Below are 57671 nucleotides of genomic sequence, written 5' to 3'. Positions count from 1 at the left end.
TTCGCGCTCCATCAAATATTTGCCATACATCTTGCCTATGTCGCTTTTCAGATGGCAGCCCGAAACGTAGGTATGATGCGCGTTGGGCAAAATTAGAGGCTGCTGCCCGACAACGCCTTCACCCTCCACTTCGTAGTGATTGCCGATAGAATCGTAGATGTACCAATGACGACGCAAGAGGCGCAAAGCATAATCGCTCTGATTTTCTATGCGGATTCGATACGTAAAGACGTAATGGTTATTGATAGGATTGGAATATTCGGGGTGATATTCGGTTTCTACCGCCACCAAAACCCCTTCTGTGATAGAAGAAAGCATATAAGGAAGATACGTGAATAGATAAAATTCATTTTTCGAGGATACGCAGAGTTAAGTTGCATATTTTTTTTGACTCTACCAAAATATAAGCCCCTTCTAAAACGTAATTTTAAGGGTAGAATCGCAGACAGACTTGTCGGCTTGTTTGCTTTTTTTGGATTTTATAGGGTCTAATTTTGGCTTTTACCTAAGAAAATGAAAAAAGTAGGACTTCAAAATAGCAGTTTTGGGCTTTTGGTAGGAAAGAGATAGTAAGGAGAAAAAAAAGTCCTCATGTTAGATTTTACCTAAAAAATAGAGGCACGCTTCCAAAAAATGGCAAATTTGGCAATTCTGTATCGCCTAAAAGCGGCAGCGAACTGCAAAATACGTATCTTTTGCGTATCTTTGGGGCTACAAACCTGCTTTTGCAACGTTTTTCCAAGTAGCGGGGTCTTGGCAGAAATAGCCCTATTTGGTTTTTGTTTCGATTTTGTTTCGATTTTCCTTCTATTGTTTTAATCTTTTAAATACGCCTTATCACTTATGTTCGCTTCTATTTCTTCTTTTTTTTCTAATAAGCTCTGGCTTGTGCTATTGCTTAGTGTCAGTTTGCTTACGGCTTGTAAAGATGGCGGTTCTGATGACGACATCGCCCCAAGCCCAGAGCGTCCGCGCGTTTTGATTAGCAACCCTTCGAGCGATACGACTGTTTTAGTCAATACAGAAATGACTTTTCGCGCCAACGGTTCAGGTGGCGAGGCGACAAGCCACGAATGGAAAGTAGGTTCGCAGACCTTAGCAGGTGAAAAAGAGGGCAATCTTTACACCCTAACACACACTTTTAGCACCGTCGGCGAGTTTAAAGTTTCTATTACCCTAACCAACGAGGTGGGCGCAGTTACGGTGGAGCGCACCATCAAAGTAGAAGAACCTTTTGTTCCCGTTACGACACGCCTAACCAACGGCGAGCAGAAGACGTGGAAATTTATGTCTATCAAACTCAATAATACCCAAGAGATTATTGAAGACAATGAAAAAAGGCACACCCTTGTTTTGTATGCCCAAACACAAGACACAGGAAATTTAGCCTACAATGCCGAGCGTCTTCTCAATAATCAAGCCCAAAGTTTTGTCAGAGGCAGATGGAGTCTGCACTCACAAGAGTCGCGCATCGAAATCAAAGACATCTTCGACCGCATCATGCAGATTGAGGAACTCACGCCTACTAAAATGGTTTTGAAAGACCAAGTTACGCCCCAGACGGCTATTTGGTATTATTTTGATGCCGCTCAATAAAAGATAACGAAAGATAACAAAAATGAGTCATAACACGTATCGCAAAGGCGTTTTCAGACGTTATTCAAGTCGATACGTGTTTTTTTATGTACCTTTTTCTCTACTTGGTATGAAAAGTTTGCTTTTTGGTTATAAAAAATCGCTTTTTTGTTTTTTGGGTATGATGTTATGCACCCTGCCAATTTGGGCGCAAAAGACCCCGTCTTCTCTTTTGGAAACAATAGAGCGGCAGCACACACTCGAATATACCTTCGCCGATGCCTTTGCAGGTCAGATATTGTTAGCCACTCCTTTTGGCAAATCTCAAATTGTCAATGCTGCCCATGCCCAACTTTTAAATGAAGTCGTGCCTATGCGCGTCGAGCTTCTCTATTCGGTTTATCCCGAAGCGGAAAAATACCAAAAAAATCAGCAGCAAAACCTAAATCTCCAACGCTTAGAATCGCTTTATGCCCTTGCGCCCGAACTTTTCAATAATCCGCAAGTAGAATGGCGCATCATTGCCCAAGATTTAGACCAAATCAAGACCCCCGCACGCGACCTTTTTCATGGTTTTGTTATTTATTATCGCAATAAAAATACAGGAAAAAAGAGGTAAAGTCTAAAAATAGCGTTTAATTCAACTTTTTATAAAAATGTAGGCGTTTTTACAACGGTTAGAAACCCTCACCCTGCCCCAGTGATGTGAAGTTCTGCAAAAATTCCTGTTATGTCAAATTAGAAACGGAATAAAATTTGGCTTAAACCCTTTTTTGTTTCAATTTTGCCCTGCGGACAAGGCAATGCCTTGTCCCTACATTTGAACCTATTTTTTAGAATTTAACATTACTGCACTCATAGGGGAGGGTTCGAAAATCAAATCATTTTTTTGCATTTATGCAAAAAAATGACACCAAACAAAAACCCCTCCTTTTGGGGGAGGGGTTTCATCTTAGAGTTTTTTGCGAAATTCGTATGAAAGCTGTATTATTAAGACTTTTTATCCGAAGAAGGATTTGAGCGAATGGGAGCGCGTTTTTTGCGATTGTTGTATCGCTTGCGGTCGAATCGCTTTTCGGGCTTTCGCTTGTTTTCGCTGTGTAAAGGCGGCAGGCTCTCTTGTGGAGGCATTTGTGAGCCACTACCCTCTTGTTCGGGCAAAGCGACTACATTTTGGCGTTTGCGACGGTTTGGGTCGTCGATTTTGCTATTGTCGCCTTTGGTTTCGGGCTTTTGGAGTTGCCTTTTTGGGTCTTCTACAAATTGCTCCGTTTTGAGGGGTGAGGCTTTTTGTTCGAGCCGCTTGATTTTTTCCTTGACCTTCACCGCTGGCACTTCATTTTTTACTTCGTTGCGAAGGCTTGGCTCTATTGGCGTTTTGGGTTTTCGTGAGCGTGCTACCCTGCGGCGCGTTTTTTTCTTTTTGAAGCCTTCTTCTTCGCTTCCTTGCCGTTCATTTCCGTTGCGGCTCTCATTTCGACTCTCGTTTCGATTTTCCTGACGGCTCTCGTTGCGATTATCATTACGACTATCATTACGACTATCATTTCGATTGTCGTTGCGGCTCTCGCGTGGGTTTTTATTGCGCAAGGGTGCAATGGCTTCGTCGGACACTTTCAGGTCGATGGGCTGATTGTTTTGGTCGAATAGGGGCAGGGTTTTGTGTCCGTTCCAGCCTCTGAAAATGAGGGTTTCGGTTTCGAGTGCGATACCAAGTATATTTTTGAGCCTACCGCCTGTCATTCCCTTTTTAAGGACTTTTTCGTCGATGATGACGGTGGGGCAGGCTTCGCAAAAGTATCCTGCGGGAGCTAAGATGTGCTGTGCGGTTTCGCTATTTGAGGTAGCACAAACAAAGACGGCATAGTGTAGGTTTGTCTTTGCTTTGCAGCGTGGGCAGTTTTGGTGTTGGCGCAGGCGAAGCAGGCTATATCCAAATTGTGTGCGCCTTTTATAGGCAGGAATGGCAGTGCTGACGACCCATTGGTGAATGAGTTTGCGTCTTTCTTCGGCGGTAAGCTCGGTTACATTTCTTACTTTTGTACCAAATCCGAATATTCTTTTTAAGAACGCTAACATAAAGGTTGTTTTGGGCTAATCCTCTCCTTTGTGTGCCTTTGGCGCGTGTGGCAGGAGCAGTTGGCTCGCTTGGCAGACAACAAAGATAGCAGAGGCGTATGAATAAAAATTTGAGTAAAATAGGTCTTTCGGCAATGGCGGCAGCAAGCGATTGCAGGGAAAAGGGGCGTGAAATTGAAGGGGAAAAGCCCGCTTTTGGGGCTGCCTTTTGGCGTTTGCCCTTTTAGGATAGACAAGACTGTCGGCATCTGACCAGGCGGGTGCATCTGCAAATGGCACAAGGCTCTCAATGGCTCGGTATCTCAATTTCAAGGTATTATGTTCCCAATCTTTTCCAACTGCGCAATAGACTCTTTTAAGCACCAAGCCTACTAAACACAAGAATCTTTCAAAAACCTTTTAAAATCTTTTTGAAGGGTTTGTAAAATCCTTTCACTATCAAGAGAAATACATCGGGCAAACATCATTTCAAAATAAGCACTTGGCAGACTCTTGGGCAAAGGGCGAAAGGTTTTTCCTCTCCCAAAGCAAAGAAAGTAGGGAAGCACGTCTTTTGTATCTTTACTTTCTCGAAAAGTGCGCAAAGCCACCGAAAAGTAAAGTCTTGTTTTGAAAGATAGCCCAATGCCTATCTTTGCTGCAAAAATACGAATTTTTTTCAAAATACAGCGTTTTTCTCCCGACGGCTTGCAGGGCAAATTGAGCCGCTCTTGGGGTTTGCCGTGCAAATTCATCAATTCTTATCGCATAGACTTTGCTTTTAGCCCAAAAAGTTTCTATAATTGCAGCCAAAATCTATTGTCTTTCCTTTTGGTTGCTACTTCCTGCCCCTGCCTATATCGCGTTTGCGACTTCGCGCTCGCCTGTTGCTAAGGAAGTGCTTGTCGCTAACTGCTTTTCCCACTTCAAACTTCTTCTTTTCTCTAATTCTATTTTCGATGAAAAAGACCACACTCTTTACCCTACTAACCCTGCCTTTTGTGGCACTGATGGCGTTTTTTGTCTATGACTCGGTAGCTTCTGAAATCAAGATGCAAAACGAAATCAAAGAGTCGGAGGCAAAGGTCATTGCACAGCTCAAACTTATCCGCGAAGCCCAAAAAGCCTACGAAAGCCAAAAAGGTGAATATACCGATAATTGGGATTCGCTTAAAAACTTCATCAAAAATGGCGTAATTTATCGGGTCAATAAGCGTGAAATTGTTATCCCTGCCGATAAAATCCGTACTACTGCCGATTATCACTTAGGCGATAGTATCCGCTACGAATACGATACTTTGGGCAGCGACCCTGCTATGGAGATTATCTATCCGAAGGATAAATTTAGCAAGGTAGATGTAGAGAACCTCGAAAAAATACCCGGTCAGGAGGGTAAAGTTTTCAAAATCCAAGCCATACACATCAAAGAAGCCAGCGGCGCAATGGTCAATCTTATCGAAGTGGTAGACCCCTATCCTGTGGATAAGACGCGCAGCGAATCGCACCCTTCTGCCAAGCGTCGTTTCTTGCGTTTTGGCTCGATGGAGGAGGTTTCTATTGCAGGTAATTGGGAATAACGCCTTTTGAGCAGAGAACGACCCCCTGTTTCGCTCTCTTTTTGCAGCAAGTTGGTAAGATAAAGCGTCAGAAGGGAAAGAAATTTCTCCCTGACGCTTTGTCTTTTAGGCAAATCGTTGTAATTTTGCAGTCTTAAACTATGCGCATGAAACGAATTATTTTGGTTTTGAGCCTACTGCTTGCAGTGGGTAGCAGTTGTAGCAAATTTTCAAAAGCCCTCAAAGAGCCGCGTTGGGACAAACGCTTAGAGTCGGCTACGCAATACTACAACAAAGGCGATTACTATCGCGCTTCTCTGCTTTTAGAAGACATCGTACCGATTGTCAAGGGCGGCGCACAAGCCGAAGAAATTTTGCTCAAATACGCCTATTGTCAGTTCTATCAAAAGCAATATCTCTTGGCTTCTTTCCACTTCAAAAATTTCTATGACACCTATCGTAGAAGTGAAAAGGCACAAGAAGCCTATTATATGCACGCTTTTTCGCTCTATCAGGCTTCGCCCGAACCGCATTTAGACCAAGAAAGCACTTCCGACGCTATCAATGCCCTGCAAAACTACATTTCTTCCTACCCCGATACCGAGTATGCCAAACAAGCGACTTCTCTTATCGATGTCTTGCGAAAGAAATTAGAGCAGAAAGCCTTTGAAAACGCCAAACTCTACTACAAGCTCGAAAGCTACCAAGCCGCTATTATCAATTTCAACCTCTTCGAGCGCGACTTTCCCGACTCGAAACTTCAAGAGCAGGCAGCCTTTTTCAAGATACAGGCGCAATACGACTACGCACGCAAGAGTGCTTTTTCAAAACAAAAAGAACGCTATTGGCAGGTCGTAACCTTCTACCAGAAGTTTATCGATAAGTACCCCAATAGTAGCTACTTAAAAGCCGCCGAGAGCTTCTTTCAGGCAGCAGATAAGGCATTGCGCCAAGATTTTGATGTCGCCACGCCCAAATAGTAGGGCGTGTTTGTCTTTTTCCCATTCAGACTCTCAAACCTTTTCCGCTATATGTTAAAACCCAAACGCGCTCTTAAAAAAGAATTTCGCACCTCTATCGTTACGCAAAATGTAGAAGAGATTGCTTCTCATACAGGCAACATCTACGAATCTTTGATGTCCGTATCTAAGCGTGCGCGTCAGATTTCTACGCAACTCAAAGAGGAGCTTAACCAAAAAATCGCCGAATTTAACACCGCTTCCGATTCTTTGGAAGAGGTCTTTGAAAACAGAGAGCAAATCGAGGTCTCGAAATATTACGAGCGTTTGCCTAAGCCTTCTATTACTGCCTTAGACGAACTTTTGGCAAACGAACTTATCATCAAAAATCCGCATCGCGAAGAAAAAAGTTAATCTTCAATATAAAAGCCCTATCTTTTTGACTATCCAAAAACAAAAGATGGGGCTTGTTTTTTTATGCTCGACACGCAAAATTTAGCCATCGGCTATCAGGGGCGCAATACGCAAGTGCTTTTGGAAAACTTATCCCTTTCACTGCATAGGGGCGAACTGACCTGCCTTTTAGGTGCTAACGGGACGGGCAAATCTACGCTCCTGCGCACCTTAGCAGGCTTGCAAAAACCGCTATGGGGCGATATTTTTTGGCAGGGGTTGCCCATTGCACACATTCCCAAAAAGAAACGCGCACAGCTTATTTCCTTAGTGCTGACCGAAAATCTGACCACAGAACGCCTTACGGTAGGCGAATTGGTAAGTTTGGGTAGGTATCCTCACACAAATTGGATAGATTCTCATTCGGAAGCCGACCTTGTCATTATTACAAAGGCACTACAAGCGACAGGCATTGGGCATTTGGCGGAGCAGCCTTTTTTTGCCCTTTCCGACGGGCAGAAGCAAAAGGCTCTCATTGCGCGTGCTTTGGCACAAGACGGAGGGGCTATTTTTTTAGACGAACCCACAGCGCACCTCGATTGGGTGAGCCGCTATGAAGTTATCCTCAATTTGAGGCAGGTGGCACAAAAACAGCAAAAAGCCATTTTGGTTTCTACGCACGAACTCTCTTTGGCTTTGCAGCAGGCACATCGCCTTTGGCTTATCACACCCGAAAAAAAGTTGTTGGTCGGATTGGCAGAGGATTTGGCACTCGATGGCAGTTTGGCAAATTTTTTCCCTCACCAACATTTTACCTTTGAAGCCCATACAGGTAATTTTCTTTTGAAAAATACGCCCACTTTCGCGCCCTTTCTCGAAGGGGACGCGCTGGCGACTTATTGGACAGAAGTAGCCTTACAAAAGACAAGCCTCACGCCTCTTTTTTTCGAGTCTAAACATATCAAGATTGCCGCAGAACGCCACCAAGCCGCCTTTCTTTGGCAGGCGCAGGGTTTTTGGAAAAATGAAGAAGGGGCGCAAAACTTTGAGAGTTTGTCCAAACTGATTGATTTTTTAGTATCTCAAAATGCTATTCTGTAATGCGCCCTTTCCAGAAAAAAACTTCTTTTTTTACTTTTGTGGCACTTTGCCCTTATTCCGCTTCGAAGGTTAAGCCATTTTGTGCCGTTTCCGCCTCTTTTTGGGGCAAGATAAATTTGGCTTCATAAATGTTTGGCTCTTCGAGCTTTCTGCCTAAGGCACGCCAGCCCTTGACCTCTTCTAAGGTATGGAGCGGATAGGCGATTTTTTGCTTTTTGCGGTCTTTGGTAAAATAGAGTTCTACCTTTTCGGCAGCTTCGGTAGTAAGCCCCAAGATGGCAGAATCTTTATGCACCGAAATAAACTGAAAAGGCTTGCCCTGTGTGGTCGTTTCAATTTTAAAGCGTTTGATATAGACATTTTTGCTGATGCCTTCTAAATAAACTGCCGAAATGACAAGGTCGGGGTTGAACTTTTCAATCGCCACAAGTTTATCAATTTCATAACGATTGGTGAGTTCGTAGTTGGTAATTTCATACGAGCCATCTTTATAGAAGGCAATAATCGCATCTTGATTTTCAAATTCGCCTAATTTTTTACCCATTGCGTCTTTATTGAGCGTGCCTGTGGCGGGGTCGTAATAAATTGTCAAAGCACCCAGCGTAGATTCGCCCTCTTTGAGCAGTTTGATGCGGCGGATAGGGTATTTGGTCAGAATATTTCCGACGGCAGTTCTGCCCTTGATTTCGAGTTCGGCAAAGTTAAAATCGAAGGTCTTGACTTTGGCTTTGCAGGCATTCGAGAGCAAGACATTGACGATTTCGGCTTCCCCGTTGGGGTTTGCAGAAAAATAATGCACCTTCGAAAGTTTGTGTTCGGTAGCTAATTGATACTCTCTATCGCGCGTTACGCCCAGCACTTGAAAGCGTTTGACCATCACCCTGCCTGTTTTGCCATCGAGGTATGCCATATTATAGACCTTCCTATCGTCGCCTTTTCGGAAAATATCGATATGAATCACGCCCTTTCCTACAAATAGCTTTTCGGCAATTTTTACAACCTTCATGATGCCATCTTCCCGAAAAACAATTACGTCATCGATATCCGAACAATCACAAACAAATTCGTCCTTTTTCAGACCAAAACCGATAAAACCTTCGGCGCGGTTGATGTAGAGTTTGGCGTTGTTGGCAGCCACAACGGAGGCTTCGATGGTATCGAAGGACGTGAGTTGGGTCTTGCGCTCTCTGCCTGCGCCGTATTTGCGTTTGAGTTCTTTGAAATAAGCGACGGCGTAGTCGGTCAGATTTGCCAAATGATGCTCTACCTCTTGTAGTTCGGTTTCCATTTTGAGCCTCAAATCGTCGGCTTTTTCTTTGTCGAATTTGGAGATGCGCTTGATTTTAATTTCGGTGAGTTTCAAAACGTCCTCATCGGTAATGGCGCGGTAGAAATCTTTGGCAAAAGGCGCAAGCCCCGCATGAATGGTGGCAATGACGGCTTCCCAAGTTTGGCAGTCTTCAATTCTTTTGTAGATGCCTTCTTCGATAAAAAGCCTTTCGAGGGAGGAAAAAAAGATTTTTTCTAATAATTCTTGCTTTCGAATTTCAAGCTCCTGCCGTAAAAGTTCTTGGGTATAATCGGCATTGTACTTCAAAATTTCCTCTACACGCAAAAAGTGAGGCTTATCGGCTACAATCACGCAGGCATTGGGCGAAATAGAAACTTCGCAATCGGTAAAGGCATAAAGCGCACTGATGGTTACGTCGGGCGAAACCCCTGCCGCCAATTTTACCAAGACCTCTACCTCGGCGGCGGTGTTATCTATCACCTGCTTGATTTTGATTTTGCCGCTGGTATTTGCCTTGATGATAGAATCGATAAGGCTGCCTGTGGTCGTGCCGAAGGGAATTTCTTTGATGACTAAGGTCTGTTTGTCTAATTGCTCTATTTTGGCACGCACGCGCACCCTGCCCCCTCTTTTGCCGCCTTCGTAATCCTTGACATCGCAGAGTCCGCCTGTGGGAAAGTCGGGAAAAAGCTCGAATTTTTTGCCGCGCAAGGTTGCGATACACGCCTCGATGAGTTCGTTGAAGTTATGGGGCAGAATTTTGGTAGCCAAACCGACTGCAATACCCTCTACGCCCTGTGCCAAGACAAGTGGAAATTTGACAGGCAGCGTAGTTGGTTCGCGCTTTCTGCCATCATAAGAAAGTTGCCACTTGGTTGTCTGCGGATTAAAAAGTATATCTAAGGCAAATTTAGACAAACGCGCCTCTATATAACGCGCCGCCGCCGCACTATCGCCTGTACGCACGTCCCCCCAATTTCCTTGTGTGTCTATGAGCAAATCTTTTTGCCCCATATTTACTAAGGCTTCGCCGATGGAGGCATCGCCATGGGGGTGATATTGCATCGTCTGTCCTATCACATTGGCAACTTTATGATACCTGCCGTCATGCATATCAAACATCGAGTGCAAAAGACGACGCTGCACAGGCTTTAAGCCGTCTTCGATGGTAGGAACGGCACGCTCTAAAATTACGTAGGAAGCATAATCTAAAAACCAATTTTCATACAGACCTGAAAGGGGCAGACTGCCTGCTATCGCGTTATTGTCTTGCGAAGCCGCTTGTGATGCGTCTGAATCGGGCGCAGAAGAGTTGAAAATATCGCTCATAGTTGGAATAAAGGCTGAAGTGGGACGGAAATGCGAAAGCAAACCGCCTTTTTGTTGTTTTTTATACAAATTGCAAGCAAAGTTAGCAATTTTTGGGCAAACCTAACCCTTATGGAAGGCAAAGGTACGTTTTTTTAGAAAAAAGATGGCACAAAGATGTCAAGACTTCGAAAAGGGCAGGCGTTTTAAGGTAGGGACAAGTCATTGACTTGTCCTATGCCCTAAACCCTAAGGGTCTTGAAGACCCTTAGGGTTTAAGTCCAAATTTTATTTCGTGTCAAATTTGAAAAAACAAGTTTTTTTACAGAACTTAACACTACTGCCCCAAAACCTGCTACCTCTGGCTGCATAAAAGCAAAAATTTGCCTTCTCTATTTGCAGGCTACAAGACAATTTTTCACTACCTTTGCGGCATGCTAACCATCAATCAACTCTCGTTTTATTTTGGCGATAGAGCCATCTATGAGGAAGCCTCTTTGCAAATCAAACCCAAAGAGCGCATCGGGCTTATCGGCGCAAATGGCACAGGCAAATCTACCCTGCTGCGCCTTATCGTGGGTGAATACACGCCTGACGGCGGCAGCCTTTCGAAGGCGAAAGACTGCACTATCGGTTTCCTCAATCAGGACTTACTTTCCTACGAAAGCGAAGAATCTATCCTCAAAGTGGCGATGCAAGCCTTCGAACGCCCCAATCAGTTGCAGGCACGCATAGACGAGATTTTGCAAAAGATGGAAACCGACTATTCGGACGCGCTTTTAGACGAACTTTCAAACCTGCAAGCCGAATTTGAAACGCTTGGCGGCTACTCGATTCAGGCGCAGGCAGAGGCGATTTTGGAGGGCTTAGGCTTTCAAACCGCCGACCTCAAACGTCCGCTTTGCGAATTTTCAGGGGGCTGGCGCATGCGCGTGATGCTTGCCAAATTATTGTTACAAAAGCCTTCTTTATTGCTTTTAGACGAACCTACCAACCACTTAGATTTGCCTTCTATCGAGTGGATTGAAACCTATTTGCAAAGTTATGAAGGGGCAGTTATCATTGTTTCGCACGACCAAGATTTTCTAAATAATTGTTGTAACGTTATCGTCGAGGTTTGGAACGGCAAATTAGACCGCTATTCGGGCAACTACGATTTTTATATGGAAGAAAAAGCCCTTCGCGCCGAATTACAACAAAAAGCCTACGACAATCAACAACAAAAAATAAAAGAATTGGAGCGTTTTGTGGAAAGGTTTAAAGCAAAAGCCACAAAAGCCAAGCAAGCGCAATCGCGTGTCAAGCAGTTGGAAAAGATAGAGCGCATCGAAGCCGTCGACAATGGGCAGGCTACCATGAGCGTGCGTTTCCGCTTCCGACAGCCTTCGGGTAAGGTAGTGGCAGAATTGGAGGAGGTTTCGAAAAGTTACGGCGATTTGAAAATTTTAGAGGCAAGCGAGGCGCAAATTGATAGAGGCGACAAAATCGCCCTTATTGGGGCAAACGGCAAGGGTAAATCTACCTTGTTGCGCCTTTTGGCAGGAACAGAGGCGTTTTCGGGTAAAATTCAGGGCGGACACAACGTCCTGACCAGTTTTTACGCCCAGCACCAACTCGAATCGCTCACCCTTTCCAACGACCTTTTAGAGGAGCTTAGGCAACACAGCTCCGACCGCACCGAAGCCGAATTGCGCACCATTTTGGGCTGCTTTCTTTTTGTAGGTGATGATATTTTTAAAAAAATCAAAGTCCTTTCGGGCGGCGAAAAGGCGCGTGTGGCGTTGGCTAAGATGCTACTTTCGGAATCCAACTTCCTACTTTTAGACGAACCTACCAACCACTTAGACATGTTTTCGGTAGATGTTTTGATAGACGCGCTGCAAAAATATGAAGGCACTTTCGTAACAGTTTCGCACAATCGTTATTTTATTAGTCAGATTGCCAACAAAATCTGGTGGATAGAAGACCACAGAATAAAAGAATATCCCGGCACTTATGACGAATTTAAGGAATGGTATAAAAAGCGCGAAGAAGCCCAAAAAGAGCTTCTAAAAGAGGCGCGAAAGCAGGACAAAACCGCTCAAAAAGTGGCTACCCCACAGACGGCAAAGGCGCAACATAACGGCGTTTCGCAGGAAGAGCGAAAAGAAATTCAGAAAAAAGCAAAAAAAGCCGAAAAAGAAGCCGAACAATGGGAAGCCCAAATTCTGCAACTCGAAGCACAAGCCAAGCAAGTCGAGCAACGTCTGGCAGAGCCACAAAATCTGGCTGACCCCGAAAAAATGCAGAGCCTTTCCAAACAGTACCAAGATTTGAAAACACAGATAGAGGCGGCTACCCAAAATTGGGAAGATGCCCTTGCACAAGCCGAGAGGCTGCTCCAAATGTAACGCCCTAACACGCCCTTCGGGGCGTTTTTTGTTTCATAAATTTTCATAATTTTAGACTTATGCAAAAAAAAATTAAGTCCGCCCTGATTTCGGTCTATTACAAGACAGGTTTGGATACCTTGGTGCAGACCCTACATGCACAAGGCGTAACGCTCTATTCCACAGGAGGAACGCAGCAATTTATCGAAAACTTGGGGATTCCCGTCGTGGCTGTGGAAAGCCTGACGCAATATCCGTCTATTTTTGGGGGGCGCGTCAAGACCCTGCACCCCAAAATCTTTGGCGGCATTTTGCAGCGTCGTGATAACAATTCCGACCAAGCCGAAGCCGAACAATATCAAATTCCTGCCCTCGACTTAGTTATCGTTGATTTATACCCCTTCGAAGAAACCCTTGCTTCGGGTGCAAGTCAGGCAGAAATTATCGAAAAAATAGACATCGGGGGTATTTCTCTTATTCGGGCGGCAGCCAAAAATTTTCAGGACACTGTTATCATTGCCGATAAAGAAGATTACCAATTTTTAAACCACCTTTTAGAAGAAAAACAAGGACACACCGATTTGGAAGACCGTCGCAAACTCGCTACCAAAGCCTTTCATATCAGTTCGCATTACGATACGGCTATTTTTCATTATTTTAATGAGTCAGATTCAGATACAAAAACTTATCCTTTTTTCAAAACTTCTATTTCACAGCATCAAGTGCTACGTTATGGCGAAAACCCGCACCAAAAGGGTTTCTTTTATGGCGATTTAGAAGCACTCTTTGAGAAACTCAACGGCAAAGAGCTTTCCTACAACAACTTAGTAGATATTGATGCCGCTATTTTGTTAATAGACGAATTTAAAAATGAATCAAATCCTGCCTTTGCTATCTTGAAGCACACCAACGCCTGCGGCATGGCAGAGGGCAAAAGTGTGGCAGAGGCATACCAAAAAGCCTTTGCTGCGGACACGACATCGGCTTTTGGTGGAGTCTTGGTTTCGAATGGAAGCATAGATTTGGCGGCGGCACAAGCCATGCAGGATTTATTTTTCGAGGTCTTGATTGCGCCCGATTTTGCACCCGACGCGCTTGCCCTTTTGAAGGAAAAGAAAAATAGAATTTTGCTCAAAAGAAAGCCACTTGCCTTGCCTCAAACGCAATTTAAAACCCTTTTAAACGGCGTTATTTTGCAGGATATTGATGCAAAAAGCGAAACAAAAAGCGATTTGAAAGTCGTTACTAAAAGGCAACCTACCGAAGCCGAAGTCGAAGCCTTGCTTTTTGCGAGTAAAATTGTCAAGCACACCAAATCGAATACGATTGTTTTAGCCGTAGCAGGACAGCTTTTGGCAAGCGGCGTGGGACAGACTTCGCGCGTAGATGCCTTGCGTCAGGCGATTGCGAAGGCAAAATCTTTTGGCTTCGATTTAAAAGGCGCGGTCATGGCTTCTGATGCCTTTTTCCCTTTTCCCGATTGTGTCGAAATTGCTGCCACAGAGGGCATTAGTGCCGTTATTCAGCCGGGAGGTTCTATCAAAGACCAAGATTCGATTCAGGCTTGCGACCAAAACCAGATGGCAATGGTCTTGACAGGCATTAGGCACTTCAAACATTAGTCGTGCTGCTTTTCCTGCAAAATGGGGACAAACTATTTTGTTCCTATTTTGCAGGATTTTTATCTAATTTTTTTAATGTTTTTTTTAATATATTTTTCGTCAAATATCTTTTTTTGCCCTCGTTTGCATAGGCTCAAATCGGTATTTTGCAGCGTTATTGCAACAGTCAGAAAGTCAAAAAATGAGCTTTTGTGCTTTGAGCAAACCTCCTGACCCTGCCCAATGGGGTTAATTTCTAAAAATTAGATGCAAAGGTAGGGACAAGGCACTGCCTTGTCCGCAGTGAGATTGAAATAAAAAAGGAATGAACCCCACCTTGCGCTCTCCCAAAGGGAAGGTTTCAAAACCAAATTTTATTTTGTTTTTTATTTGACAAAATAAGATTTTTATCTTTGCAACAACCTTGTAGCCTCTCAAACTCCCTTGTGCCATTGATGCCTTTTGAAAAGTTTTGCGTATTTTTGTAGGGATATGGGGTAACTTTTGAGAAATGCGAGGCAGCCCTGTTTTTATACTAAAATAATGCTAAAAATAATATGGAAAACAATTATCTTCTTTATACCAAAACCGTCGATACGAGCGAAATTTTAGGGAATGGTAAAAAATACATAGTACCGCTTTATCAGCGCGATTATGCGTGGAAAGAGGATAATTGGGAAGATTTATGGAATGATATTCTATTGGTTTTAGAAACTAATTCTGTCCATTACATGGGGGTAATTGTGTTGCAAAGTTTAGGACAAAGCCGCTATGCTATCATAGACGGACAACAAAGGCTCACAACCCTAACCCTATTCGCCTTGTCTTGTATCCAAATTTTGAAAGAATTAGCGGCGCAGGAGCTTGAAAAAGAAGCCAATGAGGAACGCATCAGAATTTTGAGTAGCAAATTTTTAGGTGAAAAAGAGGCTGCTTCCTTAACTTACACAAGCAAATTGACACTAAATAAAACTAACAATTTATTTTTTCAACTGAATTTACTTACCCTCAAACGCCCTGCGCCCAGCGTTGTGCTAAAATTAAATGATTCGGATAAGTTACTATTAAATTGTTTAGATTTTTTCTATAAAAAAATTACTCTACACTTTCAAACTAACCTATCAGGTGAGAAAATCGCTTGGCTTCTCGATGAAATAGTGGCACGTAAGGTTATTTTTACACAAATTAGTGTAGAAAATGAATTGCAAGCCTACCTTGTATTCGAAACCCTTAATTCGCGTGGCAGTGTGCTTTCGAGCGTAGATTTGCTCAAAAACTACCTTTTTTCACTTGTCCCACAGGAAGCGACGCAGCAAATTATTAGTGAAAAATGGAACTATATCGTCGATTGGGTAGGAGTGGAAAATTTCCCACTTTTTTTGCGCCGCTATTGGATTTCGAAAAACAAATTAGTGCGCCCTGAACACCTCTATAAGCATATAAAAGCCAAAATAAAGACAGTTGATAATCTTTTTGATTTATTAGAAGATTTAGAAAAAAATGCAGTTTATTATGTAGCTCTACACCAAGCGTCAGACGAACTTTGGCGGGGCAATAGGGAAATCCAAAAGCGTATCGGCGAAATAGGGCTATTTCAGGCACAGGCAGGTTTGCCACTTTTGCTCATTGCATACGAAAAAATGCTTCCTTTTTTTGATAAAATTTTAAAACTTATTACTACCATTGCCTTTCGTTATACCGTTATGGGCGGATACCCCGAAGGGCGATTAGAGGAGGTTTATCACAAGGCAGCGATTAAGGTTGCAGCAGGCGAGATTACAAATCTGATTCAGCTTGCAAAAGAAATAGAGATTTTATACATTTCAGATACCGATTTTAAAAATAGTTTTTCTGCTAAATCTTTCAACACGCGCAGGCACAAAAAACTAATTCGCTACATTTTGTTTGAATTAGAAAACAAAATAGCAAGCCAAGATTACGATTTTGAAGCACATAACGCCACCATCGAGCATATTTTACCCGAAAATCCACAAAACGATTGGGAGGCAAATTTTCCTAATCATACAAAAAATAACTATGTTTTTAGAATAGGAAATTATACGCTTTTAGAAGCAAATAAAAATAGAGAAGTTGGCAATAAAGATTATACCGAAAAACTAACAGCCTACCAAACGAGTCAATTTTTCCTAACCAAGCAAATTACTTATCCCGACTGGAATCCGCACAATTTAGAAAAAAGGCAATTAGAGTTAGCGAAAATAGCTACCACAGTTTGGCGTGTTTCCTATTACGATAAATAAAATATTGTGTTTTTTGCAGTATTTTTTGTTTTATTTTCAGATGCTTTCAGCACTCACCTCCTCTATTGCCTCCAAAATAAGTAGGCAGGCTTTGCGGATTTGCTTTTCGGTGATGATAAGTGGTGGGGCAATGCGCATGGCGTTGTCGCAATAGAGAAACCAGTCGGTTAGTACGCCTTTTTCCAAGCACCTATCGATGACTTTTTTAAGAAAGTCAAAAGATTCGAACTCTACTGCCATCATCAGTCCTCTGCCGCGAATGGCTTTAATGGCAGGGTGCTTTAAATATTGCTTAAAAAGTTCGTGCTTTTGGGGAGCAGTTTCATAGATTTTTTCGGCTTCGAGGGTGCGCAAAGTAGCCAACGAAGCCACCGCAGAAAGGGCATTTCCACCAAAAGTAGTGATATGCCCCAAGATAGGATTTTTGCTCAAAACCTGCATCTTCGAGCGGCGTGCCATAAATGCGCCGATAGGCAAGCCACCGCCCATGCCTTTGGCACAGACCAAAATATCAGGCTCGATGTCGTAGGCTTGATGCGCCCAAAAAGTGCCTGTTCTGCCAAAACCCGTTTGAATTTCATCGAGAACCAAAAGCGCACCTACTTCACTGCATTTTTTACGAAGTGCCTGAAAATAAGGAGCTTGTCCTACCCTTACGCCTGCTTCGCCTTGTATGGGTTCGATAAAAACGGCTGCCGTTTGGGTAGTAATACGCGCCAAATCGTCGGTATTCATAAAGTCGAGGTAGTCTATTTGGGGCAGCAGTGGTGCGAAATTGCGCTTAAAATCGTCCTGACTTGAAAGCGACAAAGCCCCTTGCGAGGAGCCATGATAGGCATTGCGGCAGGCTAAAATTTGCTTGCGCCCTGTGTAGCGTTTGGCAAGTTTCATTGCCCCTTCGATGGCTTCGCTGCCCGAATTGAGGAAATAGGTAGCCCAAGGGTCGGTAGGCGTATCTGATTTTTTTTCTGAACTTTTTTCTAAACTATTAGATAAATTTTTTTCTGTATGCTTTTCTAAGGTTTGGGCTAAGGCTTTTGCCAAAAAGACCTGTGGCGATTGCAGCGTTTCGCCATAGACCATGACGTGCAGATATTTGCGAAGTTGCCGCTGAATGGCACGCACGACGGCAGGGTGACGATGCCCAATATTAGACACGCCAATTCCCGAAATGAGGTCTATGTATTTTTTGCCCTTCCGCCCAAAAAGGTAAATGCCCTTTGCAGAAAGCACCTCCAACATAAGCGGAAATTCGGAGGTCTGGGCTTGGTGAGCCAAAAAGAGTTGGCGAAGGTTCATAGCAAAAGGATTCGAGTTTAGTCAAAAAAGAGCCACTGCAAGCCAAATTCGAAGGAGCGCGGTTGGGCAATGTAATAAGGCGTGGTGTAGTAGCCATTGCCTGCTACGTCTTGCAGCAAATTGACGATTTTGAAAAAGAGTAGGGCGCGTTTTACTTTGAAGTCGAAGAAGGCACTCACTAAGGGATAGTTTCCGACCAAAGCCTCGTCTTGAACGTGGAACTGCCCCGTAATGGGCATATAGGCAAAGGCACGATAGCGCGTATTGTAGTGAATATCCAAGCCAATATGGGCTTGCATGGCGTTATTGAAAAGGGAATTTTCATAGTATCCGACTACATTGGCAAAGAAAGTAGGCACGCGCCAAATGTCCTGCCCCTGCGAAGCGGCGTAAAAAAGGCTACCCTTGAAGTGAAATTTTTTCCATTGCGCCTTGAAATTTGTCCCTATCCGAAATTGTGAAACAATGCCCTGCGCTTGCTGTCTTTGCGCCACTGTGTCGTAATAAATCAGGCGATTGAGGCGCGTATATTCGGCAAAGGGTTCGAGGCGAAGGTAAAAAGCCGAAGCCATTTGGTTGTTTTGCAGCAGGCTGTCGAAAGTCTGGACTTGGGTAGAATCGTAATTTTGAAGCAAGCCTAAATCTATATCGGCGGCGTTTCGTTTTTTATTTTTGGTAGGAAATAGCCCCTTTTTAAAAGGTTCGAAGGCATAGCTAAGTGCAAATCTATCGGCAATGGTATTGCGCAAACTGTCGTCATTCCACTTAAAATGATTGCCAAAATAAGCGCGTTGGATTACATCTGGGCGATAATTTTGTCTTTCTGCCTGCAAACTAATATTTTTATGATTAAAAAAAAGCTGCATTTTATAGGCATCTACCAATAAATATTCCGCTTGGGCATCTACCCAACTGGTATTAGTCGTATCCAAAAAATAGCGCATGCCGCCACCTACAAACCATTCCGCAGGCAGTTCCAAACGGGCAGAATCGGTCAGAATATCTGTACTATCTTTCAAAAAGGTAGCCCGCTGCTGGTAGGTTCTTTGTCTTAAATAGGCGCGATACTGAAAATCTTTTGCCCTACCTTTGATACCTACCCTATTATCGAGGTGCTGATAATCATTCCTATAAAAAGAGCGCGTTACTTTGGCAGCATCAAAAAAGGTTTGGCGATAACTGTTTCTATTTTGGTTGAAATTGGCATCTTGCCAAATATTAAAATCCTGACGAAATTCCGCGCGGTGGAAAAGTTCTAATTCGCCTTTTTTGGTTAGGCTATATTGGTGATAAAGGCGAAAATTGCGCCCAAAGGCATTGACCGAAACGGGCTGCAAAAAGCGATAGCGCAGTTCGGAACTTTCCAATTCGAGCAAACTATCGATGTAGTTTCCCCCTTCGCCTACTTCTAAGGGTTGTGTGGCTTCTAAGCCGCCAGTTTCCAAGATGTTTTGATTGTAGAAGATAAAATGCGCCAAAAGTTTGTAGCGGCGACCTTGAAAGGCGGTATTAAAGCCCAAGGATTGATTGACGTTGAGGTCGTCGTTGCGGCGAAAGGTCTTGAAAACTACCTTATTCGAACTCATGCGATTGTAAAAAAGTGTTACGTTCCAATCGGGTGTGATATTTCTGCTAAAAGCGACATCGAGATTTGAGCGTCGCTGTCCGCCCTGAATGAGGTAGAGGCGCGTATAAGGCGACATGGTATTGAAATACTGCATCTCTTCGGGACGCTTGATAAAGGCTTGATAGGCGTTCATGCCCCAGCGCGTGCCTATTTCTTCGGGCATTTGATAGAAAATAGAAGTCGCTGCCGTTGCCCAATTTCCCAAATCTTGATAGAGATAATCATTGATTTCCACTACATTGTAGCGGTGAAAATCATGGACGAGCGTATCGGGATTGCGCTTGATTTGGGTATTGTAGTAGAGGTCGTCTTCGTAAAAAAAATGGGTAGTAGAAGCGTCATAAGGGATACTGTCTTTTTTGGCGGGCGCGTCTTCTTGGGTGGTAAAAGTAGCCGTACTATCGCCTAAGGCACTGTTTTGCCCCTCCTGCCCCTCTTTTTGGGTCAGTGGTTTTTCCGAAGGCTTTAAAATAAGAGGCTTATTGCCGATACTAAGGGTATCTTGGGCTTGGGCAATAGGTGAGAAGAAAGCCCCTACGACTATCAGACCTATGCCTATCAAAAAAGAAAAGAAAGAAGGGACAAAAAAAGGCGAATTTTCAAAACGTAGCGGGCGTGTCATGAGCAAAGGTGAATACGACATAAAGAAGTAGCCTGCAAAATTAGGAAAACTATTGGTATTGCGCCTCATTTATCTTCTCTTTCCCTTACTTTTATCGTCGGTAGGCTCTAAAATGCGTGTTAAAGTTTGTGAAAGCATAAGATAAGGCTTTTTTTCTGACCACTCACAGGGTCTTTTGAACCAAAATAGGCAGTAATGTTAAGTTCTGTAAAAAGCCTTATTTTGTCAAAGTTTTGTCAAATTAGAAACGAAATAAAATTTGGACTTAAACCCTAAGGGTCTTCAAGACCCTTAGGGTTTGGGGCATAGGACAAGGCAATGCCTTGTCCCTACATTTGCACCTAATTTTTAGAATTTGGCATTACTGGGTTTGGGGTGGGGAGCATTTAAGGCTTTTATCGTTGTAACAACGCAAAAAACGTACAAATTTTTTAGAGCCAGCGGATTTTTCTTTTATCTTTTAGTTTTAAAAAATAAAAGAATAGTTAAAATTGACATAAATTTAAAAGCATACCAAAAAAATATAATTTGATACGAAAACACAAAATAGGTGTCGTGGAGTTGTATGTCCAGCGTGTATTGTTCTAATGCTATTCCACAAATTAGCAATAAAACAATAATAAACGCTACAAACGCAGTTAAGATGTTTTTTTTCACGTCATTTATTTTAAAAACAAATTTGTAAAGCTATAAAAATGGTAAATTTTTTTTGACCTAAAATTCATGCCAGACTTAGAAAGTTTCAGGTTCAAAGATAATAAAAAAAAGCGTAATAACGGCAGCACCAACAAAAAATAAGACCGCCTATCTTTGGAAAGCGTGAAAAAATTGCTACCTTTGTCGCCTAATTTTGACCTCTGATTTTGGCGGCACAAAGATACGGTTTTGAGCAACAAGACCGCGCTTGCTGGTTGCGCTTGCGCTCTGCTGCTTATTCTTCGCTGTTTATTCCTCATTGTTTATTCCCTGCCCCTTATTTCTTGTTCTTTCAATCCGAATATGAATCACGACGCTACCCCTCAAAATACTACCCTACCTTCTGAAAAGTACAAACGCACCACCGTTACGGCGGCTCTGCCCTATGCCAATGGTCCGCTGCATATCGGGCATTTGGCGGGTGCTTACCTGCCTGCGGATATTTATGTGCGCTATCTGCGCCTGAAAAAACATCAGGTAGCCTTTATTTGTGGTAGCGACGAACATGGGGCAGCCATTACGCTACGTGCCAAAAAAGAGGGCATCAGTCCACAGGCGATTGTGGATAAATACCACCCCATTCTGAAAAAGTCGTTTGAAGATTTCGGAATTTCTTTTGACTATTACCACCGCACTTCCGAGCCTTTGCACCACCAAACGGCACAAGAATTTTTTAAGACCATAGAAAAAAAGCAGGGCTTTGTAGTGCGCCAAAGTGAGCAATTTTTTGATGAAGCCTATCAGCAGTTTTTAGCCGATAGGTACATCATTGGCACTTGCCCCAAATGTGGGCATGAGGCTGCCTATGGCGACCAATGCGAAAAATGTGGCACTGCCCTAAGTCCTACCGAACTTATCAATCCGAAGTCGGTTTTGAGTGGCAAAACGCCCATTTTGAAGCAGACCAAACATTGGTATCTGCCTATGCAGGATTATGAAAATTGGCTCAAAGAATGGATTTTAAACCAAAAAAAGGACACTTGGAAAACCAACGTCTATGGGCAGTGTAAATCTTGGCTCGAACAAGGGCTGCAAGAGCGTGCCATGACGCGCGACCTCGACTGGGGCGTGCCTGTGCCGCTGCCCGATACCGAAGGCAAGGTACTCTACGTATGGTTAGATGCCCCTATCGGCTATGTAAGTGCAACAAAGGCGTGGGCTGCCGAAAAAGGGCAAAAGTGGGAAGACTTTTGGAAAAAGGACGATACGCGTCTTTTGCATTTTATCGGGAAAGATAACATTGTTTTTCATTGTATCATTTTCCCAATTATTTTGAAGGCACAAGGCGAATTTATTTTGCCCGAAAACGTGCCTGCCAATGAATTTCTAAACTTAGAAGGCAATAAAATCTCTACTTCGCGCGAATGGGCGGTTTGGCTGCACGAATATTTGCAAGATTTTGCAGGAAAAGAAGACGTTTTGCGCTATGTCCTGACCTCTATTGCACCCGAAACAAAGGACAGCGAATTTACGTGGAAAGATTTTCAGACGCGCAACAACAACGAATTAGTAGCCACGTTGGGTAATTTTGTAAATCGTACAGTTGTTTTAGTAGATAAGTATTTTGATAAAGTTACGCCCGAAAGAAACGGACTCACGCAGTACGACGAGCAGGTTTTGGCGCAAATTGGCGTACAAAAGCAGAAGATAGAGCAGGCAATCGAGCATTTCAAATTTAGAGAAGCCCTGCATGAAGGCATGGAATTGGCGCGTATCGGCAATAAGTACCTTGCTGATACTGAACCTTGGAAACTTATCAAGACCGACCCCGAATTGGTAGGCACAATCTTGAATATTGCCCTGCAAATTACGGCAAATTTAGCCCTCCTATTGCGCCCTTTCCTGCCCAAAACCAGCGACCATATCGGCTCTATGTTGGGTTTTGATACGGTAGAAAAAAAGCTATCGTTTTTCGATTGGGAAAATGCAGGAAAAGACGATTTACTTTCTTATCCTATGAATTTGGGCGTGCCAAGTTTGCTTTTTGAAAAGATTGAAGATGCCGCAATCGAGGCGCAAATTGAAAAATTAGAAGCTACCAAAATCAAAACCCCTACCCTTGTGCCACAGAAAACAGAAACTACCTTCGAGGATTTTTCTAAGATGGACATCAGAATTGCGACCATTAAAGCCGCCGAAAAAGTAGCCAAAGCCGATAAACTCCTTAAACTCACCCTCGAAACGGGCTTAGATGAGCGCACCGTCGTTAGTGGCATTGCCCAATACTACAAGCCCGAAGAAATTATCGGCAAGCGGGTCTGCCTTTTGGCAAATCTTGCGCCACGCAAAATTAAGGGCATAGAATCGAAGGGAATGGTCTTGTTGGCAGAAGATAGCGAAGGCAAATTAGTTTTTGTTTCGCCCGAAATCTTTATCCAAGATGGGTCAGTGGTGAGATAACAGTCCCTTGCCCTTCTGGTGCTAATTTCTAAAAATTGCCTTGTTTTCGAATTGAGAACAGAATAGAATTTGGTTTTTCCTGTTTTGGGTCTGCAAATCCTCTCTTTTCAATCAAAATTTAGACAAGGCAATGCCTTTTTTTCTACCCTGAAAAACGGTTTCTAAAACTCAACCTTGCTTAGGTTTGGGGTGCAATTAAACACAGTCGACGGTTATATCTATAAACTACTATTTAAAAAATGGTGCAAGAGTCTTCCGCCAAGTTCCTACCCAAACTTTTGCTTCGTAGTCTGGCGCAGTCTGCTTCTATCTGTTTGCACCCTGCTCTGATGCCTACGTTGGCGTATTTTATCACTTATTTTTTTATCTATCAAGCCTCTTTTTTTCAGGTAGAATATTGGCAGCGACTGGGTATGATTTTTTTGGGTACTTTCCTAATGCCCGCCCTTTCGATTCTAAGCCTTTGGCGCGGTGGCTTCATCAGCACTTTGGATATGCGCAAGCGTCAGGAAAGGCATTTGCCTTTTGTGCTAAGTTGTATTTTTTATAGCCTTACTGCCTATTTTCTGCTTCGTATAGAAATGGATTTGCGTTTGGTTGCGATTATGTTCGGCATCACTTTTTCAGTAATTGCCCTAACGCTTATTACCTTGTGTTTCAAAATAAGTGCGCATGCCATCGGACTTTCAGGCGTTTTGGGTGTTGTGATGGCATTTCAAATACAATTTCCCCTCTTAAATTTAATATACTGGATAAGTTTCCTACTTTTTTTATTGGGCTTGCTCATGACGGCTCGCCTTTATTTGCAGGCGCATCGCCCCGTAGAAGTCTGGTTGGGTGCGCTTTTGGGTTTTAGCCTCTGTTTTGGAAGTGTGTATTGGGCGGCTTTTTAGAGAATGTTTGGTCAGAAAAGTTGTTTTATCATACCATAAATTCATTAAAATAAATGAAAGATAAAAAACTCAAATATGCACAATATCTACAAAAGTGGCAAGATTGTCCTGCTGCTAATTTTGCAGAAACGGACAAAATCGCATACCGCTGGGTGAAGATACCCATAACTTTGAATGATTTTCTGCCCATTCATGTTATTTCAGAGCCGCCACCTCGCATTTTAGATGATTCCGATAAAATGTGTTCGGGTTACGGACTTTCGCTATTCGATACTTTGTCAAATGCTGCTTCGAGGTATCAAAAAATCTATCACAAACTTAGACCCCATCAAAGGGAACAATTCAAAATTGATAAAGGGACAAGTATTGCCTTTCTAAGGTTGGAAAAAGAAGATGGGCTGTCAGATACTGCCAACGATTACGGACATTTTACGTTTCATGAGTATGAAAATGCGGAATTAGAAAAAAAAGTTTTAGAAACCTACACTATTTTTAAACAAGATGGAACATTTGAGAATTATCCCCCACAGTATTTATGAACTTTTTCATTTGAGAAGAGTTGGCAATCTTTTGTATTTTGAAGGACCGTTGCTAAGTTTGTTCAAAGAAAAAGGCGGCGTACATTTTTATCTCTTCGATTGGGTAGATAGTAGTCAAGATGCCAATAGATGGCTTATTTATCGCGTTTCTATTCAGTCTATTTCTGATTTTTTAGACAAAAAAATATCACACTTAGAGCTTTTTAAAAATCGAAACCTTGATAAAATTTATGTTGTAGATATTAGCAGAGGAAACGAATCTTTCTATGACTACCAAGCCTATGAACTACAACAACTACCCGCAAACTACCTACCTAATGCGGACAACTTTTTCGAGCCTTCGGATAGCCCCGACCTCGAAGCCATTAAAGTTGCTATTGCTTTGTCTAAACAAAAGGCAGTCTGACGCAAGTTTTTAATAAGTATAATAAAATAAACTAATTTTTTATAGGAGCTGGTACTGCTGTTAGGTTCTCAAAATCAGGCACAAATGTAGGGACAAGGCACTGCCTTGTCCGAAGTGAGATTGAAATAGAAAAGGGGGCAGACCTAAAAATAGGATTCAATCCAAATTTTATTTTGTTTTCAATGTGAGAAGACAAGGCTTTTTGCACCACTTAATAGCATTGTTTTTTTGGGGGCAATTTCTGAATTTGAGAAAAAATAAGTCGCAAGCAGTTCCTACCCAACAAAAGGGATTAAGTAGGGCAAGTAGGCACTTTGGCAGTTCGAGAATACACGTTTTTTCCTACCTTTGTACCTCGAACAAGAAACTCAACTCCCATGCCCAAAAATAACGACATCAAGCATATTCTTATCATTGGCAGCGGTCCCATCATTATCGGACAGGCTTGCGAATTTGACTATTCTGGCTCACAGGCAGCGCGTTCGCTGCGTGAAGAAGGCATACAGGTTTCGCTCATCAATTCGAACCCCGCCACCATCATGACCGACCCCCTCAATGCCGACCACGTCTATTTGCAACCGCTCACGCCCGAATCGATAGAAAAAATCTTACAGGAACAGGACATTGATGCCGTCTTGCCGACTATGGGCGGTCAGACGGCATTAAATTTAGCTATCGCCTGCCATGAGCGAGGGCTGTGGGAAAAGTACAACGTGCGCATCATTGGGGTAGATTTGCACGCCATCGAAACGACGGAAGACCGCGACAAGTTTAAGCAGTGCATGGAACGTATCGGCGTGCAGGTAGCCAAAGGGCAGGTAGCACGCTCATTTTTAGAAGGCAAAAAGATAGCCCAAGAAATAGGCTTTCCGCTGGTCATTCGCCCCTCTTTTACCTTAGGCGGCACAGGCGGCAGTGTGGTACAAGACCCCGAAGAATTTGATGAAGCCCTTTCGCGCGGTCTGCACCTTTCGCCCATACACGAAGTTTTGGTAGAGCAGTCTGTTTTGGGTTGGAAAGAGTACGAATTAGAACTTCTGCGCGACAATGCAGGCAACGTCATTATCATTTGTTCGATAGAGAATTTTGACCCCATGGGGGTGCATACAGGCGATTCTATCACCGTCGCACCTGCCATGACCCTTGCCGATACGACTTATCAAAAGATGCGCGACCTTGCCATTTTGATGATGAATAGTATTGGCTCTTTTGCAGGGGGCTGTAATGTGCAGTTTTCCGTCAATCCTGCCAATGATGACGAAATTATAGGCATAGAAATCAACCCTCGTGTGTCGCGCTCTTCGGCGTTGGCTTCGAAAGCAACGGGCTACCCTATCGCTAAAATCGCCGCTAAATTAGCCATAGGCTACAATTTAGATGAGCTACCCAACGCCATTACAGGCACAACCTCTGCCTTTTTCGAGCCTTCGCTGGATTATGTCATTGTCAAAATTCCGCGCTGGAACTTTGATAAATTCAAAGGCGCAGATACGCGCTTGGGTTTTCAGATGAAATCGGTAGGTGAGGCAATGGGTATTGGTAGAAATTTTCAGGAAGCCCTGCAAAAAGCCTGTCAGTCCTTAGAAATTCGCCGCAACGGTCTGGGTGCAGATGGCAAAGAATTGCGCGACCAAGAGCAAATCCACCAAAAACTCAAAGTTCCTTCATGGGATAGGCTCTTTCGTATCTATGATGCCATGAAGTTGGGGATTCCTTTTAAAAGGATTCAAGATTTGACCAAAATAGACCCTTGGTTTTTGCATCAAATTGAAGAAATGGTATTTTTAGAAAATGAAATAGAAAAACATACCATTCACAATATCACAAACGAATTGCTTTTAGCCGCCAAAAAGCGCGGCTATGCCGATAGACAATTAGCCCACCTTCTGCGCTGCCTTGAAAGCGAGGTCTATAAAAAGCGCGAAGAAATGGGCATTAAGCGCGTCTGGAAGGTAGTGGATACCTGTGCTGCCGAATTTGAAGCCAAAACGCCTTACTATTATTCTACCTTCGAACAAGAAAATGAATCGACTTGTAGCGATAAAAAGAAAATCATTGTCTTGGGTTCGGGTCCTAATCGTATCGGACAAGGGATAGAGTTTGATTATAGTTGTGTGCATGGCATTTTGGCGGCAAAAGAAGCAGGTTATGAAACCATCATGATAAATTGCAATCCCGAAACGGTTTCTACTGATTTTGATATTGCAGATAAACTATATTTTGAGCCTATCTTTTGGGAACATCTCTACGATATTATCCAACACGAAAAACCCGAAGGTGTTATCGTGCAGTTGGGCGGACAGACGGCGTTGAAGTTAGCCGAAAAGCTCAATCGCTACAACATTCCCATCATTGGCACAAGCTACGAAGCCTTAGACCTTGCCGAAGATAGAGGGCGTTTTTCAGATTTGCTCAAAGAAAACGACATTCCCTATCCGCGCTATTTTGCGATAAAGAACGCCGAAGAAGCCTTAGATTTGGCAAAGGACTTGAATTTTCCGCTCTTGGTGCGTCCTTCTTATGTTTTGGGCGGACAGAATATGAAAATTGTCATCAATGAGCAGGAATTGGAGCAGCATGTCGTTAATATCTTCAAAGAGATGGGCGAGGGTTCGGTCTTGATAGATGAGTTTCTTTCGGGTGCGATAGAGGCAGAGGCAGATGCTATTTGTGATGGCGAAATGGTAAAAATCATAGGCATCATGGAACACATCGAGCCTGCGGGTATTCATTCGGGCGATTCTTACGCCGTTTTGCCTACCTTCGACCTGCCCCAAGAAATTATCCAGACCATAGAAGAATACACCAAAAAAATTGCCCTTGCCTTGCATACAAGAGGTTTGCTCAACGTGCAATATGCCATCAAAGATGGAAAAGTCTATGTCATTGAGGCAAATCCTCGCGCTTCGCGTACCGTACCTTTTATTTGCAAAGCCTACCAAGAGCCGTATGTCAAATGGGCTACGTGGGTCATGCTTGGCTATAAAAAATTAGCAGCGTTACCCTTTAATCCTACCAAAGAGGGCTATGCTATCAAAATCCCTGTTTTCTCTTTTGATAAGTTCCCCAACGTCAATAAGGAATTAGGTCCCGAAATGAAATCTACGGGCGAGGCGATACAATTTATCAAAGACCTCAAAGACCCATTTTTTAGGGACATCTACAAACAAAGAAACTTGTATTTGAGCCGATAATATAGAAGCCGCCGCCACCAAAATCTACTCAATTCGGTGGCGGTTTTTTGTGATTTAGGCACAAACCCCTCATAGCTTTTTGTTTCTAAGATGTTTTTTCTTTTGACTGATTTTTAGTAAATTTGCACAGCAACAAGGCTATTTCTACCCAAAGACGCATATCAAAAATGATGAAATATCAGAACATCAGAGAAGAAGAACTCAAAAATAAAGTAGCCCAAGACTATTTTTGGCTCTACGATTGCACCAAAATTATCGGCAACGTCGATTTTTGTGTCGCAAAGCATCAAAGCCAATTGGAAATGTATGAGCAGGAGTCTTTACTTTGGGCAGAAGCCAAGAAGGGCGCGTCGGATATTTACAAATCTATCGTGCAGCTTGTCCTTACGATTGGAAAGGCGCGGACTTTCGACAAATTCCTACCGCCTTCTTTTTTGGGTGCTTTTGATGGTGAAAAAATCGCATTTTTACCCTATAATGACATTCAAGAGTTTTTCTACATCAATGATTTTAATTGGAATGTAACGCCTTCAAACTACGAAACCAAAGAGTTTAAACGCCTTTTAGAAAAAGTAAAGACGACGATTGACCAAAAAGCCTTGCTCTTTTTTTATGAAGAAGACAACAAAGAACTGCAAATATTTATCAAAGAAAATTTTGTAGTAGGCAAGTTTGGTCTGACAAAAACGCGCATTGATAAAAATAATTTCTTGGTTATTTACAATAAATGGTTGGAAAGTGTAAAGCCTACGATTGCGGCAAATTGGGAAGTTGCCAAAAAACATGGCATCATCGACGGCGATTTTTACTTAGCCGACTTGCTTTCAGCCGAAAATGAGACCCTAAAAGATAAACTGTATGTTTTGCTCAAAAAAGAATACTATGAATTTGACCGAAAGATAAATGAAATGGGATTTTTCAATTCCAACAAGACGGGTTTTAATGACAAACAAGTGGCGCACACACAATTTTGGAATAAATATGAGCGTCCGCCCAAAGAGGAATATTGGGATTACATTGTGGAGCGAAGAGATTTGCTTGTGCCGCAGGACGTTAGGGAGCGAAAGGGCAGTTTTTTCACCCCTCAAATCTGGGTCGAGCTTTCACAAAAGTACCTCACCGAAGTTTTAGGTCAGGATTGGCAAGATGAGTATTATGTGTGGGATTGTGCCGCAGGTACAGGAAATTTATTAAATGGTTTGACTAATAAATACCACATCTTTGCTTCTACCTTAGATAGGCAGGACGTAGATGTTATGCACGACCGCATCAAAAACGGCGCGAACTTATTAGAAGACCATGTTTTTCAATTTGATTTTTTAAATGATGATTTTTCAAAATTACCAAAGCCACTACAAAATATCATCAACGACCCCGAAAAAAGAAAAAAGTTGGTAATTTATATCAATCCGCCGTATGTAGAGGCTGGCTCTCATAAAACTGCTAAAAAAACAGGAAGCCCGAAAGCAGGAGTAGCCAAAGACAATAAAACAAGAGAACTATATCGTGAAAAAATCAATGGCGGGTCGAATGAAATTTTTGCCCTTTTTATGGCGCGAATTTACGATAAGATAAGTGGCGCAAAATTAGCTCAATTTTCAAAACTCAAATTTATACAGGGTACAAATTTCACTAAGTTTAGAACCTTCTTTTTAGCAAAATTTTTAAAAGGCTTTATTGTTAGAGCCAATACCTTTGATAATGTCGTGGGTCATTTCCCTATTGGTTTTACCATTTGGGACACAGCAGAAAGAGAAAAAATTGATAAAATAGTTTGTGATATTATAGAAAATGAAGGTGTAAAAAGTGGTGAAAAATCTTTTTACGGTAATTTACCACAAAACATCAATAGATGGATAAAAGACTTTGACGATAAGACGAAAACAGGAATAGGATACATGGGGAATCCATCGCCTGACTTTCAGCAAAATAACCAGTTGTTTCTTTCCATAGAAAAAGGCGTATGGCATATTAATTTTTGGAATTTTACCCAAGAGAATATCTTTCAAGGCTGCGTCTATTTTGCCGTTCGCCATTGTATGGCTGCCACTTGGCTCAACGACCGAGACCAATTTTTGTATCCAAATGAAGGTTGGGAAAAGGATACGGAATTTCAAAATAATTGCCTTGCTTTTATGCTTTTTCATGGGCAAAACAGAATTTCCTCTGAAAAAGGTACAAATCATTGGATACCTTTTACCGAACAAGAGGTGAATGCTCGCACCAAGTTTGAAAGCAATTTTATGACGCAATTTATCAAAGGCAAACTGAAACCAAACGGAAACGGTAGTTTATTAAATCCCGAAAAAATAAGGGCTGCTCCCCTAATTTTTTCCCCCGAAGCGCAAGCCGTCTTTGAGGCAGGGCGCGAACTTTGGAAATATTATCATGCACAACCCAACTGCAATGTCAATGCTTCGCTTTACGACATCAGGGAGCATTTTCAGGGCAGAAATGCAAAGGGCAAGATGAATAATAAGAGTGAAGATGAAATTTATAGCAATCTTATTAGCAAATTGCGTGAAAGTCTAAAAATTTTAGCAAGCAGTATCGAGCCAAAAATTTATAAATATGGTTTTTTGAGAAAGTAATTTTCTCAAAATAAAAAACAAACCCTCTCCTTATTTCAAAGAGAGGGGCTGTATCATAACGTTAGGTTCTAAAAGATGCTTCTAAATGTAGCGACAGGGCATTGCCTTATCCGAAGTGAGATTGAAATAAAAAAGGACTTTCAAATCCAACATACACTTCAATCCGAATTTTATTTTAACGAAAACATAAAATTTTGTAAAAAACTTAATATTATTAGATGCGTTTTAGAATTTTGCTCGCTTGCAAAGAAAGTCTTTTTCGCTACAAAAAGCGAAGTTTTTGGCACTAAAAGGCAATAATTTCTTTGATGTCTATCATGATTTTTCGCGCCAAATGCTCGGCAGTAGATTCACTGCTCGATTCGGCATAGATGCGAATGATAGGTTCGGTATTGGAAGGGCGCAGATGTACCCATTCGCCACTCTCAAAAATAATCTTGACCCCATCGAGGGTAATGAGTTGCTGTTGCTTGTATTTTTCAGCAATTTTTTCCAAGATTTCAGCAACATTCATCGCCTCATCTAATTCTATCTTGTTTTTAGAGATATGGTAGTCGGGATAACGCGCTTTGAGCATATTGGCAGAGCCTTTAAAATGTGCTAAGTGCGAAAGAAAAAGTGCAATTCCAACTAAGGCATCTCTGCCGTAATGCAATTCGGGATAAATCACGCCGCCATTGCCTTCGCCACCGATAAGTGCCTGATTTGCTTTCATACTTGCCACTACATTGACCTCGCCCACTGCTGAGGCGAAATAAGTCCCGCCTGCTTTTTCAGTAACCTCTGCCAAAGCTCGCGTAGAGGAAAGATTTGAAACCGTATTGCCACTTTTTTTCTGCAAAAGATAATCGGCAACGGCTACTAAGGTATATTCTTCGCCAAAGGGCGTACCATCTTCGCAGACCAAACAAAGCCTATCTACATCAGGGTCTACAACGATACCTAAATGAAAGTTGCCACTTCTGATGCGCGAACAAATATAGGTGATGTTTTCGGGCAAGGGTTCGGGATTGCGCTCGAAAACCCCCGTAGGCTCACAAAAAACACGCTCTATCGTTTCTACCCCCAAACGCTCCAAAAGATAAGGCACAGCAAAACCGCCCACAGAATTACAACCATCGACTACAATGCGAAACTGTTTGGCAGCAATCGCCTCCCTATCTATGGCAGGTAGGGCTAAAATCGCTTCTACATGCCTTTCGAGGGCTTTTTCATCTTCTTGATAGCCACCAAAGGCAGTTACTTTGGCATATTGTATCTGATTTTGGTCTGCAATTTCTAAAACGGCAGCCCCTTCGTCGGCGGAAATAAATTCCCCCTCCTGATTCAATAATTTAAGGGCGTTCCAATTCGAGGGATTGTGGCTTGCCGTTAGGATAATGCCGCCTATCGCCTGATGGTAAGGCACTGCCATTTCCACTGTCGGCGTAGTTGCCAAGCCCAAATCTATCACCTCGATTCCCAAACTGCGTAGCGTAACGGCTACCAGTTGGCTATACATTTCTCCTGAAAGGCGGGCATCTCTGCCTATTACCATTCGAGGGGGTGCAGCGGGCGAACCCTCCTGCATATTGGCTCTTAGTTTTGCCCAAGTTCCAAAGGCGGCACTAAACTTTACTACGTCTTCGGGCGAGAGGGTTTCCCCTGCTTTTCCACCAATCGTACCGCGTATGCCAGAGATAGATTTAATTAGCGTCAAGGTTGAAAGAAATTGTTTGAAGCACAAAGATAAGTCTTTTTAGCGAATCCACCAGCGAGTTTTGATAGGAAAGACACAAAAAAATGCAAGACGGCTTTCGTTTCAGACTGCGGCTTTTGCCCTACCTACTTTTTTATTTTCACAACAAATTTCCTACCTTTGCGTTTGTATCGGAAACAGACCTTTCAAAGTTGCCGCTGCAAAATCGGCAACACGCACCCGACTTCTTAAACAAAAAACGTCCATGTCGCGCTTTTTCCTCACCTTTTTCGCTTACCTTATGGCTTTTCAGATAGGTTTTGCCACTATTGGGCTGCCTATCTATGAGCATTTGTGTAAGATGAAGGAAAAAACGACCGTTACGATACTCAACGCCTACGAATGTTGTTGCGAGGTGCAGGCGCAAAAGTTTAAGGCGCGTTTTGGTTGTGATTTAGAACAAGGCACAACAGAAAACGATTGTTGCGATACCAAAACCCAACTTTTACAAGACCAAACAGACAAGCATTTTCCAAAAGATTTTAAGTTTAAATTTTTAGAAAATTTTGTTTCGGACTTCTTCTTTTTCGAGTTCGAGATAGTAGAAAAAATTAGCTTCGGGCAGGAAAAAATCGCACTCCTTTATGGGGCTGACTTGCCGCCGCCCAATCTGTACGGCAAAAAACTGCTCATTTTTATCCAACTTTTTAGACTATAAACTCCTCATTTTCTTGACTTGGGGCTATTCAAATATGCCCTTTCGCCTACTTTTTAGGTTTTGAATCAAAACCAAAAACATAGGCTTGTTTTTAATTTTTTTTACAAAAAACAGACAAGAAGATGACTTTCACACAACTTTCAAAAAAGGTAGCCTTTTTCGTGGCTGCTTTTATTGCTGCTCTCTTTTCAAATCCGATTGCAGCACAATCGCACCAAAATCAAGACAAAAATCATCATACCCAAAATCATCATACCCAAAATCATTTGGAAGGCAAAGTGTATGATGCCACTACCCAAGAGCCGCTTATAGGCGCGACCCTCTTATGGAAAACGGCTGCTACTACAAAAGGCACAGTTACAGACGCAAACGGCGTTTTTCATCTGGACAAAAGCCTCGAAACCGACACGCTTCTGGTCAGTTATGTAGGTTTCCAAACGGATACGCTTTTGATAGCGGCAGAGCAAAATTATATAGAAATTGCTTTGAAATCTGTGGTTTTAAATGAAGTAGAAGTAACGGCTAACTTAGGTTTGGATAGGGAAATCCAACAGGCAGAACTGCTGACAGTCAAAGACTTGCGAAAGGCGGCTTGTTGTAATTTGGCAGAAAGTTTCGAAACCAACGCCTCGGTAGATGCCGCTACCACAGATGCCGTCAGTGGCAATCGTCAGATTCGCCTTTTGGGGTTAGATGGGCGTTTTTCACAGCTCATGGTGGAAAGTTTGCCTATGATGCGTGGCTTGAATTTGCGTGCAGGGCTGCATTTCATACCCGGTACTTGGGTGCAATCCATCGACATCAACAAGGGCGCAGGTTCGGTAGCCAATGGCTATGAATCGATGACAGGGCAAATCAATGTAGAGCTGGTAAAGCCCGAAAATATGCTCCAAAATGGCGAAAAACTTTTCCTCAATGCCTACCTCAATCAATTTGGCAGAGCCGAACTCAACGCCCATACTGCCTATAAAATTTCGCCGCGCTGGTCGCAACTTTGGCTCTTGCATGGCAGCACGCAGGTACGCGAAATGGACGAAAACAACGATAATTTTATGGATTCGCCGCGCTATAAGCAAGCCAATGCCTTTACACGCTTCAAATATGAGGGCAAAAAAATGGAAGCCATGTTGGGCGGACGTTTTCTTTGGGAAGACAAAATCAGCGGACAAAATGGTTCTTCTTTCAACGACAAAAGTGCCGACAACACGCGCTACAATGTGGCGATGGAAAATAAAAAAGCCGATTTTTTTGCAAAAGTAGGATTTTTTATCAACTCAAAAACTACCTTCGGCAATCAGTTTTCGGCACAATATCATCAAAGTCAAAACGTATGGGGATTGCGTCAATTTGAGGGAACACAGACCCAACTCTACTACAATGGCATTTTGGAAACCGAACTTTCAGAAACACACAAATTGCGAGCAGGTTTGAGCCTCACTTACGACGATTTTGGGCAGCAATACCAAGACCGTCTTTCCGATTCGCTTAGGCTTTACGATTGGAGCAGAAAAGAAAAAGTGGCGGGTGCATTTTTCGAGCATACCTTGAAAGCGGCTAAATTTCAGGCAGTTTCGGGGCTAAGAATGGATTATCACAACCTTTGGGGGCTGATTCCGATAGCGCGTTTGCACCTCAAATACGAATTTTCGGAAAAAACAATCTTACGCGCTTCGGCAGGCAATGGTTTTCGCCTTGTCAATCCGACCATCGACTTCGGAAATTTCCTACCCAGCGGCAGGATTTTGCAGGTAGAAAGTTTAGAACCTGAAAGACTTTGGAACTTTGGCGTGAGTTTGGCGCAGCAGCTTTCGGTAGGCGGGCGCAAAGGGCGTGTCGTTGCCGATTTTTACCATACCCGTTTTCAAAATCAGGTAGTGGCAGATGTAGAAACGGCGGGCATTTTAGCGATTTACAACCTCCAAGACCAGTCGTGTGCCAATAGTTTCCAAATTCAGACCGAACTCGAACCCTTTAAGGGCTTCGAAATTTCTGCCGCCTATAAATTTTACGACGTGCAGGCGGCTTTTCGCAATCCGACACCCCAACAAAAAAGCCAAATGCGACAGATGCCGCTCACACCCAAGCACCGTTTTTTCATCAATACCGCCTACACAACGGCAAATGAAAAGTGGAACTTCGACCTCACAGGGCAGTGGGTAGGTAGCCAACGCCTAAGTGCAAGTCCGCTCGATACGCAGAGTCAAAGTCCTGCCTATATGCTTTGGAATGGGCAAATTACGCGCAGTTTCCCCAAATGGGATTTGTATGTAGGAGGCGAAAACCTGCTTAATTTCATACAACCCAATGCCATTTTAGATGCCCAAAATCCTTTTTCTAACCAATTTGATGCAGGTAGAATTTGGGGCAACGTCATGGGGCGCATGGTCTATGTAGGCATGCGAATTTCGGTGAAATAAGACCAAAAAAATGCCTTGTTGGTATGGTAAAAGCCTAATATGCACCTCAACTCAAACCCCACTGATGTTAAATGTAGGGACAAGGCATGCCTTGTCCTATGCCCCAAACCCTAAGGGTCTTCAAGACCCTTAGGGTTTAAGTCTAAATTTTATTTTGTTTCTAATTTAAAAACAAAAAACTTCTCGCCGAACTTAACATCATTGGGGCAGTGTGCAGATTTAGCAAAAATAAATCGTGAAAGGAGCATAAATTTTTCGCTCGCCGCTTGTAGGGAACGTTTTTTTTTGGTATTTTTAGAAAGTCCTTTTTCGGAAAGGTATGATGCCTTTCTTTCTAAAAATATCTTACTTTCAAAATCTTTTTATCCCTATGGCAGGAACTTGTTACGCTGAATATCAGGAATCGGAGGCAGGCAACTACATCAAAGTTGTCATGAAAGGCTTTCTTATCTTAGAAAAATACAAACCTTGTTGGTTAGAAGTTGTAGATTTGATACAAAAACATCAGTGCCATCATATTTTGGTGGATATGGGCGAAAGCAAAGTCATTGCAGAGGAAAACCGCGATTGGCTCTACAAAGAGTATTTTCCCAAAGCGTATGAAGCCTCTGCACACAAAGTTTTTCGGGTAGCGCGTATTGTAGCCGAAGATGTCTATAATCAGATGTCGCTCAAACAGCTCGATAACCTGCGCAAAACGGGTGAGTATGCCGAAGTGTCAGAAAATTTCAAGACTGAAAATGAGGCACTTAGCTGGCTTTTGGCAGAATAAAGGATTTTGTGCCTGCTTTTTTGTCGGCTTTCGGTTTTGGATTTGCTTTTGATACACACAAAAGGACGCTTTATCCGAAGATACAAGCTGCTCTCACTCTGTTTCTGTTTTTTACCATGCCTGCACCCTTTTTTTCGTTTCAAAATCAAACTCAAAAAAAGCCTACTTTTTCACAACTGCCTGCCTTTGAAAAGCAAGCACCCTTTCTTACGCCTTCTTTTCGTCCGAATTGGGTAAGAATACCTGAAAATGTAATCTTTAAAACACAAGAAAGACTTTTTGAGGTACAACTTTCCGACCAAAAACTAACTTTAATAGACAAAAGTCAGGAACTGCCTCAAAAGCGTGCCTTTGCCCTTAGCGAATTGCAAACGCTACAATGGCAGTTTAAACGGCTGCTCCTGCCGCTCATTTTGGGAAGTGTGCTGGCTTCACTCTCTTTCATTGCCCTACTTAAAGGCTTGATAATGAACCATTTAGGCGTAATCCTGACCCTGATTTTCGGCATCTGGGCATATTACGGTTGGCAGGGGCGTTATTTTTTAGAGGTATGGAAAAAAGGCGGTGAGCGTGTTTCGCTTGCTTTTCCTTATCTAAATAAAAGTAAAAAAGCGATTGAAGAAGTACAAAAAAGATTGTTTCATCAACTTTTATTTCCTAATAAGCGGTGAAACAAACTCTTAAACAATGCCCAAGCATCTTGGTAGCGGTTGGGTTTTTGGCTAAAAGAAATCTTTGGACTTTCGCCTTCTTTTTCTTCAATATCAAGGTGATAAACAAAAACAAATTCGCCTTTTCCGCCCTGCCAATCGCCCACTTGTCCAAATCGTAAGTCATTCATTTTCAAGCGTTTTATCTTTGGGTCTTCGCTTTCTGTTGTTTCTATGCTGTAATAACCTTGTGTAATTTCTTTTAAAATCTGCACTTTTTCATTTTCACGATAGGGTTCGAGCAGTTTCCAATTTTTTGGAAAATAATTGAATTTTATATTTTTATCCGCATCAAAAAAAGAATAATAGCCACTGTAATAGCCTTCTTCCGTTTCGGCTACTACATTCCAAAGCACGATATTGAGGGCAGTAACCTTGCTATCATAGCGCGAATAAGGAATATTTTGATTTTGAAGGGCTTGCTCAAAGGTCTGATTTGCTAAAAACTTTAAAACAAAACCCAAAATAAGGTAGCAAGTGCTGATGCCTAAGCCATAGAGGTTTCTGCGCCTGCGTTTGGGATTGTAACGCCCATTTTTTCGGTAGCGTGTAAAGGCGACGACGATAACAAAGTAGAGAAAGGGCAAGGTATAGAGCGGGTCTATGACAAAAACTGTTTTAGTAGCAAAACCATAATTGTAGAATGGATATAAAAGTTGCGTTCCCCAAGTGGTGCAAGTATCCAGAAGGGCATGGGTTACGAAGCCCCAAAAAAAGAGATTGAACCATTCCCAAAAAGTAGTATGGCTATATCGTTTTATTTTATGTATAAAAAAAGCAAATAAAGGCGAAACAATAATAGCAAAAAGCAAAGAATGAGTAAGACTTCTATGCCATTGCAACTGTTCTACCACATCTTGAAAGGGGTTGGCTAATACGTCTAAATCGGGAATTGTGCCTGCCACTGCCCCCCAAAAGAGTGCCTGATTGCCAATTTTTCGCCCCAAAGCAGCCTCACCTACGGCTGCACCCAAAACAATTTGTGTTAGAGAATCCATATCTATTTGCGAAAATAAATGTGTGGTCTTTTAAAGTGATAAAAGTTTTTAGAATAGGATATTTTGCTAAACAAGCCAAGAAAAGCCGCCTTCTGTTTGCTTTTATGGGCAAGGCAGAGGTAGTTTTTTCTTGTGGGGCTTTATCATTTTCAAAGATATAGAAAAGTGCGCAAAAAAAGCGAAACGGCGGTACAGAAGCTAAAAAAATACCGAAAAAGCAATAAAATTTCCTACCTTTAAGCCCATTGACCTATTTTATTCAGTTATTTTCAAATCTGCTTCTGCCAAATTCCAGATGCCTAAAAGGTTGCTTTTCAAATCTATGATATAATCTTTATTGTAGAAAATATAATTTTTAGGATAAAAAAGTATAACCGCAGGCGCGTGATGAAGCCAGATTTTTTGCAGTTCCCAATAGTAGGTTTTGCGCTTTTGTTCGGATTCTATTTCCCAAATTTTATCTAAATCTTGGTAAAAAGTAGTGGGTAGATAGGGGCAATCTTTGGGAAATTGCATCAAAAGCCCTATCTCTTCGGCTATGGGACTGTAAAAAGTTTGATAGGTAAGGTTTGCCCTATTTTTTGCCTCATTTATGCCCAAATTTTCGCCTTTTTGGGTTCTCGCAGCCTTGATGCCTACTTGCGCCCAATCTTGTATGAGGCTGTCTAAGATTGCATTTTTCCAACTTTCATTTGTACTTGAAAGGTACAGAGTAGGAAGGGCAGCCCAAAAAGCCGCTCGATATAGTGAATCATTTTTAAAACTATTGATATGTATTTCGCGCTCTTGTGCTGCAAACAAATCTTGGTAGCTTTGTAGGGCAAAAGTTCGCGCTTTGAGCGTATCTTGTAGGTAGCCTTGTAGGGAATTTTGCTGATATTGCGGTAGAATTTGCGGTATAAATCCTTGATTTTCAATGTTTTGCGGATTATTTTTTCGTTTGTTTCTATCTACACTCAAATTGAGGGCGAAGCGAAAAATGTTGCGTCTTAGCAAGGTATCGAGGTCGGCTTGTTGTACTTTTTCAAATTGAAGTACCGAAACTGCCAAAAGCGGAAAACTTTGTAGTTCTAAATTTATGATTTTTTTTTGTACGCTTTTTGCAAAATTACTATCCAAACGCGCATATAAGTCAGGGGGCAGCAAAAGTGCTGCAATTTTTTCTTTTTCAAAGAGCCAAGCCAAATAAGCGGTATCTTGATGGTAATGCAATTCCCATTGATGCACGTAAGGAAAAGGCTTTTGATGGTCATTTTTTCCAAAAAAATCCTCGTGTTTTTTTAAAACGATACTATTTTTTCTAACTTCTTCTAAAAGATACGCGCCTGTTCCGATGGCAAGATTTTGTTTGATGATTTTATTTTTTTCAAAACTTATGCCTGCTTTTTGTAGGATTTTGGCAGAAAGGATACTACTTTCAGGAGTGGCTAAAAAATGGGGAAGAAGTCCTGTTTTTTTTGCAAGTCGGATTTGGAAATGAAAAGGGTCTTCAAAAACAAAGGCTTGCTGCCAATTTTGGCTTTCGCTTTCTAAAAAAGAGCGAAAGAGCGCACCCGAAGGCGTATTTGCCCACCTTTTGAGGCTGAAAATGACATCGTGAGCGGTGAGCTGTCTTGCCTGTTGGTTTTCAAAATCCTGATGGGGGTGAAAAAAAACGTCTTGGCGAAGCTCGAAGGCGTAGGTTTTGCCACTGTCTAAGACGGTGTAAGATTTTAGCAAATTTTCGTATAAAATACCCTCCTCGCCTAAGCGAAACAAAGGACTGTATAGTTGGGCAACTACCTGCCTTTGGCTAAGTGTTAGCGGTGCAGAGGGGTCAAAATGTGGCGGCAGGGCTTCAAAAAAGGCGATATTTCCTTCTTTATAGGGCGTAGCGGGGCTTTCTGAAATTGCTTCTTTTCGAGATTGAGAACAAGATAGCACAAAAAAAACAAACAAAGAAGAAAGCAACACGAGAAAAGGCGATATTTTTTTCATGTAAGAAAATAGTCTTTTGGGTATTTCTTTTTTTCTCAAATCAGGGGCGAAACAACGCGCCAACAAAAGTAAGGAAAAGAAGCCCAAAAAAAATCCTATCCAAAAAAATGAATAGGATAGGATTTGAAAAAGCAAAAATAAATTTAGGGTTTCATTAGCTTAGGATACTTGTATATCAGGTAGCGCGTGGCGGCTGCCATGTAGCGTATCTCCTCGTCTTTGTAATTGGGGTCGGGGCTGGTTTTGGCGTTTAGCTCTGCCTCACTAAGCCCATGGTCGTTGTTTTCAAATTCTTTCATCTTGCCCATTGCCTCGCGGCTCACGACGGTATTGCCTTTGAAGGTTACGGCTAAATAGGATTGTGGCTCTAATTTCCAACTGTAATCGTTATTGATGGAATAAAAAAGTTTTACAGTATATCCTTCTCCCGAACTGCGTTTGTCTGAAACAATGACGGTAGTAGAATAAACTAAGTTTGCAGCCCCTCCTTTTTCTCTATGAATCTTGACTTGATAGCGATTGGCTTTGCCTTCGCGAAACATCTCCCATTTGTACTTGACTCCTTTTCGTACCAAAGTGCCACGCGGATTGTTGTCCTGTACGTGTGCGAGGACTTCGAGTAGCAATTCTGTTTCGTCGGGGGTATGCGCCCAAGTGGGCATCTGTGTTGCCCAAGTGGTGAGGGCGAAGGCGGAAAGGGCAAATAGTTTTACTTTTTTCATCATAATAGAAGTTTTGTAGGAATAAAAAGAGATAAAGTAGGTTTGAATGACATCTCCGAAAAAGGAAAAAATGGCAATTCGGTATCGCTAATATCGTTCCAAAAAGGGGCGGTTTGGGTCAAAAGTATGTTTTTTGTAAAAACAAGAAGTTATTAGCTTTTTTCAAGAAAAGAAGCGCGTCTTAGGCGGTCGTTGATGGCTTTTCCCAAGCCAATTTCGGGTAGCCATTCGGCGATGATGACATCGATATCCAAGCTATCGAGTTGGTGCAAGAAGTCGAAGAAATTTTGGGCTGCTTCGCTTAGGTTTCCACTTTTAGAAAGTACCAAACGCGCCTTTGTAGGACTTTGAGCGGCAGTTAGGGCAGGGAGTTTCTGAAAAGCCAAGACCCCCACTTTTTTACCTGCCTGCGCTTCGAGAAGGCTGCTTAGGTCTTCGCCTACCACAATGGGCTTTCGGGGTGCGTAATGGCTTTGCAACATACCGGGTGCGGCAGGGCGCGAGGTAGAATGGGGGCGTAGGGCTACGCGCTGCCCCAAAAGGCTTTCGATGTCTTCTATCGGAATCCCCCCTTTTCGGAAGACGGTTACAAGCCCATTTTCTATGCCTACGATTGTAGATTCGATGCCGATTTGCGATTTGCCGCCGTCTAAGATATAGCCTACTTCATTGCCTAATTGTTGGGCTACGTGCAGCGGTGTGGTCGGACTTAGGTAGCCAAAAGGGTTTGCGCTGGGAGCGGCTAAGGGAAAATTGAGGCGGCTCAATAGTTCAAGGGTGAGGGGGTGGTTGGGAATCCGCATCGCGACGGTTTCTAAGCCACTGGTTACCAAAGCAGGCACGATTCCTTTTTTGGGCAGCAAAAGGGTAAGCGCACCCGCCCAAAAGTGTTCGGCTAAGAGTAGCAGCGGCTTGGGAATTTCTACTACCCAATTTTCTACCTTCGCAAGGCTATCGGTGTGTAGGATAAGCGGGTCGAAGGTGGGGCGTTTTTTGATGCGAAAAATTTCGGCTACTGCATTGACATTCAAGCCATTAGCGGCTAAACCATAAACGGTTTCGGTAGGAATGGCTACCGTTTTGCCTGCCAAAAGGCAGGTCTTGGCGAAATCTAAATCTGTTCCTATCATAAGAAAAGGGGCAAAAAGAGTAGGGCTGCGTTGAAAGTGGCTTTAAAAAGCGGCAAAATTAAAACATCTTTCCCACATGCTTTGTTTCTGGATATGAAAATCAAGCAAACTGTTCCAAAAAAATAAGCCTCTAAGTTTGCCTGCGCTACCAAAAGTAGGCGGCATTTTTGGTAATAGCCTCTGAATAAAATCCGAAAAAAAAACTACAAAATGGAAAATTTTAGCCCCGACACGCCAAAAGAAACCCGTATCGCTGCCTTTTGCAGCCGTTATGAAATCGAGGACGCGCAAAAAGTTGCAGATTTATATGAAATAGATGAATTAGTAGCCTTCCTACCTACCTATCCTACCGATTCGGAAAAGCAGGCACTACAACAACTCTTGGGCGTTGCTTGGATAGATAGTTTCTATGGTTATATGGATTGGCACAAATCTACCAACACCTTTGAACTCATTATGCAGTGGCGCGAAAAAACAGGCAACTACGACTAATTTTTAGTTTTATATTTTTATCTAAAAATGGATTGACTATCCTATCTTACTAAATATTTTTGGCAAAGCATAAACGCTGCATTTTTGGAGTTGAACATCACTACCCAAATAGGGGCATGGTCTGATAACAAACCTCTTTTTAAATTTAAAATTCAATCAAAAAATATGAAACTTCGCCTCGCAACACGTGTAAATGCACCCTTATCCAAAGTATGGGAAGGCTTTGATGCCACACTCTTTGAAGCCCTCAATCCGCCTTTCCCCAAGGTGCGTTTGTTGCGTTTTGAAGGTTCTCAAAAAGGCGATTGGGTGGAAATAGAACTCAATTTTATCTTATTTAAAACGGTTTGGCTTTCTGAAATTACCGAACAAGAGAGCCTTGGCGAGGAGATTTATTTTGTAGATGAGGGGCGAAAGTTGCCCTTTCCGTTGCGTCGCTGGAAACACAAACATGGTTTGGTAGCAGAGCAAAAAGGCGGCACTTGGATTGTAGATGAAATAGAGTACCATAGTTTTTCTACCCTACTCGATGCCTTTTTGTACCTGCCCTTTTATCTGCAATTTGCGTATCGCAAGCCCATTTATAGGCGTTTTTTTAAGTAGGAAAAATTACTTTTGCTTTTTTTTACTTCAATGCTAATTACCCTTTTCAGAAAATAAGTCTAAGGCAGATTGAACCATGACCTTTACGCCTGTTTGAATGGAAGGAAGGGCAACGGGCGCAAAAAAGGGCGAATGTAACGAGGGCAACGGTGTGCCTTGTGCCTTGCTTGCTTCTATTTTTTCGGGTGCTACTGTGCCAAGCCAAAAGAGGCAAATTGGCACTTTTTCCGCCGTCCGTCCGAAGCGGCTAAAATCTTCGCCGCCCATTACAGGGCTTACTTCTACTACGCTCTCTTTCCCCAAGATGCGCGTCGCGGAAGCGGCTACTTTGGTGGTGAGGGCGGGGTCGTTGAGGGTAGCAGGGGTAGGATTGCCGTCGATTTCAATTTTGGGCATTTTTTCTACGCCTGCTGCCTGCGCAAAACCGTCTGCTATGCGTTTGAGTGCGGCTAAGGTATGCTGACGAACTTCGTCGGAATAAGACCGTAGGGTGAGTTGTAGTTCTACTTGGTCGGAAATGATGTTGTGTTTCGTGCCGCCATGAAATGCCCCTACCGTTACAACGGCAGCTTCTGTGGGCGAGGTTTCTCTGCTCACAATCGTTTGGAAAGCCAAGACCATCTGACTGGCAAGGACAATGGGGTCTTTGGTCGTATGTGGATACGCGCCATGTCCGCCTTCTCCAAAAACGGTAATATTGACCATATCGACGTTGGCTAAGGCAGCCTTAGGACAATAACCAATCGTGCCATGCGGCAAATTGGCGTTGGCATGCAGGGCAAGGGCATAGTCGGGCGTGCCAAATTTTTGATACAAGCCTGCTTCCAGCATTGCCTTTGCACCGCTGCCCACTTCTTCGGCAGGTTGTGCTATCAGAATAAGCGTGCCTTGCCATTCTTTCTTCAAATCTACCATCATTTGGGCTGTTCCCACTAAGACGCTCATGTGGAGGTCGTGTCCGCAGGCGTGCATGGCTGCCACTTCGTTTCCTTTTTTATCGATTCGTTTTTGGGTGCTACGATAGGGCAGGTCAGTTTTTTCTTCTACGGGCAAACCGTCTGTATCGGCGCGAATGAGGAGGGTCTTGCCTTTGCCATTTTTCAGCACCGCCACTACGCCATAATCGCCAAAGCGTTCTGTAACTTCATAGCCCAACTGCCGAAGCTCTTGCGCCAATTTTTGCGAAGTTTCCTGCTCTTGTTCGGAAAGTTCAGGGTTTTGGTGCAAATGTTTGTAGAGTTCAAACCAAGCAGCAGCATATTTTTCTGTGCCACTTGTTATGCGCTGTTGTACCGTTGTGGTGGTTTTTTGCGCCCAAAGCGAGCAGAAAAGCATTGCCCAAAGGCTTAAAAGCAGAAAAGTGGTTTTCATCATGATAGGATTTGGGTAAAAATACAAACCGAACAAAGCCCATGCTAACTTTGGCAGTGCAGACTTTGTTCGGTGCTTTCAATTTCCTTTACTTGCTAATATCCGATAGGATAGGTCGGTCGGTCTTAGGATTTGGGTCTTTGTTGGGTGGCGTGTTGGGGGTGCGATTTGAAAATCTACGCCAAAAAGCCATGCCAAAACCAAAAGTCATCAGCAGGCTGCCCACCCAAAAGAGACTGATATAGGGCTTTTCTATTGCCTTTAAAATAACCCAATCTTTTTGAGTAGTCCTGACTTTGAAGGAAAAAATACCCGTTTGTGGCTCTATCTTTAAAAGGGTAAGTTCGGCGGCGGCAGTTTCGTTGAGTTCGGGCAAACCGCGTGCGAATGTCCCCTTTATTTGGTAGGCGGGTTCGATAAGGTAGGTATTTTCCCTATCCATAACCTCCACTTGTGCATAGAAAATGAGGTCTTCGTCGGCTAAGGGCTTTCCCTGTACCACTCCTTTGAAAACGGCAATAAAGTCGTTTAAAACAAAGGTATCGCCTACGGCTAAATGCAGGGTATCCAAGCCTGTCCATTTGCGCTCTTGGTCGGGGTCGGGAATGGTCGTGATGTGTGTATAAAGGTCTTTATCCCAACCCTGCACAATGTCGGGGCTAACGACAAAGCCATTGCCCATTTCCTCGTTGCGCTGCACACGTGGGTAAAGGGAAAAGGTCTTTCCTTCGGGATTTTTATACTCGATTTCGTAGTACGTATTTTCAAAATAGACCTGCAAAGTGTCGTGTTTTTTCACTTTTAATTGTCCGTTTTGTAAAATATCGTGTTTGGCAACCATGCGATACGGATTTGCCGTAGGACTTAGTTTTTCTATATCCAATAAGAAAGGGACATCTTCCGATTCTACGCGCTGCCCTTTAAAGGTGAGCAGGTAGTTGTCCATTTTTTGGGGCTGATTGCGAAAAAGCAGAAGGTTCTCACGGTTTGTATCTTCGCTAAATTCTTTGCTGTATAAAAATCCTGTGGTATTGAGCGATACAATTTTTTCGAAAGCAGAAGAAAAAAGCACGCCCAGCAGCATCAGACCTACACCTACGTGAGCAAGTGCGCCTCCCCAAAGGGTAAAGTCTTTTTTGGCAACCAAACGGATAATCGTCGTTAGGTTTGAAGCAAGGGTAAAGATAGAAACCGTAAGCAGGATAATGTATTCGGGCTTCTTCACTTCCAAAAGCGTGATAAGTAGAGCCGAAAGTATCAAAGTAAGGGCAAGCGGCAGGGTCAGCACTTCCGAAATTTTGCGTTTCCCTTGTTTCCACCAATAAAACTGCCCAATAGCAGCTCCCAACGCCATCAGAACGCCAAACCAAAGTTGCCATTGGGTATAAAAAAGCGTAGGCTCGGCAGGAGGCGCAAGGTTTGATTCTGCCCCAAAGAGGTTAAAGATGGTATTGAAAACAGGCACAGAGGTAGGCAATAGCACCTGCAAGGCGGAAAGTGAAAGCACTAAGGCAGCAATAAAGAGCCAAAATTCGCCCGTATTGTACTTTAAATCTTTTTCCTTCGCTTGTGGGAATTTAGACCAATTCAAGACCAATAAGACAACCCCTAAACCGCTAAAAAAGAGTAAGTAGAGCAGCAACTGACCCGAAAGACCCAAATCGGTGAAAGAATGTACGGAGGTATCGCCCAAAACGCCACTGCGCGTTAGGAAAGTGGAGTAGAGTATCAGAATAAAGGTTATCACCACCATAACGGCGGCAGAGCGTGCCATAGCAGGGCGGCGGCTTTCCGATACCATCAGGTGCAAACTCGCCACTAAGGTAAGCCAAGGAATATAGACGGCATTTTCTACGGGGTCCCAGTTCCAATAGCCGCCAAAATTTAGCGTTTCATACGCCCAATACGCACCCATCAGGATACCAACTCCCAAGACGGCTGCCGCCATGAGTGTCCAACTAAGGGCAGGTTTTATCCATTCGCGCGTCTTGCCTTGCACCAAAGCCGCGATACAGAAGGCGAAAGGAACAAGCGTTAGGGCAAAGCCTAAAAAAAGCGTCGGTGGGTGAATGACCATCCAATAGTTTTGCAGGAGCGGATTTAGCCCTGTGCCATCTTCGGGGATAAAGTTGGGGTTTGCCGCAAAGATAGGGGCATCGGGCATGGCATCTTTGAGCAAAATAAAGGGCGAACTGCCAATTTTAATTTCTACAAAAGGAATGATAATCCCCAAAATCATAGAAGCTAAAAAGGCTTGAACGGCGGCAAAGGTCGCCATAACGGGGGCTTCCCATTTTCCTGCCCTTCGCATCAAGACCCAACCTACTAAGACATGCCAAAAAATCCAGAGCAAGAAACTGCCTTCCTGCCCTTCCCAAAAGCAGGAAATCATGTATTCTATCGGCAAATTATTGGAAGCATGACTCCACGCATAGTGGTACTCGTAGTAGTGGTTGTAGATAATCAGAAACAAGACCAAGATAACGCCCAAAACGGAAATTCCATGGAGATTGTAAATCAGACGGGCAAAGCCACACCAAAGCGATTTTTCCGCTTCGCTGGCTTTTTCCATCAACCAATACGCAACGGCAGCCGTAATTGCCGTTACAAAAGAGATAATTACGAGCAGATGCCCAATTTCGCCTATCCAAGAACGCATGTGTGGTAAGGGTTATGATATGAAGACAAAGTTACGTCAGAAAGCTCGTTTGCCCAAATATGAAAACTACTTTGTGCGTTTTTTTTGTTTTCTTAATGCGCAGCAGAATCTCATTTGAGGTTAAAAAAAGGCTTGTTTCCCTTTTCGGGGAATTTTTTGTAATTTTGTGTTTGTTGTCAAGAAAGAATTTTTCCCCCTTCTGTTGTGAAGCCTACCTTCCAAAACCTATCGCCTCATGACCAATTCTAACCACATTTTCATCAATGGCGCACTAAGGCATGTAGAGATTTTAATTGCTTTTTCAGAAAAAATTAAAATCTTTAAAGAGTCCTATTTAAAAAATATGAGAGGACTATTGTCCTTATTCTTTGCCACTGTTGCCTTTTTTGCTTTCTGCCTGCTTCTTTGGCTTGTTGCCCTCCCTGCACGTCTGTATTTGATGCAGGTATTCTCACTCCTTAAAAAACGTCTGCTTCTTGACAAAGACCCTGCCCTCTACAAAATGATGCGTGAAAAATATTACATTAGCCACTTCGACAACTTTAAAGGAGGAGTAAATCAAAAAAAACATTATTTCCTCTACGCGCTCATTTTTCCACTTCGTTTTATATTTCGTCCTGCCGAAAACTTTTTAAAATTCACTAAAAAACAAATCGACGATTTAGACAAGCAAGCCTCATCAAAAAACAGTGAAACTGAACTCTTTGTCCCTATTTCCGAGAAAGAGTTATGGGAAACCCGTATTTCTGTCTATCACTACAAAGTTTAAGCATGTTCGACAAGCCATATTCTTATCAATATAAAGGTTACACAAAAGAATCTTTTTTTAAGATTCACCGTTATACTTTTAAATGCAGATTCAGGCAGACCTACATTATACGGGTAGAGGAGTATGAATATCAAGTATTTGTACTTAAATTCTATTTAAAAAATCATGCAAAATCAGATAAAAAGTATAACTTATTAACAGGCTGGAATGACGTAGGGCGCGTAGTAGCTACAAATGTAGAAGTGATGTTGGATATTTACCGTAAAAATGAATTGGCAACTTTTGGCTTTATTGGTGCAAATACAGTTACAGAGAATCAGCAAGAAGCAAGAGAGGCTACCAAGCGTTTTAGGGTCTATCGAATTGTGATGCGAAGTTTTTTTTCGCCTATTCGCTTTGCTCATTTTGAATATGTCAAAGAAAGTGCTTATTTATTACTTAATAAGGCACATTTAGCTGAAAGGGATTCTTTGAAAGCGGATATTGAAGTTTTGTTTAAAAAGTATTATTTTATATAAAAAATAAATGAATTTTTCTAACTCTCTCTTTCCAAACCCATATAAGCAAAAACACCTCCTTCGATAAGATAGGGCTTGAAGGCGATACCTTACAGAAAGCGGTGCTTTTGATAAAATTGCCTCAAAAGTGATACTTTCAAACGGCTTTTGGGGCTTTGTGCGTACTTATTCCAATACTTCCAAAGTTAGGTTGTGGTTGGTGTAGATGCAAATGTCGGCGGCGATATGGAGGCTTTCGCGTACCATGTCTTCGGCAGAAAGTTGCTGGGCATGGCGTTTGAGTGCTAAGGCAGCCGATTGCGCATACATGCTGCCCGAACCGATAGCGGCTACGTCCTCGTCGGGTTCTAAGACATCGCCTGACCCTGAAATGATGAGAATGGTGTCCTTGTCGGCGGCTATCATCATAGCTTCTAAGCGGCGCAAAAGGCGGTCGGTGCGCCAATCTTTGGCTAACTCGATGGCGGCGCGTTTCATATTGCCGCCGTAGCTATTGATTTTTTCCTCAAATTTTTCGATAAGAGAAAAGGCATCTGCCGTAGAGCCTGCAAAGCCTACTGCCACTTTGCCCTCTGCCAAGCGGCGCACTTTCTTAACCTTTGTCTTGGCTACCGTATTGCCCATAGTCGCTTGTCCGTCGGCAGCAATCGCAACTTTTCCCTGATGGCGAACCGCCAATACTGTCGTTGCGTGAATAGTTTGATGACTCATAAGTGTTTTGATACGTTCTGGTACTTTTTAAGGTTTCTTTTTTTCTACAACGATTCCAATTTCGGAGATAGGAGCTAAAAACTCGGCTTCCGTAACGGTCTGAATCGTGATTTTGTGCTTGCCCTTGCTTAGGTTCGCGTTTTCCCAAAAGGCTTGGCGTGTATCGAAAGTGTCGCCCATGCCTTCGCCTACCAATTTGCCTTCGGTAGAGCGAAAACGGAAGTCGAAGTCTATATTTTTGTCGCCTTCTGCACCCTGATAAGTGGCGCGAATAGGCACGGTTTCGTATGAAATGCCTGCCCCATGTCGGATTTCTAAAAAGATAGTACCCCCTTGTAGGTCTTGTTCTAAATCTATTTCATACACTTTGGCATCTTTGGGAAACCACTTGACATTAAATTCGCCCAAAAATTCATGCTTTTTATAGACAACGTGTTCTTCACAGCTGCTCAAAGCAAGCAAGAGCGGGAAGGCTAAAAAAAGCAAAGACAGACGCAGCCCCGAAAGTGGCATAGCGATAAAAGTACGTTTTTTTAGCTTTTTGAAAGGTATAGCAAATGGTATCACAAATGGCATCATAGAAAATAAGGAATAAGTGAAAAAGATATAAAGATTTTATACGGAAAAAGACGGCTTTGGTTTTTTTGCGGCGTTGTTGCAACGATAAAAGTCTTAAATGCACCCCACCCCAAACCCCGCCCCCATAGGGCGGGGCTTTGATAGGGTATCATTTTTTTTGCATTTATGCAAAAAAAATGATTTGGCTTTCGAACCCTCCCCTATGGGGGGAGGGCAGGGTGGGGGTTCAGGAGGCTTGTGCAAAGCACAAAACCCCGTTTTTTGACCTTTTGACCGTTGTAACAACGCCTTTTTTGCTAAAAAAAGCAAAGGCTTCAAATCATTCCGATTCTCGGCTTTGTGTCTTGAAGACTTTTCACTTTTAGCTTAAAACAGGTTTCGCTTTCAGATTTTTGACAAAATCTTGCACTGTTTGGTTTAAATCTTGCCCTTCTTGCTCTGCCTGCTCTAATTTTTTGATAAACGCCGAACCTACAATCGCACCATTGGCATATTGGCAGGCGGTTTGGAAACTTTGTGCCTCTGCAATGCCAAACCCAATAAGGGTAGGCAGGGGCAAATTCCAACCTTTTACCCGCTCGAAATAGGCTTTTTGCGCTTCCGAAAGCCCACTGCTTTTGCCCGTAATGCTATTATCGGCTACGACATAGAGAAAAGCGTGGCTATTTTCTACCATCAAATCTACGCGCTCGCGTGCCGTCTGTGGTGTGATAAGAAAGGCAAGCGAAACGCCTTGCGCCTCGAAAAGAGCGCGATACTCGTCTTGATAGACCTCCAAAGGCAGGTCGGGTAAAATAACCGTATCGATGCCCGCTTGGTTACAGTCGGCTAAAAAGCGGCTTACGTTATATGCTAAAACGGTATTGAAATAGCCCATCAAGACCAAAGGCACGCGCACTTGGGGGCGCAAAGCCTTCAATTCTGCAAAAAGAGCCTGCATCTCGAAGCCGTTGGCTAAGGCTTTTTGGCTGCTCTGCTGGATAACAACGCCGTCGGCTAAGGGGTCGGAAAAAGGCAGCCCTACTTCGATAAGGTCTGCCCCTGCCGCTTGTAATGCCAAAATGAGGGAGGTAGTATCGCCTTTTTTAGGGAAATCGGCGGTAAAATAAATCGCCAATGCCTCTCTGTGAAGTGCTAAATAAGTTCCTGTTGCGTTCATATTGAAAAAACTTCAAAAAGGGAGGTCTGTTTTTTGGGTTTGAAAGGGCAGGCAGAAAGAGAAATACGCGCTTTTCGCCAAAAGTCCCAAACAAAGATACGCAAAGTTTTCTTTTTTAGCCTAAAAACCTTATCTTTGTTCTTATTCGTTTCTACGCTCACAACCCTTTGCTCTATGCCCCTGCAAAAAGACATTTTTGAGGAAGTAAAGAAAATCTTTACCGCCTACCTCGAAAGCAAGGCTTTGCGAAAAACACCCGAACGCTATGCGATTTTAGAGGAAATCTATTCGCGCGATGGGCATTTTGATGTAGAGTCGCTTTATATCAGCATGAAAAACAAAAACTATCGCGTCAGCCGCGCTACGGTCTATAATACCTTAGACCTGCTCGTGGATTGCGATTTGGTTACACGCCATCAGTTTGGACGCAACATGGCACAATACGAAAAGTGCTATGGCTATCGCCAACACGACCACCTCATCTGCATGGACTGCCACAAGGTGTTGGAATTTTGCGACCCCCGTATTCACGGTATCCAAACCATGGTAGGCAATTTGCTACAATTCAAAGTGGTGCATCATTCGCTGATTTTATACGGAAATTGCGACAATGAAAATTGTGAAGGGAAAAAACTCAAAAACAAAAACGAAAACCCCGCGCCTTCCGTAAAATAGGCAGTACCTTTTTTTATAGTCTATGACTTATTTGTTTAATCCTATTGTCAATATGAATTTTACACACGAAACCAAAGATGGAATTTTGCGTGTCGTCTTAGAAGGCGACCTCTTGGGCGCAAACCGCGAGCAAGAACTCTTAGAGGTAGTCAAGGAAAGTCTGGACAAAAAAGTCAGTGCTTGTTTGGTCGATATCTCGAAGGTAGGCTATATGAACAGTACAGGGCTTAGTTTTCTGATTCGCCTGCTAACGCGCTTTCGCAATGTGGGCGGCGATTTGGTCTTGGTCAAGCCTTCCGAACAGGCGCGTAAGTTGCTGGTTATCACCAAGTTGAATAACATTTTTTCAGTAGCCCAAGATGAAGAAGATGCCATACAACTTCTGAAAGCATAGCCCTTGAAAGTATAGCTTAAAGGGCTTTCTTCCTATTTAAAAATCCCTCACTTGTCTTGAAAGGTAGGTGAGGGATTTTGTTTTCAAATTGAAAGCGAAATAAAGTTTGGTTCAATCTCTATTTTGGGGCTGAACAGACAATTTTATTTTAACTTGACTTCGAATAGAGCAGGCATTGTAAAAACGCCACAAATAAACCCTAAACTTCTGAATGAAATTTAGGGTCTTACTTTTTTTATCGCTTCTTGCTTGCGTTTTCTTTCAATTCTTCCAAGACCTTTTCCTCGTCCTTTTCACTTTCCGACTTATCATAGTCGCTACCCTCGATGGGCAGAGGAGGAAAGGCGTTGAGCTGTCGCCAGAGTTCGTACCAAACAGGAACTTCGTTGAGCATTGCCCAGCCATAGACATTGCTACCTACACGAAGGGCGGCAGGCCAAGATTCGTCCTGCACATCGGGGACAACCAAAATGCGGTAGGTATTTTTGGTATTGATGTAGTCAATGACGGCAATTTCACCTCCAAAAGTACCAATCGAGACGTTTTCCCAACCCGAAAAGACAAGGGCAGGCCAGCCCTCGAATTGGAGGCGCACCTTTGTACCCTTTATCAAAAGTGGCACGTCGTTGGGCGAAACATATAGCTCTACGGCTAATTCGGGCTTATCGGGCATAATCGTAACTAAGGCTTCGCCTTCTTTGACGATTTCGCCAATACCCGTTTTGAGCGACTTGACGACGTAGCCGTTTTGGGGCGCACGAATGATATAGTTGCCCTGCCGCACCTCGACGTTGGTAAGTTCGTTTTCTTGCTTAATTAATTTCTGCACGTTTTCATTCAAATATGCCAAAGACGAACTCTTTTCAGATTGTGCCTTCGCAATATAGCTCGAATAAGTGGCGCGTTTGTTTTGCACGTCTAAAATGGTGTTGCGGTACTCATTGCGCGAAGTTTCGAGCTTATTTTGGGCAGAATTAAGTTTGGCTTCGGTTTCGCGAGCTTTGAGTTCTTTGTTTTCCAATTCGGTGCGCGAGGTAAGCCCTTTGGCAAAAAGTTCCTTTTCGCGTTGGTATTGCAGTTGTGCGTTTTTGTGGAGCGTTTCTGCTGCAATTAGGTCGGCACTGTCTATGCTAATTTTGTATAAAAGTTGTTTTACCTTGTTTTCAGCCTGCGAAATTTCGAGCTGCATGGTTTCATTGTAGAAAAATATTTGGTCGTCTAAGGCTTTGACTTTGTTTTGTAGTGCGTCGATGGCATTGCGCTGTGCCTCGATTTGCGAACCCATGCGCTCTTTAATTTTTGGGTCGAAATAATAGTCTTTAATTTCAGAGATGACTGCCAAGATGTCGTCTTTTTTTACATACTGCCCTTCCTGTACGTGCCATTCTTCTATCCTGCCGCCTACTACGGGATAGACTTTTTGTGGGCGGTCTTCGGGGCGAAAAGCCGTTAGTCTGCCATAGCCGTTGATGTTTTGCTGCCAAGGTAGGAAAAGGGCGGCGAAGCAGAGAAGCAGGATTGCGCCAATCCAATACGCCAAGATTCGTGCGAATCGTGGCGTATGTAATAGCTCGAAGACGTATAACTCGTCTTTTAGTTTTTCGCCAATCGGCAGTTTTGATTTTGAAATATTAAGCATATAAATTGTAAGCAAACGGAGATGAAGGTTGCAAGAAAAGGAGAAGTTTGTGGTGGTAAGAACTTGTCTTACACAAATTTGAGAAGACAAGTTTTTTTGCAGAACATAACACCACTAAAAGAGAATTGTCTTAGGAGATTTTGATGACAGTAGGCAGCACCGCCATAAATTCGGGATTTTGGATAAGCTCGCCAAGCGTACCTACGGCTGATACGCGCCCTTCTTGTAGGAAGTAGATTTTGTCGGCGCGTTCCAAATAAATGGGGTCGTGGCTAACGGCGATAATAGACTGCTTTCTGTTTTGTTTGTCCATGATTCTATCCAAGACGCGCTTTTTAAATTTGCCTTCTAAATTGAAGAAGAAATCGTCAAAGACAAAAAGTCTGGGCTTGCCGATGATGCTACGCGCCAAAATCACTTTTTTGCGGAAGGTAGAAGAAAAGCCTTTCCCCGAAGGTAGGATTTGCGTCTGCAAACCTTGTGGCATCTCTTGTATGACTTCTAAAAGTTCGGTAATTTCCAAAGCGCGAATGAGGTCGTCGTTTTCATAATTCTGCCTGCCTACGGTGAGGTTTTCCAAAAGCGTGCCTTCGAAAAGGTCTTCATGCGAAAGGCAATCGCCGATAAGGTCTTGCAAGTTGGCAGAGTTGAGGTCGCGTAGGTTGAAATCATTAAAGGCGATAGTGCCGCCATAGTTTTCCATCAGACCCATCAAAACCTTGATAAGCGTTGTTTTGCCTGCATCATTGCCACCCACAATGGCGATATATTCGCCCGCCTGCACTTCCAAATCTACGCCTTTGAGCACCAATTTGCCCGTATCAGGGTAGGTATAGGTCAGATTTTTAACTTTGATGTGCAGCTTGCTCTTGTCCTTCAAATCCAGCGGCTTGTGTTTGTCCAAAGGTAGGTCGGTGATGTTGCCTACTTTTTCCACAGCCGTCAGCATATCATAGATAAGATTGAGGTTTGTTATCAATTTTTCAATCGCTGCAATGACCGAAATAATCACAATTTCGGAGGCTACAAACTGCCCCAATGTAATGCGCCTATCAATTACTAAGGCACTGCCCAAAATGAGTACGCCGCCTGTAATAAGGGTTTTGAAGACAACAAAAGCCGTAAATTGTGAAACCAAGACGCTAAAATGCGATTTGCGCTTGTATAGATAGCCCGAAAGATAGCTATTCATCTTGCTAATCGGAATGGTGCTATTGCCAATGAGTTTGAACATGGTCAGATTGCGCCCTAATTCTTCCAACCAATGCACCACTTTGTATTTGTACTTCGACTCTTCTAAGGAAGTTTTCAAGCCCTTTTCTCCCGTAAAGGCGAAAATAGCGACTAAAATCATCAGCAGCAAGATGCCAAAGAAGACAAAGAAGGGGTGATAAAAAGCCAACAGCAAGATGCCAAATAAAATTTGCAGCACCGCCGTAATAAGTTCGGTGAACATCTTGGCAAAGCCTTTTTGCAGGGTCAGGATGTCGAAAAAGCGGTTTGCTAATTCAGGTGCGTAATTTTTTAGAAGCGACTCCAAACGAATACGCGGCAGGCGATACGTAAATTCGAAGGCGGCACGTGCAAAAAGCCGCTGCTCCAAAGTTTCCACTACCGTCATTTGCATTACCTGTAAAATGCCGCTCAATAGCGTTCCCATAATCACTACCCCGACCAAAATGACGACAGAGTTGATTATCAGACCACCCGAAATCAGACCAATGATAGCCTGCACCCCCAAAGGCAGCGAAAGGCTAAGAAGCCCCACTACAATCGCATAGACGTAGATATAAAAAATGTCGCGCTTTTCCGTACCCAAAAGATGCCACAAACGGCGCATGGGCGTATAAGGCTTATCGCTTTCATAGCTCGCAATGGGGTCTATCATCATGGGCAGCAGCACAAAAATAGACTTGAACTCTTTGCGTTCAGGGCTACGAAAGACATCTTTGCGGTCTAAAAAACGCTCGGCTAAAATCTCCAAATCTTCTACCTGCTCCTCTATCCATTCGTCGTATTGTAGGCGCAAAACGTGGATACTGCGCTTTTCGCGCCAAATAAGAAGCGGCTGCACTTGGCTATGATGCGGCTCGAAGACCAAAATTGGAAGGGGGCTGACTTTTAGCACCTCCTCCAACTCGGAAAACTCTAATTCTTTGTCCAAAAAGTGAAGATTTACATCGCGCCCCATCTCTTGCAAGCGTCCTACCCATTGGCTCATGTCTTGCAAAGAATGGTGGTCGTCTTCGGGCAGCGCATTGATGCGGTATTGCGCCTGCTCTGGATTCCAACGCTTGATGATTTGATAGACTATTTCGCGTGCAACGCCATATCTCATAGTGTTTTCCCCAATTTAATCGTGTTTGGCTTGGTGGGTCTGTTGGAAAGCCCTGTGGCAATTTTCAAAACAAGACCCTTACTTTTACCTTTGTTAGTAATACTATTGACTAACCACAAAGTTACGAATAAGTTTTGGCATCTGAAACCCTTGCCTTTTGTTTTTCGATAAAAGTCAAATCTTATTAGACACAAGTATTTGATTTTGAGCAACTTATCCTGTGTCAGGGCGTTTCGAAGTGGTTTCTTTTTTATCATTTTTAACAAAGCAGTGGCTCTCCTTTTGGGTTGTGAAATGTGTCAGGGCGTTTTTTTAGAAAGCCCACAAAAATAAATTTGGCGCAGGGCTGCACTTTTCAGCGAAAATTCCCTATTTTTACCCTCGATACGGTTTTGATACAACACAAAAACACAACTCATCAAGTTCTACCAATTTAAATAGTATCCTTTATGCGAGTAATACAATTCCGCGAAGCCTTGCGCGAGGCGATGAGCGAAGAAATGCGTCGCGACGAGCGTGTCTTCCTGATGGGCGAGGAGGTTGCCGAATACAATGGGGCTTACAAAGTCAGTCAGGGCATGTTAGACGAATTTGGGGCGAAGCGCGTCATCGACACGCCCATTGCAGAATTGGGCTTTGCAGGCATTGGCGTGGGAGCGGCAATGAATGGCTTGCGTCCGATAATCGAGTTTATGACCTTCAATTTTTCACTCGTAGCAATAGACCAAGTTATCAATTCGGCGGCGAAGATGTATTCCATGTCGGGCGGACAGTATCCTGTGCCCATTGTTTTTCGCGGTCCCACAGGAAATGCGGGGCAGCTGGCGGCGCAGCACTCTCAAAATTTCGAAAACTGGTACGCCAACTGTGCAGGGCTAAAAGTAGTCGTCCCCTCGAATCCTTATGATGCCAAAGGGCTTTTGAAATCTGCTATTCGCGACAACGACCCTGTTATCTTCATGGAGTCGGAATTGATGTATGGCGATAAAGGTGAAGTGCCTGAAAATGAATATCTTATCCCCATTGGCGTAGCCGACATCAAACGCGAAGGCACAGATGTTACGCTTGTTTCTTTTGGCAAGATTATGAAAATTGCCTTAGAAGCCGCCGAGCTATTGGAAAAAGAGGGCATTTCGGTAGAAGTAATAGATTTGCGTAGTGTGCGCCCCATCGATTACGCAACAGTTATCAATTCGGTTAAGAAAACAAATCGCTTAGTCATTGTAGAAGAGGCTTGGCCTTTGGCTTCTATCGCTACCGACATTACCTACAACGTTCAAAGACACGCCTTTGATTATTTAGACGCGCCCATTCGCCGCATCAACTCTATGGACGTGCCTTTGGCTTACGCCCCTACCCTTATCGAGGCAGTTCTGCCCAACGTCAAACGCACCGTAGAGGCGATAAAGTCGGTTTTGTATGTTGCCAAATAGCGTTTTTTTGCTCTAAAATGGGAATAAAAAAGAGTCAATGCCATTCCGCTACTTTGGGAAAAGCATTGGCTTTTTTCGGCGTTGTTACAACGGTCAAAAGGTCAAAAAACGGGGTTTTGTGCTTTGCACAAGCCTCCTGAACCCCCACCCTGCCCTCCCCCCATAAGGGAGGGTTCGAAAGCCAAATCATTTTTTTTGCATAAATGCAAAAAAAATGATACCCTATCAAAGCCCCGCCCTATGGGGCAGTGATGTTAAGTTCTGTAAAAAAAGCTATCTTTGCATTTTCTACTGCGAAACAAAATTTGGTTTATGGACTTTTCTCTCTTTATCAGCCAAATGCAAGACCCTCGTCGTCGGGTCGGGCAACGCTATCCGTTTGATGCGATGATGTGGATGATATTTCTAAGCATTGCTTGTGGTTATGAAAGTAGCCGTAAAATGGCATCTTTTTGTAAAGCTCAAGAAGA

44 protein-coding genes (1 of these 44 running past the window's edge) are annotated in these 57671 nt (G+C 43.0%); 26 read left to right on the top strand and 18 right to left on the bottom strand.

Going from position 1 to position 57671, the window contains the following annotated elements; translation table 11 throughout:
- A protein-coding gene (gene apaG, locus G500_RS0110550) for a Co2+/Mg2+ efflux protein ApaG (protein ID WP_027002532.1) crosses the window boundary here: on the bottom strand, nt 1-318 show its 5' portion. The gene continues 69 nt to the left of window position 1, outside the view; only the first 318 of its 387 coding nucleotides appear in the window; its start codon is at nt 316-318; its stop codon lies off the left edge, out of view.
- A gap of 525 nt (nt 319-843) precedes the next feature.
- Here apaG and G500_RS0110540 point away from each other — a divergent pair.
- Both G500_RS0110540 and G500_RS0110535 read left to right on the top strand, forming a co-directional pair.
- Nucleotides 844-1596, top strand: coding sequence for a PKD domain-containing protein (locus G500_RS0110540; RefSeq protein WP_027002531.1), 753 nt, complete (start codon nt 844-846; stop codon nt 1594-1596).
- A gap of 109 nt (nt 1597-1705) precedes the next feature.
- Entirely contained in the window at nt 1706-2194 is a 489-nt protein-coding gene (locus G500_RS0110535; RefSeq protein ID WP_161626120.1) for a hypothetical protein, read from the top strand.
- Nucleotides 2195-2565: 371 nt separating this feature from the next.
- Here G500_RS0110535 and G500_RS0110530 read toward each other — a convergent pair whose 3' ends face one another.
- Both G500_RS0110530 and G500_RS25720 read right to left on the bottom strand, forming a co-directional pair.
- Nucleotides 2566-3654 carry a hypothetical protein gene (locus tag G500_RS0110530; RefSeq protein ID WP_027002529.1) on the bottom strand — a complete coding sequence of 363 codons (1089 nt, stop codon included), beginning with the start codon at nt 3652-3654 and terminating at the stop codon, nt 2566-2568.
- Between the two features lie 15 nt (nt 3655-3669).
- A complete protein-coding gene (locus G500_RS25720; RefSeq protein ID WP_154657119.1) occupies nt 3670-3960 on the bottom strand; it encodes a hypothetical protein in 291 nt (96 codons plus the stop codon).
- Nucleotides 3961-4592: 632 nt separating this feature from the next.
- Here G500_RS25720 and G500_RS0110515 point away from each other — a divergent pair.
- The 4 genes from G500_RS0110515 to G500_RS0110500 all read left to right on the top strand — a co-directional run bounded on the left by G500_RS0110515 (nt 4593) and on the right by G500_RS0110500 (nt 7642).
- Nucleotides 4593-5210 carry a hypothetical protein gene (locus G500_RS0110515; RefSeq protein WP_027002527.1) on the top strand — a complete coding sequence of 206 codons (618 nt, stop codon included), beginning with the start codon at nt 4593-4595 and terminating at the stop codon, nt 5208-5210.
- Nucleotides 5211-5356: 146 nt separating this feature from the next.
- Nucleotides 5357-6169, top strand: coding sequence for an outer membrane protein assembly factor BamD (locus G500_RS0110510; protein ID WP_027002526.1), 813 nt, complete (start codon nt 5357-5359; stop codon nt 6167-6169).
- A gap of 51 nt (nt 6170-6220) precedes the next feature.
- Nucleotides 6221-6562 carry a DNA-directed RNA polymerase subunit omega gene (locus G500_RS0110505; protein WP_051203457.1) on the top strand — a complete coding sequence of 114 codons (342 nt, stop codon included), beginning with the start codon at nt 6221-6223 and terminating at the stop codon, nt 6560-6562.
- Nucleotides 6563-6625: 63 nt separating this feature from the next.
- A complete protein-coding gene (locus G500_RS0110500) occupies nt 6626-7642 on the top strand; it encodes an ABC transporter ATP-binding protein (RefSeq protein WP_027002524.1) in 1017 nt (338 codons plus the stop codon).
- A 52-nt stretch (nt 7643-7694) separates the two neighbouring features.
- Here G500_RS0110500 and G500_RS23205 read toward each other — a convergent pair whose 3' ends face one another.
- On the bottom strand, nt 7695-10262 hold the full coding sequence (locus G500_RS23205; protein ID WP_051203455.1) for a DNA gyrase/topoisomerase IV subunit A: 2568 nt from the start codon (nt 10260-10262) through the stop codon (nt 7695-7697).
- Between the two features lie 413 nt (nt 10263-10675).
- Between G500_RS23205 and abc-f the strand changes: the two genes are divergently transcribed.
- The 3 genes from abc-f (at nt 10676) to G500_RS0110465 (ending at nt 16472) form a co-directional block, all read left to right on the top strand.
- Nucleotides 10676-12631: a ribosomal protection-like ABC-F family protein gene (abc-f, locus tag G500_RS0110485; RefSeq protein ID WP_027002523.1), complete on the top strand. Its 1956-nt coding sequence runs from the start codon at nt 10676-10678 to the stop codon at nt 12629-12631.
- A 59-nt stretch (nt 12632-12690) separates the two neighbouring features.
- On the top strand, nt 12691-14232 hold the full coding sequence (purH, locus tag G500_RS0110480) for a bifunctional phosphoribosylaminoimidazolecarboxamide formyltransferase/IMP cyclohydrolase (protein WP_027002522.1): 1542 nt from the start codon (nt 12691-12693) through the stop codon (nt 14230-14232).
- Nucleotides 14233-14768: 536 nt separating this feature from the next.
- The gene (locus G500_RS0110465; RefSeq protein ID WP_027002520.1) at nt 14769-16472 is read left to right on the top strand and encodes a DUF262 domain-containing protein; all 1704 of its coding nucleotides are present in this window, start codon (nt 14769-14771) and stop codon (nt 16470-16472) included.
- A 36-nt stretch (nt 16473-16508) separates the two neighbouring features.
- On the opposite strand, the gene G500_RS0110460 is transcribed toward G500_RS0110465, so the two are convergent.
- Complete coding sequence (locus G500_RS0110460) at nt 16509-17771, bottom strand: aspartate aminotransferase family protein (protein ID WP_027002519.1); 1263 nt, start codon at nt 17769-17771, stop codon at nt 16509-16511.
- Nucleotides 17772-17788: 17 nt separating this feature from the next.
- Nucleotides 17789-20089, bottom strand: a complete 2301-nt coding sequence (locus tag G500_RS0110455) for a putative porin (protein WP_027002518.1) — start codon at nt 20087-20089, stop codon at nt 17789-17791.
- Between the two features lie 930 nt (nt 20090-21019).
- Here G500_RS0110455 and metG point away from each other — a divergent pair.
- The 6 genes from metG (at nt 21020) to G500_RS0110415 (ending at nt 30739) form a co-directional block, all read left to right on the top strand.
- Nucleotides 21020-23116, top strand: coding sequence for a methionine--tRNA ligase (metG, locus tag G500_RS0110445; RefSeq protein WP_027002516.1), 2097 nt, complete (start codon nt 21020-21022; stop codon nt 23114-23116).
- A 239-nt stretch (nt 23117-23355) separates the two neighbouring features.
- On the top strand, nt 23356-24009 hold the full coding sequence (locus tag G500_RS23200) for a hypothetical protein (protein ID WP_051203453.1): 654 nt from the start codon (nt 23356-23358) through the stop codon (nt 24007-24009).
- A 53-nt stretch (nt 24010-24062) separates the two neighbouring features.
- Nucleotides 24063-24548: a hypothetical protein gene (locus G500_RS0110430; RefSeq protein WP_027002515.1), complete on the top strand. Its 486-nt coding sequence runs from the start codon at nt 24063-24065 to the stop codon at nt 24546-24548.
- A complete protein-coding gene (locus G500_RS0110425) occupies nt 24511-24954 on the top strand; it encodes a DUF6575 domain-containing protein (protein ID WP_027002514.1) in 444 nt (147 codons plus the stop codon). The genes G500_RS0110430 and G500_RS0110425 overlap by 38 nt, the downstream gene beginning before the upstream one ends.
- Nucleotides 24955-25331: 377 nt before the next feature.
- Nucleotides 25332-28148: a carbamoyl-phosphate synthase large subunit gene (carB, locus tag G500_RS0110420; protein WP_027002513.1), complete on the top strand. Its 2817-nt coding sequence runs from the start codon at nt 25332-25334 to the stop codon at nt 28146-28148.
- 167 nt (nt 28149-28315) lie between these two features.
- On the top strand, nt 28316-30739 hold the full coding sequence (locus tag G500_RS0110415; protein WP_211220154.1) for a hypothetical protein: 2424 nt from the start codon (nt 28316-28318) through the stop codon (nt 30737-30739).
- A 286-nt stretch (nt 30740-31025) separates the two neighbouring features.
- Here G500_RS0110415 and glmM read toward each other — a convergent pair whose 3' ends face one another.
- Nucleotides 31026-32438 (bottom strand): phosphoglucosamine mutase, encoded by a 1413-nt coding sequence (glmM, locus tag G500_RS0110405; protein WP_027002510.1) that lies wholly within the window; start codon nt 32436-32438, stop codon nt 31026-31028.
- A 280-nt stretch (nt 32439-32718) separates the two neighbouring features.
- Here glmM and G500_RS0110400 point away from each other — a divergent pair, with 280 nt between their 5' ends.
- From G500_RS0110400 to G500_RS0110380, 4 genes are all read left to right on the top strand, one after another.
- A complete protein-coding gene (locus G500_RS0110400) occupies nt 32719-33135 on the top strand; it encodes an HYC_CC_PP family protein (protein ID WP_161626119.1) in 417 nt (138 codons plus the stop codon).
- Nucleotides 33136-33257: 122 nt separating this feature from the next.
- Nucleotides 33258-35552 carry a TonB-dependent receptor gene (locus G500_RS23195; RefSeq protein ID WP_051203451.1) on the top strand — a complete coding sequence of 765 codons (2295 nt, stop codon included), beginning with the start codon at nt 33258-33260 and terminating at the stop codon, nt 35550-35552.
- Between the two features lie 370 nt (nt 35553-35922).
- Nucleotides 35923-36324, top strand: coding sequence for a hypothetical protein (locus tag G500_RS0110385; protein WP_027002507.1), 402 nt, complete (start codon nt 35923-35925; stop codon nt 36322-36324).
- A gap of 116 nt (nt 36325-36440) precedes the next feature.
- The gene (locus tag G500_RS0110380; RefSeq protein ID WP_027002506.1) at nt 36441-36995 is read left to right on the top strand and encodes a hypothetical protein; all 555 of its coding nucleotides are present in this window, start codon (nt 36441-36443) and stop codon (nt 36993-36995) included.
- On the opposite strand, the gene G500_RS0110375 is transcribed toward G500_RS0110380, so the two are convergent.
- The 4 genes from G500_RS0110375 to G500_RS0110355 form a co-directional block, all read right to left on the bottom strand.
- Nucleotides 36968-38032 (bottom strand): metal-dependent hydrolase, encoded by a 1065-nt coding sequence (locus tag G500_RS0110375; RefSeq protein WP_027002505.1) that lies wholly within the window; start codon nt 38030-38032, stop codon nt 36968-36970. The two genes, G500_RS0110380 and G500_RS0110375, sit on opposite strands and share 28 nt — an antisense overlap.
- Nucleotides 38033-38287: 255 nt before the next feature.
- A complete protein-coding gene (locus G500_RS0110370; RefSeq protein WP_154657117.1) occupies nt 38288-40009 on the bottom strand; it encodes an ABC transporter substrate-binding protein in 1722 nt (573 codons plus the stop codon).
- A 143-nt stretch (nt 40010-40152) separates the two neighbouring features.
- The gene (locus G500_RS0110365; RefSeq protein WP_154657116.1) at nt 40153-40734 is read right to left on the bottom strand and encodes a hypothetical protein; all 582 of its coding nucleotides are present in this window, start codon (nt 40732-40734) and stop codon (nt 40153-40155) included.
- 149 nt (nt 40735-40883) lie between these two features.
- A complete protein-coding gene (locus G500_RS0110355; RefSeq protein ID WP_027002502.1) occupies nt 40884-41861 on the bottom strand; it encodes an L-threonylcarbamoyladenylate synthase in 978 nt (325 codons plus the stop codon).
- A gap of 210 nt (nt 41862-42071) precedes the next feature.
- Here G500_RS0110355 and G500_RS0110345 point away from each other — a divergent pair, with 210 nt between their 5' ends.
- Both G500_RS0110345 and G500_RS0110340 read left to right on the top strand, forming a co-directional pair.
- Nucleotides 42072-42353, top strand: coding sequence for a hypothetical protein (locus G500_RS0110345; RefSeq protein ID WP_027002501.1), 282 nt, complete (start codon nt 42072-42074; stop codon nt 42351-42353).
- A 165-nt stretch (nt 42354-42518) separates the two neighbouring features.
- On the top strand, nt 42519-42956 hold the full coding sequence (locus G500_RS0110340; RefSeq protein WP_027002500.1) for an SRPBCC family protein: 438 nt from the start codon (nt 42519-42521) through the stop codon (nt 42954-42956).
- Between the two features lie 33 nt (nt 42957-42989).
- Here the strand turns inward: G500_RS0110340 and G500_RS0110335 are convergent, their stop codons facing one another.
- Nucleotides 42990-44330, bottom strand: coding sequence for an amidohydrolase (locus G500_RS0110335; protein ID WP_027002499.1), 1341 nt, complete (start codon nt 44328-44330; stop codon nt 42990-42992).
- An 85-nt stretch (nt 44331-44415) separates the two neighbouring features.
- On the bottom strand, nt 44416-46986 hold the full coding sequence (gene ccsA, locus G500_RS23190) for a cytochrome c biogenesis protein CcsA (RefSeq protein WP_086047880.1): 2571 nt from the start codon (nt 46984-46986) through the stop codon (nt 44416-44418).
- A gap of 235 nt (nt 46987-47221) precedes the next feature.
- Between ccsA and G500_RS0110325 the strand changes: the two genes are divergently transcribed.
- Nucleotides 47222-47755 (top strand): hypothetical protein, encoded by a 534-nt coding sequence (locus G500_RS0110325; RefSeq protein WP_027002498.1) that lies wholly within the window; start codon nt 47222-47224, stop codon nt 47753-47755.
- 2 nt (nt 47756-47757) lie between these two features.
- Nucleotides 47758-48273 carry a hypothetical protein gene (locus G500_RS23185; RefSeq protein WP_051203449.1) on the top strand — a complete coding sequence of 172 codons (516 nt, stop codon included), beginning with the start codon at nt 47758-47760 and terminating at the stop codon, nt 48271-48273.
- A gap of 165 nt (nt 48274-48438) precedes the next feature.
- Here the strand turns inward: G500_RS23185 and hslV are convergent, their stop codons facing one another.
- From hslV to trpA, 3 genes are all read right to left on the bottom strand, one after another.
- Nucleotides 48439-48984 carry an ATP-dependent protease subunit HslV gene (hslV, locus tag G500_RS0110315; protein ID WP_027002497.1) on the bottom strand — a complete coding sequence of 182 codons (546 nt, stop codon included), beginning with the start codon at nt 48982-48984 and terminating at the stop codon, nt 48439-48441.
- A 27-nt stretch (nt 48985-49011) separates the two neighbouring features.
- The gene (locus G500_RS0110310) at nt 49012-49563 is read right to left on the bottom strand and encodes a gliding motility lipoprotein GldH family protein (RefSeq protein WP_086047879.1); all 552 of its coding nucleotides are present in this window, start codon (nt 49561-49563) and stop codon (nt 49012-49014) included.
- Between the two features lie 361 nt (nt 49564-49924).
- The gene (trpA, locus tag G500_RS0110295; RefSeq protein ID WP_027002494.1) at nt 49925-50722 is read right to left on the bottom strand and encodes a tryptophan synthase subunit alpha; all 798 of its coding nucleotides are present in this window, start codon (nt 50720-50722) and stop codon (nt 49925-49927) included.
- Nucleotides 50723-50896: 174 nt separating this feature from the next.
- On the opposite strand from trpA, the gene G500_RS0110285 reads away from it, so the two are divergent.
- Nucleotides 50897-51397 carry a Fur family transcriptional regulator gene (locus tag G500_RS0110285; protein ID WP_027002492.1) on the top strand — a complete coding sequence of 167 codons (501 nt, stop codon included), beginning with the start codon at nt 50897-50899 and terminating at the stop codon, nt 51395-51397.
- 22 nt (nt 51398-51419) lie between these two features.
- Nucleotides 51420-51791: an STAS domain-containing protein gene (locus tag G500_RS0110280; RefSeq protein ID WP_245574482.1), complete on the top strand. Its 372-nt coding sequence runs from the start codon at nt 51420-51422 to the stop codon at nt 51789-51791.
- 235 nt (nt 51792-52026) lie between these two features.
- Here the strand turns inward: G500_RS0110280 and G500_RS23180 are convergent, their stop codons facing one another.
- The gene (locus tag G500_RS23180) at nt 52027-53430 is read right to left on the bottom strand and encodes an HlyD family secretion protein (RefSeq protein ID WP_035757196.1); all 1404 of its coding nucleotides are present in this window, start codon (nt 53428-53430) and stop codon (nt 52027-52029) included.
- A 130-nt stretch (nt 53431-53560) separates the two neighbouring features.
- Nucleotides 53561-55768, bottom strand: coding sequence for a peptidase domain-containing ABC transporter (locus tag G500_RS23175; protein ID WP_051203447.1), 2208 nt, complete (start codon nt 55766-55768; stop codon nt 53561-53563).
- Nucleotides 55769-56217: 449 nt separating this feature from the next.
- Here G500_RS23175 and G500_RS0110255 point away from each other — a divergent pair, with 449 nt between their 5' ends.
- Nucleotides 56218-57201, top strand: a complete 984-nt coding sequence (locus tag G500_RS0110255) for a pyruvate dehydrogenase complex E1 component subunit beta (RefSeq protein ID WP_027002489.1) — start codon at nt 56218-56220, stop codon at nt 57199-57201.
- Nucleotides 57202-57671: the final 470 nt, after the last annotated feature.

The organism is Hugenholtzia roseola DSM 9546, assembly GCF_000422585.1.
Classification (GTDB): Bacteria; Bacteroidota; Bacteroidia; order Cytophagales; family Bernardetiaceae; genus Hugenholtzia; species Hugenholtzia roseola.
Note: the sequence above shows the minus strand (reverse complement) of the source record. Positions and strands in the feature narration are given on the sequence as shown.

Bases quoted from the DNA above. Each gene is read 5' to 3' on its own strand.
- G500_RS0110540 (WP_027002531.1), top strand. From the start codon at position 844: ATGTTCGCTTCTATTTCTTCTTTTTTTTCTAATAAGCTCTGGCTTGTG.
- G500_RS0110535 (WP_161626120.1), top strand. From the start codon at position 1,706: ATGAAAAGTTTGCTTTTTGGTTATAAAAAATCGCTTTTTTGTTTTTTG.
- G500_RS0110530 (WP_027002529.1), bottom strand. From the start codon at position 3,654: ATGTTAGCGTTCTTAAAAAGAATATTCGGATTTGGTACAAAAGTAAGA.
- G500_RS0110515 (WP_027002527.1), top strand. From the start codon at position 4,593: ATGAAAAAGACCACACTCTTTACCCTACTAACCCTGCCTTTTGTGGCA.
- G500_RS0110510 (WP_027002526.1), top strand. From the start codon at position 5,357: ATGAAACGAATTATTTTGGTTTTGAGCCTACTGCTTGCAGTGGGTAGC.
- G500_RS0110505 (WP_051203457.1), top strand. From the start codon at position 6,221: ATGTTAAAACCCAAACGCGCTCTTAAAAAAGAATTTCGCACCTCTATC.
- G500_RS0110500 (WP_027002524.1), top strand. From the start codon at position 6,626: ATGCTCGACACGCAAAATTTAGCCATCGGCTATCAGGGGCGCAATACG.
- G500_RS23205 (WP_051203455.1), bottom strand. From the start codon at position 10,262: ATGAGCGATATTTTCAACTCTTCTGCGCCCGATTCAGACGCATCACAA.
- abc-f (WP_027002523.1), top strand. From the start codon at position 10,676: ATGCTAACCATCAATCAACTCTCGTTTTATTTTGGCGATAGAGCCATC.
- purH (WP_027002522.1), top strand. From the start codon at position 12,691: ATGCAAAAAAAAATTAAGTCCGCCCTGATTTCGGTCTATTACAAGACA.
- G500_RS0110465 (WP_027002520.1), top strand. From the start codon at position 14,769: ATGGAAAACAATTATCTTCTTTATACCAAAACCGTCGATACGAGCGAA.
- G500_RS0110460 (WP_027002519.1), bottom strand. From the start codon at position 17,771: ATGAACCTTCGCCAACTCTTTTTGGCTCACCAAGCCCAGACCTCCGAA.
- G500_RS0110455 (WP_027002518.1), bottom strand. From the start codon at position 20,089: ATGAGGCGCAATACCAATAGTTTTCCTAATTTTGCAGGCTACTTCTTT.
- metG (WP_027002516.1), top strand. From the start codon at position 21,020: ATGAATCACGACGCTACCCCTCAAAATACTACCCTACCTTCTGAAAAG.
- G500_RS23200 (WP_051203453.1), top strand. From the start codon at position 23,356: ATGGTGCAAGAGTCTTCCGCCAAGTTCCTACCCAAACTTTTGCTTCGT.
- G500_RS0110430 (WP_027002515.1), top strand. From the start codon at position 24,063: ATGAAAGATAAAAAACTCAAATATGCACAATATCTACAAAAGTGGCAA.
- G500_RS0110425 (WP_027002514.1), top strand. From the start codon at position 24,511: ATGGAACATTTGAGAATTATCCCCCACAGTATTTATGAACTTTTTCAT.
- carB (WP_027002513.1), top strand. From the start codon at position 25,332: ATGCCCAAAAATAACGACATCAAGCATATTCTTATCATTGGCAGCGGT.
- G500_RS0110415 (WP_211220154.1), top strand. From the start codon at position 28,316: ATGATGAAATATCAGAACATCAGAGAAGAAGAACTCAAAAATAAAGTA.
- G500_RS0110400 (WP_161626119.1), top strand. From the start codon at position 32,719: ATGGCTTTTCAGATAGGTTTTGCCACTATTGGGCTGCCTATCTATGAG.
- G500_RS23195 (WP_051203451.1), top strand. From the start codon at position 33,258: ATGACTTTCACACAACTTTCAAAAAAGGTAGCCTTTTTCGTGGCTGCT.
- G500_RS0110385 (WP_027002507.1), top strand. From the start codon at position 35,923: ATGGCAGGAACTTGTTACGCTGAATATCAGGAATCGGAGGCAGGCAAC.
- G500_RS0110380 (WP_027002506.1), top strand. From the start codon at position 36,441: ATGCCTGCACCCTTTTTTTCGTTTCAAAATCAAACTCAAAAAAAGCCT.
- G500_RS0110375 (WP_027002505.1), bottom strand. From the start codon at position 38,032: ATGGATTCTCTAACACAAATTGTTTTGGGTGCAGCCGTAGGTGAGGCT.
- G500_RS0110370 (WP_154657117.1), bottom strand. From the start codon at position 40,009: ATGAAAAAAATATCGCCTTTTCTCGTGTTGCTTTCTTCTTTGTTTGTT.
- G500_RS0110365 (WP_154657116.1), bottom strand. From the start codon at position 40,734: ATGATGAAAAAAGTAAAACTATTTGCCCTTTCCGCCTTCGCCCTCACC.
- G500_RS0110355 (WP_027002502.1), bottom strand. From the start codon at position 41,861: ATGATAGGAACAGATTTAGATTTCGCCAAGACCTGCCTTTTGGCAGGC.
- G500_RS0110345 (WP_027002501.1), top strand. From the start codon at position 42,072: ATGGAAAATTTTAGCCCCGACACGCCAAAAGAAACCCGTATCGCTGCC.
- G500_RS0110340 (WP_027002500.1), top strand. From the start codon at position 42,519: ATGAAACTTCGCCTCGCAACACGTGTAAATGCACCCTTATCCAAAGTA.
- G500_RS0110335 (WP_027002499.1), bottom strand. From the start codon at position 44,330: ATGATGAAAACCACTTTTCTGCTTTTAAGCCTTTGGGCAATGCTTTTC.
- ccsA (WP_086047880.1), bottom strand. From the start codon at position 46,986: ATGCGTTCTTGGATAGGCGAAATTGGGCATCTGCTCGTAATTATCTCT.
- G500_RS0110325 (WP_027002498.1), top strand. From the start codon at position 47,222: ATGACCAATTCTAACCACATTTTCATCAATGGCGCACTAAGGCATGTA.
- G500_RS23185 (WP_051203449.1), top strand. From the start codon at position 47,758: ATGTTCGACAAGCCATATTCTTATCAATATAAAGGTTACACAAAAGAA.
- hslV (WP_027002497.1), bottom strand. From the start codon at position 48,984: ATGAGTCATCAAACTATTCACGCAACGACAGTATTGGCGGTTCGCCAT.
- G500_RS0110310 (WP_086047879.1), bottom strand. From the start codon at position 49,563: ATGATGCCATTTGTGATACCATTTGCTATACCTTTCAAAAAGCTAAAA.
- trpA (WP_027002494.1), bottom strand. From the start codon at position 50,722: ATGAACGCAACAGGAACTTATTTAGCACTTCACAGAGAGGCATTGGCG.
- G500_RS0110285 (WP_027002492.1), top strand. From the start codon at position 50,897: ATGCCCCTGCAAAAAGACATTTTTGAGGAAGTAAAGAAAATCTTTACC.
- G500_RS0110280 (WP_245574482.1), top strand. From the start codon at position 51,420: ATGACTTATTTGTTTAATCCTATTGTCAATATGAATTTTACACACGAA.
- G500_RS23180 (WP_035757196.1), bottom strand. From the start codon at position 53,430: ATGCTTAATATTTCAAAATCAAAACTGCCGATTGGCGAAAAACTAAAA.
- G500_RS23175 (WP_051203447.1), bottom strand. From the start codon at position 55,768: ATGAGATATGGCGTTGCACGCGAAATAGTCTATCAAATCATCAAGCGT.
- G500_RS0110255 (WP_027002489.1), top strand. From the start codon at position 56,218: ATGCGAGTAATACAATTCCGCGAAGCCTTGCGCGAGGCGATGAGCGAA.